The 56,952-nt window shown below is 74.5% G+C and carries 49 protein-coding genes (1 of these 49 running past the window's edge); 13 read left to right on the top strand and 36 right to left on the bottom strand.

Annotated elements, in window-relative coordinates; all coding sequences use genetic code 11:
* Positions 1 to 51: 51 nt before the first annotated feature.
* The 5 genes from ACLQ22_RS16390 to ACLQ22_RS16370 are packed head-to-tail and all read right to left on the bottom strand — an operon-like array spanning position 52 to position 6,486.
* Complete coding sequence (locus tag ACLQ22_RS16390; protein ID WP_425693035.1) at positions 52 to 1,041, bottom strand: acetylxylan esterase; 990 nt, start codon at positions 1,039 to 1,041, stop codon at positions 52 to 54.
* A gap of 3 nt (positions 1,042 to 1,044) precedes the next feature.
* Positions 1,045 to 3,423, bottom strand: a complete 2,379-nt coding sequence (locus ACLQ22_RS16385) for a beta-glucosidase (RefSeq protein WP_425693034.1) — start codon at positions 3,421 to 3,423, stop codon at positions 1,045 to 1,047.
* Positions 3,420 to 4,241, bottom strand: coding sequence for a carbohydrate ABC transporter permease (locus tag ACLQ22_RS16380; RefSeq protein WP_425693033.1), 822 nt, complete (start codon positions 4,239 to 4,241; stop codon positions 3,420 to 3,422). Before ACLQ22_RS16380 ends, ACLQ22_RS16385 begins: the two co-directional genes overlap by 4 nt.
* Complete coding sequence (locus tag ACLQ22_RS16375; RefSeq protein ID WP_425693032.1) at positions 4,238 to 5,179, bottom strand: carbohydrate ABC transporter permease; 942 nt, start codon at positions 5,177 to 5,179, stop codon at positions 4,238 to 4,240. Before ACLQ22_RS16375 ends, ACLQ22_RS16380 begins: the two co-directional genes overlap by 4 nt.
* Before the next feature lie 8 nt (positions 5,180 to 5,187).
* The gene (locus ACLQ22_RS16370; RefSeq protein WP_425693031.1) at positions 5,188 to 6,486 is read right to left on the bottom strand and encodes an ABC transporter substrate-binding protein; all 1,299 of its coding nucleotides are present in this window, start codon (positions 6,484 to 6,486) and stop codon (positions 5,188 to 5,190) included.
* Positions 6,487 to 6,723: 237 nt separating this feature from the next.
* On the opposite strand from ACLQ22_RS16370, the gene ACLQ22_RS16365 reads away from it, so the two are divergent.
* Positions 6,724 to 7,746 carry a LacI family DNA-binding transcriptional regulator gene (locus ACLQ22_RS16365; RefSeq protein ID WP_121398632.1) on the top strand — a complete coding sequence of 341 codons (1,023 nt, stop codon included), beginning with the start codon at positions 6,724 to 6,726 and terminating at the stop codon, positions 7,744 to 7,746.
* 204 nt (positions 7,747 to 7,950) lie between these two features.
* Here the strand turns inward: ACLQ22_RS16365 and ACLQ22_RS16360 are convergent, their stop codons facing one another.
* On the bottom strand, positions 7,951 to 8,772 hold the full coding sequence (locus tag ACLQ22_RS16360) for a peptidylprolyl isomerase (RefSeq protein WP_425693030.1): 822 nt from the start codon (positions 8,770 to 8,772) through the stop codon (positions 7,951 to 7,953).
* A gap of 103 nt (positions 8,773 to 8,875) precedes the next feature.
* A complete protein-coding gene (locus tag ACLQ22_RS16355) occupies positions 8,876 to 10,219 on the bottom strand; it encodes a D-alanyl-D-alanine carboxypeptidase family protein (protein WP_425693029.1) in 1,344 nt (447 codons plus the stop codon).
* Positions 10,220 to 10,495: 276 nt separating this feature from the next.
* Here ACLQ22_RS16355 and ACLQ22_RS16350 point away from each other — a divergent pair, with 276 nt between their 5' ends.
* From ACLQ22_RS16350 to ACLQ22_RS16340, 3 genes are all read left to right on the top strand, one after another.
* Positions 10,496 to 10,828: a cupin domain-containing protein gene (locus ACLQ22_RS16350; RefSeq protein ID WP_425693028.1), complete on the top strand. Its 333-nt coding sequence runs from the start codon at positions 10,496 to 10,498 to the stop codon at positions 10,826 to 10,828.
* Positions 10,825 to 11,625, top strand: a complete 801-nt coding sequence (locus ACLQ22_RS16345; RefSeq protein ID WP_425693027.1) for a YwiC-like family protein — start codon at positions 10,825 to 10,827, stop codon at positions 11,623 to 11,625. The genes ACLQ22_RS16350 and ACLQ22_RS16345 overlap by 4 nt, the downstream gene beginning before the upstream one ends.
* A gap of 177 nt (positions 11,626 to 11,802) precedes the next feature.
* Positions 11,803 to 12,531, top strand: coding sequence for a class I SAM-dependent methyltransferase (locus tag ACLQ22_RS16340; protein WP_425693026.1), 729 nt, complete (start codon positions 11,803 to 11,805; stop codon positions 12,529 to 12,531).
* Between the two features lies 1 nt (position 12,532).
* Here ACLQ22_RS16340 and ACLQ22_RS16335 read toward each other — a convergent pair whose 3' ends face one another.
* The gene (locus ACLQ22_RS16335; protein WP_425693025.1) at positions 12,533 to 13,270 is read right to left on the bottom strand and encodes a MerR family transcriptional regulator; all 738 of its coding nucleotides are present in this window, start codon (positions 13,268 to 13,270) and stop codon (positions 12,533 to 12,535) included.
* A gap of 180 nt (positions 13,271 to 13,450) precedes the next feature.
* Between ACLQ22_RS16335 and ACLQ22_RS16330 the strand changes: the two genes are divergently transcribed.
* The gene (locus tag ACLQ22_RS16330) at positions 13,451 to 15,724 is read left to right on the top strand and encodes an ATP-binding cassette domain-containing protein (protein WP_425693024.1); all 2,274 of its coding nucleotides are present in this window, start codon (positions 13,451 to 13,453) and stop codon (positions 15,722 to 15,724) included.
* 98 nt (positions 15,725 to 15,822) lie between these two features.
* Here ACLQ22_RS16330 and ACLQ22_RS16325 read toward each other — a convergent pair whose 3' ends face one another.
* Positions 15,823 to 16,242 carry a protein-tyrosine phosphatase family protein gene (locus ACLQ22_RS16325; protein WP_425693023.1) on the bottom strand — a complete coding sequence of 140 codons (420 nt, stop codon included), beginning with the start codon at positions 16,240 to 16,242 and terminating at the stop codon, positions 15,823 to 15,825.
* A gap of 181 nt (positions 16,243 to 16,423) precedes the next feature.
* The gene (locus ACLQ22_RS16320) at positions 16,424 to 17,035 is read right to left on the bottom strand and encodes a helix-turn-helix domain-containing protein (RefSeq protein ID WP_425693022.1); all 612 of its coding nucleotides are present in this window, start codon (positions 17,033 to 17,035) and stop codon (positions 16,424 to 16,426) included.
* An 80-nt stretch (positions 17,036 to 17,115) separates the two neighbouring features.
* On the opposite strand from ACLQ22_RS16320, the gene ACLQ22_RS16315 reads away from it, so the two are divergent.
* Both ACLQ22_RS16315 and gdhA read left to right on the top strand, forming a co-directional pair.
* The gene (locus ACLQ22_RS16315) at positions 17,116 to 18,135 is read left to right on the top strand and encodes an NAD(P)/FAD-dependent oxidoreductase (protein ID WP_425693021.1); all 1,020 of its coding nucleotides are present in this window, start codon (positions 17,116 to 17,118) and stop codon (positions 18,133 to 18,135) included.
* A 575-nt stretch (positions 18,136 to 18,710) separates the two neighbouring features.
* Positions 18,711 to 20,048 carry an NADP-specific glutamate dehydrogenase gene (gene gdhA, locus ACLQ22_RS16310; RefSeq protein WP_425693020.1) on the top strand — a complete coding sequence of 446 codons (1,338 nt, stop codon included), beginning with the start codon at positions 18,711 to 18,713 and terminating at the stop codon, positions 20,046 to 20,048.
* 25 nt (positions 20,049 to 20,073) lie between these two features.
* Here the strand turns inward: gdhA and ACLQ22_RS16305 are convergent, their stop codons facing one another.
* The 5 genes from ACLQ22_RS16305 to ACLQ22_RS16285 all read right to left on the bottom strand — a co-directional run bounded on the left by ACLQ22_RS16305 (position 20,074) and on the right by ACLQ22_RS16285 (position 27,332).
* On the bottom strand, positions 20,074 to 21,864 hold the full coding sequence (locus tag ACLQ22_RS16305) for a substrate-binding and vWA domain-containing protein (RefSeq protein ID WP_425693019.1): 1,791 nt from the start codon (positions 21,862 to 21,864) through the stop codon (positions 20,074 to 20,076).
* Between the two features lie 115 nt (positions 21,865 to 21,979).
* Positions 21,980 to 23,305: a protein kinase domain-containing protein gene (locus tag ACLQ22_RS16300; protein WP_425693018.1), complete on the bottom strand. Its 1,326-nt coding sequence runs from the start codon at positions 23,303 to 23,305 to the stop codon at positions 21,980 to 21,982.
* A gap of 242 nt (positions 23,306 to 23,547) precedes the next feature.
* Entirely contained in the window at positions 23,548 to 24,195 is a 648-nt protein-coding gene (locus tag ACLQ22_RS16295) for a hypothetical protein (protein WP_425693017.1), read from the bottom strand.
* Positions 24,196 to 24,208: 13 nt separating this feature from the next.
* The gene (locus tag ACLQ22_RS16290; RefSeq protein WP_425693016.1) at positions 24,209 to 25,987 is read right to left on the bottom strand and encodes a DUF4012 domain-containing protein; all 1,779 of its coding nucleotides are present in this window, start codon (positions 25,985 to 25,987) and stop codon (positions 24,209 to 24,211) included.
* Between the two features lie 121 nt (positions 25,988 to 26,108).
* Positions 26,109 to 27,332 (bottom strand): glycosyltransferase family 4 protein, encoded by a 1,224-nt coding sequence (locus ACLQ22_RS16285; protein ID WP_425693015.1) that lies wholly within the window; start codon positions 27,330 to 27,332, stop codon positions 26,109 to 26,111.
* Between the two features lie 162 nt (positions 27,333 to 27,494).
* On the opposite strand from ACLQ22_RS16285, the gene ACLQ22_RS16280 reads away from it, so the two are divergent.
* Positions 27,495 to 28,049 carry a low molecular weight phosphatase family protein gene (locus tag ACLQ22_RS16280; protein ID WP_425693014.1) on the top strand — a complete coding sequence of 185 codons (555 nt, stop codon included), beginning with the start codon at positions 27,495 to 27,497 and terminating at the stop codon, positions 28,047 to 28,049.
* On the opposite strand, the gene ACLQ22_RS16275 is transcribed toward ACLQ22_RS16280, so the two are convergent.
* Positions 28,030 to 29,490: a polysaccharide biosynthesis tyrosine autokinase gene (locus ACLQ22_RS16275; RefSeq protein WP_425693013.1), complete on the bottom strand. Its 1,461-nt coding sequence runs from the start codon at positions 29,488 to 29,490 to the stop codon at positions 28,030 to 28,032. The two genes, ACLQ22_RS16280 and ACLQ22_RS16275, sit on opposite strands and share 20 nt — an antisense overlap.
* 332 nt (positions 29,491 to 29,822) lie before the next feature.
* Here ACLQ22_RS16275 and nhaA point away from each other — a divergent pair, with 332 nt between their 5' ends.
* Positions 29,823 to 31,145, top strand: coding sequence for a Na+/H+ antiporter NhaA (nhaA, locus tag ACLQ22_RS16270; RefSeq protein WP_425693012.1), 1,323 nt, complete (start codon positions 29,823 to 29,825; stop codon positions 31,143 to 31,145).
* Positions 31,146 to 31,223: 78 nt separating this feature from the next.
* Here the strand turns inward: nhaA and ACLQ22_RS16265 are convergent, their stop codons facing one another.
* The 9 genes from ACLQ22_RS16265 to ACLQ22_RS16225 all read right to left on the bottom strand — a co-directional run bounded on the left by ACLQ22_RS16265 (position 31,224) and on the right by ACLQ22_RS16225 (position 38,840).
* The gene (locus ACLQ22_RS16265) at positions 31,224 to 31,514 is read right to left on the bottom strand and encodes a hypothetical protein (RefSeq protein ID WP_425693011.1); all 291 of its coding nucleotides are present in this window, start codon (positions 31,512 to 31,514) and stop codon (positions 31,224 to 31,226) included.
* Complete coding sequence (locus tag ACLQ22_RS16260) at positions 31,511 to 31,873, bottom strand: DUF1622 domain-containing protein (protein ID WP_425693010.1); 363 nt, start codon at positions 31,871 to 31,873, stop codon at positions 31,511 to 31,513. Before ACLQ22_RS16260 ends, ACLQ22_RS16265 begins: the two co-directional genes overlap by 4 nt.
* A 38-nt stretch (positions 31,874 to 31,911) precedes the next feature.
* On the bottom strand, positions 31,912 to 32,499 hold the full coding sequence (locus ACLQ22_RS16255) for a TMEM165/GDT1 family protein (RefSeq protein ID WP_425693009.1): 588 nt from the start codon (positions 32,497 to 32,499) through the stop codon (positions 31,912 to 31,914).
* 260 nt (positions 32,500 to 32,759) lie between these two features.
* Entirely contained in the window at positions 32,760 to 33,725 is a 966-nt protein-coding gene (gene egtD / locus ACLQ22_RS16250; protein ID WP_425693008.1) for an L-histidine N(alpha)-methyltransferase, read from the bottom strand.
* Between the two features lie 45 nt (positions 33,726 to 33,770).
* Positions 33,771 to 34,517: an ergothioneine biosynthesis protein EgtC gene (gene egtC / locus ACLQ22_RS16245; protein WP_121398650.1), complete on the bottom strand. Its 747-nt coding sequence runs from the start codon at positions 34,515 to 34,517 to the stop codon at positions 33,771 to 33,773.
* Between the two features lie 145 nt (positions 34,518 to 34,662).
* Complete coding sequence (egtB, locus tag ACLQ22_RS16240) at positions 34,663 to 36,000, bottom strand: ergothioneine biosynthesis protein EgtB (protein ID WP_425693007.1); 1,338 nt, start codon at positions 35,998 to 36,000, stop codon at positions 34,663 to 34,665.
* Positions 35,997 to 37,229 (bottom strand): ergothioneine biosynthesis glutamate--cysteine ligase EgtA, encoded by a 1,233-nt coding sequence (egtA, locus tag ACLQ22_RS16235; RefSeq protein ID WP_425693006.1) that lies wholly within the window; start codon positions 37,227 to 37,229, stop codon positions 35,997 to 35,999. Before egtA ends, egtB begins: the two co-directional genes overlap by 4 nt.
* 203 nt (positions 37,230 to 37,432) lie before the next feature.
* Entirely contained in the window at positions 37,433 to 38,194 is a 762-nt protein-coding gene (locus ACLQ22_RS16230; RefSeq protein WP_425693005.1) for a hypothetical protein, read from the bottom strand.
* A 16-nt stretch (positions 38,195 to 38,210) separates the two neighbouring features.
* Positions 38,211 to 38,840 carry an RNA polymerase sigma factor gene (locus tag ACLQ22_RS16225; RefSeq protein ID WP_425693004.1) on the bottom strand — a complete coding sequence of 210 codons (630 nt, stop codon included), beginning with the start codon at positions 38,838 to 38,840 and terminating at the stop codon, positions 38,211 to 38,213.
* 548 nt (positions 38,841 to 39,388) lie between these two features.
* Here ACLQ22_RS16225 and ACLQ22_RS16220 point away from each other — a divergent pair.
* A complete protein-coding gene (locus ACLQ22_RS16220; protein ID WP_425693003.1) occupies positions 39,389 to 40,750 on the top strand; it encodes a protein kinase domain-containing protein in 1,362 nt (453 codons plus the stop codon).
* Positions 40,751 to 41,000: 250 nt separating this feature from the next.
* Entirely contained in the window at positions 41,001 to 42,263 is a 1,263-nt protein-coding gene (locus ACLQ22_RS16215) for a nucleotide sugar dehydrogenase (RefSeq protein WP_425693002.1), read from the top strand.
* A 59-nt stretch (positions 42,264 to 42,322) separates the two neighbouring features.
* On the opposite strand, the gene ACLQ22_RS16210 is transcribed toward ACLQ22_RS16215, so the two are convergent.
* From ACLQ22_RS16210 to ACLQ22_RS16190, 5 genes are all read right to left on the bottom strand, one after another.
* Positions 42,323 to 44,806, bottom strand: a complete 2,484-nt coding sequence (locus tag ACLQ22_RS16210; RefSeq protein ID WP_425693001.1) for an ABC transporter permease — start codon at positions 44,804 to 44,806, stop codon at positions 42,323 to 42,325.
* Positions 44,803 to 45,597, bottom strand: a complete 795-nt coding sequence (locus ACLQ22_RS16205) for an ABC transporter ATP-binding protein (protein WP_121398658.1) — start codon at positions 45,595 to 45,597, stop codon at positions 44,803 to 44,805. The genes ACLQ22_RS16210 and ACLQ22_RS16205 overlap by 4 nt, the downstream gene beginning before the upstream one ends.
* Before the next feature lie 149 nt (positions 45,598 to 45,746).
* Positions 45,747 to 46,412, bottom strand: coding sequence for a response regulator (locus ACLQ22_RS16200; protein WP_425693000.1), 666 nt, complete (start codon positions 46,410 to 46,412; stop codon positions 45,747 to 45,749).
* The gene (locus ACLQ22_RS16195; RefSeq protein WP_425692999.1) at positions 46,409 to 47,653 is read right to left on the bottom strand and encodes a sensor histidine kinase; all 1,245 of its coding nucleotides are present in this window, start codon (positions 47,651 to 47,653) and stop codon (positions 46,409 to 46,411) included. The genes ACLQ22_RS16200 and ACLQ22_RS16195 overlap by 4 nt, the downstream gene beginning before the upstream one ends.
* Positions 47,654 to 47,715: 62 nt before the next feature.
* Entirely contained in the window at positions 47,716 to 48,402 is a 687-nt protein-coding gene (locus ACLQ22_RS16190; RefSeq protein ID WP_425692998.1) for a DUF305 domain-containing protein, read from the bottom strand.
* A gap of 138 nt (positions 48,403 to 48,540) precedes the next feature.
* Between ACLQ22_RS16190 and ACLQ22_RS16185 the strand changes: the two genes are divergently transcribed.
* Positions 48,541 to 49,992 (top strand): LVIVD repeat-containing protein, encoded by a 1,452-nt coding sequence (locus tag ACLQ22_RS16185; protein ID WP_425692997.1) that lies wholly within the window; start codon positions 48,541 to 48,543, stop codon positions 49,990 to 49,992.
* A gap of 70 nt (positions 49,993 to 50,062) precedes the next feature.
* Here ACLQ22_RS16185 and ACLQ22_RS16180 read toward each other — a convergent pair whose 3' ends face one another.
* From ACLQ22_RS16180 to ACLQ22_RS16155, 6 genes are all read right to left on the bottom strand, one after another.
* On the bottom strand, positions 50,063 to 50,284 hold the full coding sequence (locus tag ACLQ22_RS16180) for a DUF2188 domain-containing protein (RefSeq protein ID WP_425692996.1): 222 nt from the start codon (positions 50,282 to 50,284) through the stop codon (positions 50,063 to 50,065).
* Between the two features lie 115 nt (positions 50,285 to 50,399).
* Positions 50,400 to 51,332 (bottom strand): PfkB family carbohydrate kinase, encoded by a 933-nt coding sequence (locus ACLQ22_RS16175; RefSeq protein WP_425692995.1) that lies wholly within the window; start codon positions 51,330 to 51,332, stop codon positions 50,400 to 50,402.
* Between the two features lie 162 nt (positions 51,333 to 51,494).
* Positions 51,495 to 53,105, bottom strand: a complete 1,611-nt coding sequence (locus ACLQ22_RS16170) for an asparagine synthetase B family protein (protein ID WP_425692994.1) — start codon at positions 53,103 to 53,105, stop codon at positions 51,495 to 51,497.
* 4 nt (positions 53,106 to 53,109) lie between these two features.
* Positions 53,110 to 54,072 (bottom strand): DUF5715 family protein, encoded by a 963-nt coding sequence (locus ACLQ22_RS16165; protein WP_425692993.1) that lies wholly within the window; start codon positions 54,070 to 54,072, stop codon positions 53,110 to 53,112.
* 140 nt (positions 54,073 to 54,212) lie between these two features.
* Complete coding sequence (locus ACLQ22_RS16160; protein ID WP_425692992.1) at positions 54,213 to 55,007, bottom strand: isocitrate lyase/PEP mutase family protein; 795 nt, start codon at positions 55,005 to 55,007, stop codon at positions 54,213 to 54,215.
* Positions 55,008 to 55,673: 666 nt separating this feature from the next.
* Complete coding sequence (locus tag ACLQ22_RS16155) at positions 55,674 to 56,417, bottom strand: ArsR/SmtB family transcription factor (protein ID WP_425693058.1); 744 nt, start codon at positions 56,415 to 56,417, stop codon at positions 55,674 to 55,676.
* Positions 56,418 to 56,554: 137 nt separating this feature from the next.
* Here ACLQ22_RS16155 and ACLQ22_RS16150 point away from each other — a divergent pair, with 137 nt between their 5' ends.
* Positions 56,555 to 56,952, top strand: the 5' end (the start) of a protein-coding gene (locus tag ACLQ22_RS16150) for a family 43 glycosylhydrolase (protein ID WP_425692991.1). Its footprint extends 1,822 nt past the window's final position; only the first 398 of its 2,220 coding nucleotides appear in the window; its start codon is at positions 56,555 to 56,557; the stop codon falls past the right edge of the window.

Here is a 56,952-nt window from a genome sequence, read left to right as displayed (position 1 = left end):
GGGCTCGCCGTCGGATCCGGACTGGCCTGGCCACGCCCCCTGTCTATCAGGCTACGGGCCGTCGGGCGCCCGGTCCGGCGACAGGTGTACGCGCAGGAAGCGCAGCGCCGCCTCGTCGTCGTCGATCCCGCCGGCCTCGTGACCGTTGTACCGCCAGACCGACAGCTCCGTCGGCCCCCGACAGGCGTTGACGGCGGCGAAGACGGTCGACGGCGGCACGATCTCGTCCATCAGCGCGACGGAGAAGCGGGCCGGCAGGTGGCACCGGCGGGCGAAGTTCACCCCGTCGACGTAGGCCAGGGTGGCCAGCACCCGTTCCTCGGCGTGCCGGTGGACGGCCAGATAGTCGCGGATCTCCCGGTACGGATGCGCGTCGGTGAGCACGATCGCGCGCGGGATGTCGCACAGGAAGGGCACGCCGGCCACCACGGCCCGCAGGTCGGGCGTCAGCGCGGCGACGGCGAGCGCCGCGCCGCCGCCCTGGCTGTGCCCGAGGACCGCGACCCGCGCCGGATCGACCGCCGGCAGGGTGCGGACGGCGTCCACCGCCCGCACCGCGTCGGTGAGGAACCGCCGGTAGTAGTACGTGCGGGGGTCCGCCACGCCACGGGTGGCCACCCCGGGGGCCTCGGGACCGGCGGCGGCCGGATCCGGGGTGTCCCCCCGGGCCCAGCCCGCGCCCTGCCCCCGGGTGTCCATCTGCAGGTGCGCGAAGCCGGCCGAGGCCCACAGCAGGTTCTCCAGCGGGTGGCCCCGGCCGCCGCCGTAGCCGGCGTACTGCACGACGGTGGGCAGGGGCGCCTCGGCGCCGCGCGGCAGCCGCAGCCAGGCCCGCACCGGCTGCCCGGCGAAGCCGGGAAAGGTCACGTCGTGCACGTCGATCGTGGCCAGCCCGGTGGGCACCGGCTCGGCGCGCACCGGCCAGCCGCACTCCCGCGCCTCGGCGATCGTGTCCGCCCAGAACCGGTCGAAGTCCGCCGGCTGTGCCACCTGACCCCGGTACGCCCGCAGCTGCTCCTCGGGCAGGTCCGTGAGGGCCACCGCTCAGCCGGCCGAGGGCGTGACGGCGAACCGGGGGTGCAGCCGCCGGGTGTGGTCGACGTGCCGGGCGGGACCACGCAGCGCGACCGCCGCCACGAGCCGGTGGTCCGTGCTGGACGCCGAGAGCCGCAGCTCCAGCTCGCCCGGCTCGACGACGCGCCGCCCGTCGCGCCCGGTGAAGGAGAACAGGTCGGCCGGCACGGCCAGGTCGATCCGGCAGGCCGCGCCCGCCTCCAGCGGCACCCGGAGGTAGCCGACGAGGCGCTGCACCGGCTGGACCACCGAGGCCACCGGGTCGTGCGCGTACACCTGCACCACCTCGCTGCCCCACCGGGAGCCGGTGTTGCGCACCGTGAAGTGCAGCCGCAGCTCACCGTCGGTCGCCGCGACCGGCTCGTCGACGACCAGGCCCGACCAGTCGAACGTGGTGTAGCCCAGGCCGTGCCCGAAGCCGTACGCGGGCGTCGGGTCGACGTTGGAGACGTCGCTGGCCTGGCCCAGCCGGGCCGACAGGTAGGTGGTCGGCTGCGCTCCCGGCCCCCGGGGCACGCTGACCGGCAGCCGCCCCTGCGGCGCGACCCGGCCGCTGAGCACGCCGGCGATGGCCGGGGTGCCCTCCTCGCCGGGGAAGAACGACTGCACGACCGCCGCCGCCTCGCTCACCGCCCGGCCCAGCGCGTAGGGCCGCCCGGCGAGCAGCGCCACCACCACGGGCGTGCCGGTGTCCAGCAGCGCGTCGAGCAGGTGCTGCTGCGCCCCGGGCAGGGCCAGCGACTCGGCGTCGCAGCCCTCGCCGCTGGTGCCCCGGCCGAACAGTCCCGCCCGGTCGCCGAGCGCGGCGACTACCACGTCCGCGTCCCGCGCCGCCGCGACCGCCGCCGCCACCCCGTCGGTGTCGTCGCCGTCGACGGAGACGCCGGCCGCGGTGACCACGACGCTGTCTGCGAACTCGGCGCGCAGCGCCGCCGCCAGGGTGGGCAGCGCGATGCCGACGGGCACCTCGGGATGCCGCGAGCCGACGTGGGCCGGGAACGAGTAGCAGCCGAGCACCGCCGTGGGGCTCTCGGCCTGCGGGCCGACCAGCGCGATGCGGGCCGGCCGGTCGAGCGGCAGGGTGCCGTCGTTGGCCAACAGCACCACGGCGCGCTCGGCGACCTCGCGGGCCAGCGCCCGGTTGGCCGGCGGGTCCAGGTCGACGGTGCCGCGCAGCGCCTCCGGGTCGGACAGGTCGGCGCCGGCCAGCGCGGCCGGCACCGGGCTCCAGTCGGCGTCGAGGAGACCGAGCTGCGCCTTCTGCGTCAGCACCCGACGGACCGCCCGGTCGATCAGCGCCTCCGGCACCGCGCCGGCCGCGAGCGCCTCGCGCAGCGGCTCGCCGAACGTCTTCACCGTCGGCAGCTCGACGTCCACGCCGGCGGCGAGGGCGACGGCCGCCGCCTCCGCCCAGCTGCCGGCCACCCCGTGCAGGGTGCGCAGGAAGGCGACGCCGAAGTAGTCGGCCACCACGGTGCCCGGGAAGCCCCAGGCGTCGCGGAGCAGGCCGGTCAGCAGCTCCTCGTCGGCCGCCGAGGGCATCCCGTCGGTGTCGGTGTAGGCGTGCATCACCGACCGCGCGCCGCCCTCGCGTACCGCCATCTCGAACGGCGGGAGGATCACGTCGGCGCGCTCGCGGGGGCCCATCGCCACCGGCGCCAGGTTGCGCCCGCCCCGGGAGGCGGAGTAGCCGGCGAAGTGCTTCAGCGTCGCCACCACGCCCGCGGACTCCAGGCCCCGCACGTACGCGGTGGCGATCGTGCCCACCAGGTAGGGGTCCTCGCCGATGGTCTCCTCCACCCGCCCCCAGCGCGCGTCGCGCACCACGTCGAGCACCGGGGCCAGCCCCTGGTGCACCCCGACGCGACGCAGGTCGGCGCCGATGGCGGCGGCCATCCGCCCGATCAGCTCCGGGTCGAAGGTGGCGCCCCAGGACAACGGCACGGGGTACGCGGTGGCGCCCCAGGCGGCGAAGCCGGCCAGGCACTCCTCGTGCGCCATCGCCGGGATGCCGAACCGGTTCGCGGCGGCGACGCGCTGCTGGGTCCGCAGCAGCGACAGCGCACCGAGCGCGGGGTCGACCGGGGCGGTGCCGAACGGGCGGGTCAGCTGGCCGAGACCCGTGTCCAGCAGGGCGGCCAGGTCGACCGGTTCCTCCATCTCGTGCTGGTACGGCGCGACCTCTCCCCCGTCGGCGGCGGCGCCGACCCAGACGCCGTAGAGCTGGGCCACCTTCTCCGGCAGGGTCATCGCGGCGACCAGGGCGTCCACCCGGGTCGCGAGGTCGAGGGTCGGGTCGGTCCAGATCGCGGTGCCGGTGGCGATGTCGAGGGTCACGTTGTCGGTCACTTTCCTCCGACGCCCATCAGCCCCTGCACCAGGGCCCGCCGGGCGAACAGATAGACGAGCAGGACGGGCACCATCGACAGCACGACCGCGGCGAGCAGCCCGGGAATGTTGATCCCGTACTGCGTCTGGAAGTTGTAGAGGCCGAGGGTGATCACCTTGGTGGAGTCGGACTGGGTGAGGATCAGCGGGAACAGGAAGCCGTTCCACGCCTGCAGGGCGGAGAAGACCGCGATGGTGGCGATCCCGCCGCGCGACAGCGGCAGCACCAGCTGGCCGAAGACCCGCGTGGGGCTGGCGCCGTCGATGGCCATCGCCTCGTACAGGTCCGGGGTGATGTCGCGCATGACGCCGCTGAGGATCAGCGCGCACACCGGCAGGGAGAAGGCGGCGGTGGGCAGGATGACGCCGACGAGGTTGTCGTAGAGCCCCGCCTTGCTGATCAGGTAGAAGATCGGCACGATGACCGCCTGCGCCGGGATCGCCAGGCCCAGCAGGAAAAGCCGGAACACGCCGGAGGTGAGCCGGCTGCGGCTGCGCACGATGGCGTACGCCAGCGGCGGCACGAGCAGCAGCACGATGGCCACCACGCTGGCCGTCACCACCAGGGTGTTGAGCAGGTAGCGGCCGAAGCCCTCGTCGAAGGCGCCGGTGTAGTTGTCCAGGGTGAAGGTGTCGGGCAGGGCGATCGGGCCGTTGCGGCCGTACCCCTCGCGGGTCTGCACGGTGATCGCCAGCATGACGTAGATCGGCAGGCCGACGAGGAGGAGCCAGGCCAGGGCGCCGAGCCCGGCCAGCCAGTTGGGACGGTGCCGCTTCACAGGCCCTCCATCGTGGAGCGCATCCGGTCGTAGCCGGAGACCCGGACCACGACCAGCGAGATGACGGTGGCGACGACGACGAGGAGCAGGGCGATGGCCGCGCCGGCGCCGAAGTCGAAGCTGCGGAACGCCTGCTCGTACATGTGATAGGCGGTGATGGTGGTGTCGGTGCCCGGCCCGCCCTGGGTGAGGATCAGCACGGTGTCGAACGTGGTCAGCCCACCGACGACCATGAGCACCACCGAGGTGATCATGGCGTTGCGCAGCTGCGGCAGGGTGACGTGGCGGAACTGTCCCCACCGGCCGGCGCCGTCGACCTCGGCGGCCTGGTAGAGCACCGCCGGTACGGCGCGGGCCGCGCCCTGGTAGATCAGCGCGTGGAACGGGATGAACTGCCAGCTGCCGACGAAGACCAGCACGGCGATCGCGCCCGTGCGGCTGCCGAAGAGGTTGCCGTCGCCGAACAGCCACGGGGCCTGACCGGGCACGCCGAAGTTCGGGTCGAGCAGCGCCCGCCACAGCACCGACACGGCGGTCGCCGACAGCAGCAGCGGGAGGAAGAAGATCGCGGACAGCACGGCCCGGTTGCGCTGCGGCCCGGCCGCCCACACGCCGATCAGCAGGCTCAGCGGCGTCTGCACCAGCACGCCGAGGGCGGTGAGCAGGACGCTCAGCCACAGGCTGTTGATCATCACGGGGTCGCGGGCGAGCCGCCGCCAGTTGTCCAGCCCGACGTACTCCGGGGAGCCGAGGCCCGCCCAGCTGGTGAAGCTGAGCACGACCACGAGGACCAGCGGGACGAGTGCGAAGAGCCCGAAGAACAGGGTGGCGGGCAGGGCCCAGGCGAAGCCCGGGCGGCTGAGGGTGGGGCCGCCCGGGCTTCGTCGGGCCCGTCGCTGCTCCGTCGCGGTGGGGGCGGCGAGGGTGGTGGTGGACATGGTCGCGCTCAGCCCGCCTGCAGGGACTGCATCGCCTTGATGAAGCCGGCGGCGTCCAGCCGGCCGTTGCAGTACTGCTGCACGGCCTGGTGGATGGTCGTGGTCGCCGCCGGCGGGTACGCCTGGTCCCAGGAGAGCTGGAAGTTCGGGGCCTCCTTGACCAGGGTGAACTGGTACTTCAGGTAGTCCGGGTTGGTGGCGCCGTCGAGGAACTTCTCGGTGTTGGTGGTGGTGGGCAGGTTGCCGATGGCGAGCTGCGCCTGGACGAACTCGTCGGAGTACTGGAGCTTGAGGAACTCGGCCACGGCCTCCGGGTGCCGGGTCTTCTTCAGCACCGAGTAGAAGTTGTTGGTGTTGCCGACCACGTTGCGCGGGTCGCCCTTGCCGCCCGGGACGCTCGGGAAGGCGCTCCAGCCGAGGCCCTCGGCGGCGAAGGTCGGGTTGGCGTCGTGGTGGGTCGAGTAGTTCCAGGAGCCCATCAGCTCGAAGCCGGCCTTGCCGCCCGCCAGCAGCGCGGGCGAGCCGCCGTCGGTGAACTTGACCGAGTCGAAGTTGGTGCCGAACGCACCCGCGTCGGTCAGTTGCCGCAGCAGTTCCAGGGCGCGGCGGCTCTCCGGGCTCTCCCAGGCGCTCTTGTCGCCGTCGAGCGCCTTGGCGAACAGCTCGGGGCCGGCCACCCGGTCGTAGAGGTACTGGTACCACATCTGGGTCGGCCACTGGTCGCCGCCGCCGAGGGCGATCGGCGTGATCCCCTTGCCCTTGAGGGTCTGCACGGCGGCCAGCAGGTCGTCCCACGTCTTCGGCGGGGTGATCCCGGCGTCGGCGAGGACCTTCTTGTTGTGGAACAGCAGCACCGGCTGGGTGCCGCGCATCGGCACCCCGTACGCCTTGCCGTCGACCATGGCGGTGTTGAAGACCGACGGCAGGAAGTTCGCCTTCAGCCCCGGTTCCTTGGCGATCATGTCGTCCAGCGGCAGCAGCAGGTCGGCCTTGACGAACGGGGTGATGCTGCCGCCGCCCCAGTTGAAGAAGACGTCCGGCGCCTGCTTGGTGTTGATGATGGTCTGGAGCTTGGTCTGGTAGTCGGCACCGGGGATGGTGTCCAGCACCGCCTTGATCTTCGACGTCTTGTTGAACGTCTCGACGAGCTGTTTCTCGACCTTGTTGGTGGCGTCGCCGTACACCAGGATGCGGATCTCGTCCGGGCCGGCGGCCGAGTCACCGTCGCCGCAGGCGGTCAGTGGCAACGCCAGCGCCAGGGCGGCGGCGAGCGCGACGGCCCGGGCGAGCCGCGTGCGTACAGTCATGATCGACCTCTCGTGGTGGGGGTGTGGTGGGGGACGTCGCCGCCGGCGCGACGACCGAAAGGTGTCCGACAAGTTTCCGGAATACTTCCGTAACTCGTCCGAACGCTAGAACCGACCTGCCGTGTCGTCAACCCCCGATCGTGGGGCAAGATGGGCCGGTGGAGCGGCCCCGCCGTTCCGGACGTTTTTCGGTGGTGACGGGTACGGTCGGTCTTCCGACCGGTGAAGGAGACGCGGGTGGACGGCGACGACGGGCGCAGGATCACCATCACCGCTATCGCGCGGGAGGCCGGGGTCTCGGTGCCGACCGTGTCGCGGGTGCTCAACGGGCGCTCGGACGTGGCTCCCGGCACCCGCGAGCGGGTGGAGGAGCTGCTGCGCCACCACGGTTACCAACGCCGCGGCAGCCGCACGGTGAGCCACGTCGGCCTGGTCGACCTGGTCTTCAACGACCTGGACAGCCCCTGGGCGGTGGAGATCATCCGGGGGGTCGAGGACGTCGGGCACGGCGCGGGCGTCGGCACGGTGGTCTCCGCGATCCACCGCCAGTCGACCGCCGCCCGGCAGTGGTTGCAGAACCTGCGGGCCCGCGCCACCGACGGCGTCATCTTCGTGACCTCGCACCTGAGCCCGCCGCTGCACGCGCAGCTGCGCCGCCTCAACGTGCCCGTGGTCGTCGTCGACCCGGCCGGCGTGCCCGCCACCGACGTGCCCACCGTCGGGGCTACCAACTGGGCCGGCGGGCTCGCCGCGACCGAGCACCTGCTGTCGCTCGGGCACCGGCGGATCGGCTTCGTCGCCGGGCCGACGCACCTGCTGTGCAGCCGGGCCCGCCTGGACGGCCACCGGGCCGGGCTGGAGGCGGCCGGGGTGCCGGTGGAGGACCGGCTGGTGCACCCCGGCGACTTCTACCACGCCTCGGGCTTCGCCGCCGGGACGGCGCTGCTCGACCTCGACGACCCGCCGACGGCGATCTTCGCGGCCAGCGACCAGATGGCCTTCGGCGTCTACGAGGCCGTACGCCGCCGGGGGTTGCGGATCCCCGACGACGTCAGCGTCGTGGGCTTCGACGACCTGCCGGAGGCCCGCTGGGCCTCACCGCCGCTGACCACCGTCCGGCAGCCGCTGGTGGAGATGGGTCGCCTGGCCGCCCGGACCGTGCTGCGGCTGGCGCAGGGCGAGGCCATCGACTCCCCCCGGGTGGAACTCGCCACCAACCTGGTCGTCCGGGACAGCACGGCCCCGCCGCGCCGGCCGTGACGGCCGGTCCCGCGCCCGCCACCCCTCGGCGGCGCTCCCGGTAGCGTTCCGGAACTTCCGGTCGGCCGCCGCCCGCGTGGCCGTCGGCCTCCCCCGCCCGGCCGGCCCGAGGTTCCGGCCCGCCACGCCACTCCCCCGGTCGCCCGGGGCCGCTCCCGGGGTTCCGGGGCGACGCCACGGGCGGCGGGATCACCGACTTCGCGCTCAGCGGTGCTGGTGGTGGTGCCGGACCGCGCGCCGGATGTCCACCGGCAGGGCGGGCGCGCCGTCGACCGGCGCGGGATCCTCGACGGTGGGGGCGATGCCGCCGGCGGCGATCCGGTCCAGGGTGGCCAGGCCGGCGGCGTCGATCGAGCCGAAGACGGTGTAGTTGGGGCGCAGCGCGGAATCGCCCTGGACCAGGAAGAACTGGCTGCCGTTGGTGTCGGGGCCCGCGTTGGCCATGGCGAGGGTGCCCCGGGCGTAGAGCCGGCGCACCCCGGTCGGGTCGGTCGGCGCCGGCGGCAGGTCGGTGGGCAGTTCGTCGGCGTAGCGGTAGCCGGGACCGCCGGAGCCGGTCCCGGACGGGTCACCGCACTGGAGCACCCGCAACGTCGGGTACGCGGTGAGCCGGTGGCAGGAGGTCCGGTCGTAGAAGCGGTGGCGCACCAGGTGCAGGAAGCTCTGCACGGTGCAGGGGGCCGCCTCCCGGTCGAGGGTCAGCCCGATCGGCCCCTGGTTGGTGCGCAGCGTGACCCGCACGGTGCCCCGGTCGGGGGTGCGCCTCGGGTCGGGCGGCAGCGGCACCGGCCTGGCGGCGGGGTCCTCGGGCGTCTGCGTGTAGGCGCACGGGCCGGGCGTGACCCGGGAATCGGCGGCGGCGTCGGCCGGGGCTCCGCCGGGCGCGGCGACCGCGGCGGCGCCGCCACCGGTGACCAGCGCGCCCGCGACCAGGGCCACCCCGGCGAGGCGGGACAGCGTACGGGCCGGCCGGCGACGCACCTCGATCGACGGCGGGACGGGGTGCGGTCGGGGTTCGCTCGACACGGGATCCTCCTGGGCTCATGGCGCCGGAAAGACCGGAGTCTATGGATCCCGTCGTCGCTTGTCGATCCGTCCCGCCCCCGCCGAGGTCAGGAAGGGGCCTTCCTCACCGCCGCCGGGCCGCCCGGCGGCGCCAGAGCAGCGCCGCCCCCAGCAGCCCGACCGCCGCCGCCACGAGCGCGGCCACCGGCCACCGGGCGACCAGCCCGTCCTCGAGCGGGCCGCTGGCCGCGGCCGGGCGCGGGTCGCCGGTGGCGGCGAGCGCGGGCGGCGAGGGGGCCGCCGAGGCGGCCAGCTCCCCCGGCTCGACCAGCCGGCCGACGGCGGCGTCCCGGGGCAGCGAGAAGCCCCAGTCGAGCAGGGCGGCGCCCTGCTCCCAGCCCCGCGCGGGCTGCGGCTCGGCACCGAGCAAGGTGACCACCAGCCGCCGCCCGTTGCGCTGGGCCGCCCCGACGTACGTGTGCCGGGCCAGGTCGGTGAAGCCGGTCTTGCCGCCGAGCGCGCCCGGGTAGCGGTAGATGAGCTGGTTCTCGTTCTGGATCTCGAAACCCTTGGTCCGCTGCGCCGGCTGGGCGGGGATGCGGTGCGTCTCGGTCAGCGCGTACCGGCGGAACGTCGGGTCGGCGAAGCAGGCCCGGGCGACCAGCGCCAGGTCGTACGCGCTGGTGAACTGGCCTCGTCCGTCGAGGCCGGAGGGGGTCACCGCGTGGGTCTGGAGGGCGCCGAGGCGGTGCGCCTCCTCGTTCATCGCCCGCACGCCACCGGCCATCCCGTCCGGCCCACCGCCGAGGCGGGCCAGCAGGTTGGCCGCCTCGTTGCCGGACTGGAGCAGCAGCCCGAGCCAGACGGTCTCGATCCGGTACCGTCCGCCGGCGACCAGCCCGACGGCCGAGGAGCCGGGTTCGATGTCCATGTCCCCGTCGGTGACGGTGACGACCTGCCGCGGGTCGAGTCGGGGCAGCATGGTGGCCGCCAGCAGCAGCTTCTGCACGCTGGCCGGGGTGCCGTACTCGTGCGGGCCGCAGCCGCCCAGCACCTGGCCGGTGTCCAGGTCGGCGACCAGCCACGAGGTCGCGGTGACCGCCGGCGGGCGGGCGGCCCCCGCCGGGACGACCAGACCGGCGGTGTCGAGCGCCGGGCCGCCCACGGCCCGCTCCTGCGGCACGGCCGGCGGCGGCGACGGACGGGGCGGCCGGGAGACCCTGGGCGCGGGCGCCTTCGGGCAGGGGACGGACACGGCGACACCGGGCGCGGAGCCGGCACCGGGCGCGGGCGGCACCGCGCCGGGCGGGGACGCTACGACGCCGGGCGCGGGAGTCGCGGACGCGACGACGCCGGGCGCGGAGGTCACGAGGGCGGCGGGACCGGCCGGGCCGGCCGCCGCGGGGACGGGAGCGCCGGTGCCGAGGAGGACGGCGGTCGCCGTGGCCGCCAGCAGCCGAACCTTCATGCCCCGCACCCTAGTCGGCGGAGTTCGGGGCGCGGGCCGGGTTCTCCAGGCCCAGCCTCCCAGGCATCCCGGAGGCGTGGCCGGCTCACCCCCGCCCGACCGCGTCCGGCGGCGCGGACCGTCCCCGGTTCCGGGACCATCGGCCCTGCCGCAGGACCCCGGCCGGGACGGAAGCTGGAAAATGAAAGCGGTAGACGATCTTCCGGTTTGCGTGCCGGGCGCCGCGTACCGGCGTCCCCACCCCGCGGGCCGCACCACACCGACGAAGGGACGACCATGGAAGCCCTCTCGCTGACCCGCCTCGCCGACGAACAGCTCGCCGCCGCACGGGAGGCCGACAGCGGACGCAGCGCCCGTTCCCTGCACCCGGGCCGGGACCGCCGGCTGCGGCAGACCCTGCTCGCCCTGCGCGGCGGCCGGTCCCTCGACGAGCACGACAGCCCCGGCGAGGCGACGCTGCAGGTGCTCGTGGGGCAGGTGCGCCTGGTGGCCGGGGACGAGTCCTGGGCGGGCGACGCCGGCGACCTGGTGGTCATTCCGCCGCGGCGGCACGCGCTGCACGCCGTCACGGACGCCGCCGTCCTGCTCACCGTGACGCCGCGGCCGTGAGCACCGTCCCGGCCCGTCGTCGCCGCCCGGTCGTCGACCCGGCCGGGCGGCCCACGGCGGGCGCCCCCGGCCGCGCTCCGGGCCGGGGGCGGTCGCCGGGTTGGGTGCCGCCGCAGCACGGCGCGTGGGCGATGCTGCTGCTGCCCTTCCTGGCGGCGCTGACCGTCACCGGCCCGCACCCGCTGCACCTGCCCCTGCTCGGGGCCGCGCTCGCCGGATACCCGCTGTCGTACTTCGGGTTGCAGGCGGTCAAGACCGGGCGGATCCGCCGGGTACGACCGCACCTCGTCGGGTACGGCCTCGCCACGGTCGCGCTCGGCACGCCGGTGCTGGTGGCCCGGCCCGCGACGCTCGCCTACGCCCCGCTCTTCGCGGCCCTCGCCGCCGTCAACGCCGGCTACGCGCGCTGGCGCCGGGACCGGGCGTTCGTCAACGACCTCGCCTTCGTGGCGCAGTGCGGCCTGCTCGGCCTCGTCGTCGCCACGGTCGCCGAGGTGCCGTGGACCGAGGTGGCCGGGGTGACGGTCGTGGCACTGGGCTACCTGGTCGGCACCGTCCTGCACGTCAAGACGATGATCCGGGAGCGGGACAGCGTCCGGTACCGGTGGGTGTCATGGACGTACCACGCCGTCGTCGCGGTCGCCGCCGCGCTCTGGGCGCCGGTGCCGGTCGCCGTGGTCTTCGCGGGGCTGCTCGCCCGGGCGGTGCTGCTCGCCGGACGCCGGGTCGCGCCGATGCGGGTGGGCCTGATCGAGACGGCCTGCGCCCTGCTGGTGCTGGCGGCGGTGGCGCTCTGACCCCGACGGGGCGGGGCGCCTGCCCGGCCCCGCCGGTCCGCGTCGACGGGCGGCCTCCCACGGGGCGGGACGCAGCGCGTCGGTTGGCTCACAAGCCGTTGCCTCCGGCATCGCTCACCGACTAGAACCGGGGAACGATCGCCCGGACCTCCCGGCGACGGTGGCGAGGTGATGGCCGTGGCTCTGATCTCCTACGACGACACCGACTCGGCGGCCTTCGCCGCGACCCGGGAACTGCCGCGCAGCGGCCTGGACCGGTGGCGGCACGCGGTGCAGCAACACCTGCGGCCGCGTACCGGCACCACGGTGCTCGACCTCGGAGCCGGCACCGGCGCCTGGGCCGCCGCCTTCACCGAGTGGTTCGGCGCCCGGGTCGTGGGGGTGGAGCCCGCCGGGGCGATGCGCTCCCGCGCCCGCCACCGGCCGCTGCTCGCCGGCGACGCGGTCGCCCTGCCGCTGCGCGACTCCGTGGCGGACGCCGCGTGGCTGTCCACGATGGTGCACCACATCCCCGACCTCGACGCGGCGGCGCGTGAGCTGCGCCGGGTGCTCCGCCCGGGCGCGCCCGTGCTGATCCGCTCGCCGTTTCCCGGCCGCCACCAGCGGATCACGCTGTTCCGCTGGTTCCCGGAGGCGGTACGGGTCCTCGATACCTACCCGGGCCTGGCCCGGGTGCGCGCGGCCTTCGCCACGGCCGGGTTCACCGTCAGCACCGTCGAGCCCGTCGCGCAGACCACGGCGGCGTCGCTGGCCGAGTTCGCCGAGCGCCTCGACCGCCGGGCCCACACGCCGCTCCAGTCGATCACCGACGAGGCGTACGCCGACGGCCTGGCCCGGCTGCGGGCCGCGGCCGGCGGGGCGAGCGGCCCGGTCGTGGACCACCTCGACCTGCTGGTGCTGCGCTGAGTCACCCGGGCAGGGCCGGGTCGCGGTGCCCCAGGTAGTCGTGGAGCGCCGCCGAGGCGCGCAGTCGTCGCAGGCTGCGCCGGTGCAGCTCCTGCTCCCGCTTGGCCAGCTCCGCGTGGACCCGCTGGGCGCTGCCGGTGGTGCGCAGCTCGCCGAGCACGGCCGCGACGATGTCGAACGGGTACGCGCCCCGGCGCAGCAGCGCGACGACCTGCGCGGCGCGCAGCTCGGCCGCGTCGTACACCCGGTAGCCGGTGCCGCGCTCGCGGACCGGCCGGAGCAGGCCGCGCTGCTCCCACAGCCGTAGCTGCGAGGTGCGGACGCCGACCAGGTCGGCGACCTCGCCGATGCGGGCCCCGCGCCGGGGCGCCGGCAGGACGGCCGCCGGGCTGGTCACCACGGTCTCGAACGCGCCGAGCACCCGCCGGATGTCGGCCCGCTCCCGGTCCAGCTCGGCGTGGCCGGCGTCGAGCGCCGCCAGTGCCGCCGCCAGATCGCCCCGGTGCACCGCGGCCATGACCTCCCGGGTACGCGCCCAGCCGTGCCCCTCGGCCATCCGCCGGACCACCGCCAGCGCCCGCACGTGGTCGTCGGTGAAGACGCGGTAGCCGGCGGGGGTGCGCTCGACCGGCGGCAGCACGCCGAGGTCGACGTAGTTGCGCACCTGCTGGACGGAGATGCCGGCCGTCGCCGCGACCTCCGCCCCCCGCCACCGTCCGGCCCGTCGTCCCGCAGCCACCACCGGGCCACCCTATCCGTCTCCACGTGGTTTGAGACTTTCCCCCCTGCTTTGGGCGGTGGTGGCCGTTCATCGAGGTGAAACCCTCCACGGGCGGTTGAATGAGACGATTGAAGGCGGCCTGGCCCCCGTAGATGTACCTCGGGCGGGACTCCGCCCACGATCTCGCGAAGGGTTCGCATGCAGCAGCCAACACGGTCCGCCGCCGACAGTCACGACATGATCGAGGTACGCGGAGCCCGGGAGAACAACCTCGCCTCCGTCTCGGTCGACATCCCCAAGCGCCGGCTGACCGTCTTCACCGGCGTCTCCGGCTCCGGCAAGTCCTCCCTGGTCTTCGGGACCATCGCCGCCGAGTCGCAGCGCCTGATCAACGAGACCTACAGCGCCTTCCTCCAGTCGTTCATGCCGAACCTGAGCCGCCCCGACGTCGACTCGCTGCGCAACCTGAGCGCGGCCATCGTCGTCGACCAGGAGCGGATGGGCGCGAACTCGCGCTCCACCGTCGGCACCGCCACCGACGCGTACGCGATGCTGCGCATCGTCTTCAGCCGCCTCGGCACCCCGCACGTGGGCGGGGCCGGCGCGTTCAGCTTCAACCTCGCCGAGGGCATGTGCCCGACCTGCGAAGGCCTCGGGCGGGTCTCCGACCTCGACGTCGACGAACTGGTCGACCGCGAGCGCTCGCTCAACGACGGCGCGATCAAGGTGCCCAACTTCGCCGTCGACTCGTGGTACTGGCAGACCATCGTCAACTCCGGGCTGTTCGACCCCGACACCAAGCTCCAGGACTACACGCCGCAGCAGTGGGAGGACTTCCTCCACAAGCCGTCCACGAAGATCAAGGTGGGCAGCAACAACTGGACGTACGAGGGCCTGGTGGTCAAGGTGCGCCGGCTCTACCTGGCCAAGGACCGCGAGTCGATGCAGGCGCACATCCGCGCGTTCGTCGACCGGGCGGTCACCTTCACCACCTGCGCCGACTGCGGCGGGGCCCGGCTCAACCAGGCGGCCCTGTCCGCCCGGATCGCCGGGCGCAACATCGCCGAGTGCTCGGCGATGCAGATCAGCGACCTGGCCGCGTTCGTCCGCGCCGTCGACGACCCGTCGGTCGCCCCGCTGATCGGCAACCTGCGCGACCTGCTCGACTCGCTGGTCGAGATCGGCCTCGGCTACCTCAGCCTGGACCGCGAGTCCGCCACCCTCTCCGGCGGCGAGGCGCAGCGGGTGAAGATGGTCCGGCACCTCGGCTCCAGCCTCTCCGACGTCACGTACGTCTTCGACGAACCGACGGTCGGCCTGCACCCGCACGACATCGCCCGGATGAACGACCTGCTGCTGCGCCTGCGCGACAAGGGCAACACGGTGCTGGTCGTCGAGCACAAGCCCGAGACGATCGCCATCGCCGACCACGTGGTCGACCTCGGGCCCGGGGCCGGCACGGCCGGCGGCAGGGTCTGCTTCACCGGTGACGTCGCCGGGCTGCGCCGCTCCGACACCCTCACCGGCCGGCACCTCGACCACCGCGTACGCCTGCGGGAGCACGTCCGCCGGCCGACCGGCCAGCTGTCGATCCGCGACGCCGACCTGCACAACCTGCGGGACGTCAGCGTCGACATCCCGCTCGGGGTGCTGACCGTGGTGACCGGGGTGGCCGGCTCCGGCAAGAGCTCGCTGATCCACGGCTCGCTGCACCGCCGCGACGGCGTGGTGGTCGTCGACCAGTCGCCGATCCGGGGTTCCCGGCGCAGCAATCCGGCCACCTACACCGGCCTGCTGGACCCGATCCGCACCGCCTTCGCCAAGGCCAACGGGGTCAAGGCCGCGCTGTTCAGCGCCAACTCCGAGGGCGCCTGCCAGACCTGCAAGGGCATCGGCCTGGTCTACACCGACCTGGCGATGATGGCCGGCGTCGCCTCGGTCTGCGAGGGGTGCGAGGGGCGGCGCTTCACCGACGAGGTGCTCACCTACCGACTGCGCGGGAAGAACATCAGCGAGGTGCTCGCGATGCCGGCCAACCAGGCCCGGGACTTCTTCCCCGGCGGCGCCGCCCGGGCGATCCTCGACCGGCTGGTCGACGTCGGCCTCGGCTACCTCACCCTGGGCCAGCCGCTCAACACCCTCTCCGGCGGCGAGCGGCAGCGGCTCAAGCTGGCCATCCGCATGGCCGACAGCGGGAGCACGTACGTGCTCGACGAGCCGACCACCGGCCTGCACCTGGCCGACGTGGACCAGCTGCTCGCCCTGCTGGACCGGCTGGTCGACGCCGGCAACACCGTCGTCGTGATCGAGCACCACCAGGCGGTCATGGCGCACGCCGACTGGCTCATCGACCTCGGGCCGGGGGCGGGGCACGACGGCGGCCGGATCGTCTTCACCGGCACGCCGGCCGATCTCGTCGCCCACGGCGACACGCTGACCGCCCGTCACCTGCGCGAGTACGTGGGCCGCTGAGCCACCGGCCGGGCGGAGCCGACCCTCCGGACGCCGCACCGGGGCGGGAACTTGGCGGCCACGGGGTCGGCGGTGGCGACGACCTCGCGGATGGTGCGTCAGGTGAGGCGGCGCAGCCAGCGACGCTGCCAGGGCGTCTCCACGGCCCGCGGACGGTAGCTGGTACGCACCCAGTCCACCGCCCGCTCGGGCGGCAGCCCGTCGAGGATCGCCAGCGCCGCCAGCGCGGTGCCCGTACGCCCGGTGCCGCCCCGGCAGGCCACCTCCACCCGCTCGCCGCCATGGGCGCGGCGCAGCGCCTCGGTCAGCGCGTCGACCGCGTCCGCCCGGTCGACCGGAACCCAGAAGTCGGGCCACCGGATCCGCCGGTGCGGCCAGGCGGGCGCCGGTCCGGGCGCCAGCAGCAGGGCGAAGTCGGCGGGCGACGCCGGGTCCGCGATCCGCCGCCCTCGCACCTCCACCCCGCTGGGCAGTACGACGACACCCGGCTGCTCGCCCCACACCCGCTCATCACCCATCCACCAATCCTCCTCCGCTCACCCGCTCACCCGCTCACCCGCTCACCCGCTCACCCGCTCACCCGCGTCGATCATGAGGTTAGCGGCGATGTTGATCTCCACCGGTGCCGCCAACCTCATGATCACCGGGGGTAGGAACGGGTGGGAGGGGCGGGTGGGAGGGGCGGGTGGGGTGGGTGGGTCAGCTGGGGTGGGGGCGGTAGGGTGGGGGTTGGGTCCTCGGGCGGGCGCGTAGGTGGGCGCGTTCGCCCTGCCTGCCGAAGAGGCTGAGGAACTCGACCGGCTCCGCGTCGGCCGACCCGAACCAGTGCGGTACGCGGGTGTCGAACTCCGCCGCCTCTCCCGGCGTGAGCACGAGGTCCTGGTCGCCGAGGACGACCCGCAGCCGCCCGTTGAGGACGTAGAGCCACTCGTAGCCCTCGTGGGTCTGCGGATCGGGCTCCGCCCTGCGACCGCCGCCCGGGATCACCAGCTTGTACGCCTGGATGCCGCCGGGCCGGCGGGTCAGGGGCAGCATGGTCATCCCGTGGCGGGTGACCGGGCGCAGGTGGATGCGCGGGTCGCCGGTGGACGGGGCGTCGACGAGTTCGTCGAGCGTGACGCCGTGCGCCCTGGCCAGCGGGAGGAGCAGTTCGAGGGTGGGTCGGCGGGCACCGGACTCCAGCCGGGAGAGCGTGCTCACCGAGATGCCGGTCGCCGCCGACAGGTCGGCCAGGGTGGTCTCCCGCTGCCGGCGCAGCGTGCGCAGCCGGGGCCCGACCGCGCCGAGCGCCTGGTCCAGGTCGTCGTCCATGCGGCCATCTTGCCACTATGGCAACAATGTTTGCCACCACGGCGGCTGCATCCGCATGGTGGTCGCGGGAGGTGGTCACGGTGACCGATCGGTTGGACGGCAGCTACGACGTGGTGGTGATCGGGGGTGGCGCCGCGGGGTTGAGCGGGGCGCTGACGCTGGCCCGGGTGCGGCGGTCGGTGGTGGTGCTCGACGCGGGCGCTCCGCGCAACGCCCCCGCCGAGGGCGTGCACGGGCTGCTGGCCCGCGAGGGGATCCGGCCGGCCGAGCTGCTGGACCGCGGCCGGGCGGAGGTCCGAGGCTACGGCGGCCAGGTGGTGACCGGCGAGGTCGGCGCCGTGGCTCGCGACGACGGCGGCTTCACGGTGACGCTGGCCGACGGTCGGACGGTCCGTGCGCGTCGGCTGCTGGTGGCCACCGGGCTGGTGGACGAGCTGCCGGACGTCCCGGGCCTGCGCGAACGGTGGGGCAGGGACGTCCTGCACTGCCCGTACTGCCACGGCTGGGAGGTCCGCGACCGGGCCATCGGCGTGCTGGCCAGCGGGCCGCTGTCCGTGCACCAGGCGTTGCTGTTCCGGCAGTTGAGCGCCGACGTGACGTACTTCGGCCACACCATGCCGCCGCTCACCGACGAGCAGGCGGAGCAGCTGGCGGCCCGCGGCATCGGCGTGGTGGACGGCGAGGTGGCGGCCGTGGAGATCGCCGACGACCGCCTCGTGGGCGTACGGCTGGGCGACGGCACGCTCGTGCACCGCGAGGCGCTGGCCGTCTCGTCGCGGATGGTGGCGCGCGCCGGTTTCCTCGCGGCGCTCGGGCTGCGACCGGCGGAACACCCGGCGGGGATCGCCGAGCACGTCCCCTCCGACGCGACGGGCCGCACCGACGTGCCCGGGGTGTGGGTCGCCGGCAACGTCACCGATCCGGCGGCCCAGGTCGGTGCCGCCGCGGCGGCCGGCGTGTTCGCGGCGGCCCAGATCAACGCCGATCTGGTCGCCGAGGAGACCCGGCGGGCCGTCGCCGCCCACCGCGACCCGTTCTCCGGGAGGTCGGAGGCGGCCCTCTGCGAGCAGGTGGTGGGCGACCGTCGCCACGGCCTGTGACGTCGCGGCAGGCGCCGGCTGGGCCGCCGCGCCGGAAGCACGGCGGCCCAGCCGGGACCACGGCGGCCCAGGTAGGAGGCGGCCAGGCGGGGAGCGCGGTGGCCCAGGCGGGAGCACCGCGGCCCAGCCCGGAGCGCGGCGGTTCAGGCGGGAGGCGGTCCGACGCGGGCGCGGGCCTTCCTGGCGCACGCGTCGAGCACGAGACGGGAGTCCAACCCGAGGCTCTCGATGGCGACCAGCGCGGTGTACGCCACGTCGCCAGTTCCGCCGCCACGTCCTCGCGGCTGTGGGTGACACCCTTGCGCGGGTTCTGACCGAGCAGACCGATCCAGGCGCTCGCCGCCTCCCCTGCCTCCTCGGTCAGTTTGAGGATCCGGCAGGTCATTTCGGTCTGCCCGGTGCCCGTGGGCGGCGTCCAACCAGCCGCGCGAGGCCCGGACCGCGTCCCAGATCGACTCGTCCACGCGACCAGTGAACGGACGGAGGTCACGGTCCGTATCGCGGGACGGTTGGCGGGTAACCGGGTCCGGGTGGTAGCAACAGGGACTACCAGCGCAAGCGAAGGGACGTGTCGTATGCCGGAGACCGTGGAGACGGTGTTCACCAGCGTGGTCGCCCGCAATCCGGGCGAGCCGGAATTCCACCAAGCGGTACGCGAGGTGCTGGAGAGCATCGGCCCGGCGCTGGCCCGACACCCCGAGTACGCCGAGGCGCGGATCATCGAGCGGATCTGCGAACCGGAGCGGCAGGTCATCTTCCGGGTGCCGTGGGAGGACGACCGCGGCCGGATCCAGGTCAACCGGGGCTTCCGGGTGGAGTTCAACAGCGCCCTCGGCCCGTACAAGGGCGGGTTGCGGTTCCACCCGTCGGTCTACCTCGGGATCGTGAAGTTCCTCGGCTTCGAGCAGATCTTCAAGAACGCGTTGACCGGGCTGTCGATCGGTGGTGGCAAGGGCGGCGCGGACTTCGATCCGAAGGGGCGCTCGGACCGGGAGGTGATGCGGTTCTGCCAGAGCTTCATGACCGAGCTGTACCGGCACATCGGCGCGGAGACCGACGTGCCGGCCGGGGACATCGGCGTGGGTGGCCGGGAGATCGGCTACCTGTTCGGCCAGTACAAGCGGATCACCAACCGGTACGAGTCCGGGGTGCTCACCGGCAAGGGCCTGGCGTACGGGGGCGCGCAGGTGCGCCGCGAGGCGACCGGCTACGGGGCGGTCTTCTTCGCCGACGAGATGCTCAGGCAGGTCGGGGACAGCCTGGACGGCAAGCGGGTCGTGGTCTCCGGCTCCGGCAACGTGGCGATCTACGCGATCGAGAAGGTGCACCAGCTCGGCGGGAAGGTGGTCGCCTGCTCCGACTCGTCCGGCTACGTCCTGGACGACAAGGGCATCGACCTGGAGCTGCTGCGGGAGCTGAAGGAACAGCGCCGGGCCCGCCTCGACGACTACGCCCGGCACGTGCCGCACGCGGTGGCGGTCTCCGGCCGTACGGTCTGGGAGGTGCCCTGCGAGCTGGCGCTGCCGTGCGCGACGCAGAACGAGATCGGCGGCGCGGAGGCCGCGGCGCTCGTGGCCGGCGGCTGCGTCGCGGTGGTGGAGGGCGCGAACATGCCCACCACGCCGGAAGCGGTCCGCATCCTCGGCCGGGCCGGGGTGCGCTTCGCGCCGGGCAAGGCGGCCAACGCCGGCGGGGTGGCGGTGAGCGCGCTGGAGATGCAGCAGAACGCCAGCCGGGACTCGTGGACGTTCGCCGAGTCGGAGCAGCGGCTGCGCGGGATCATGCGGAACATCCACGACCGCTGCTGGAGCACCGCCGAGGAGTACGGGCTGCCCGGCGACTACGTGGCCGGGGCGAACATCGACGGGTTCCGCCGAGTGGCGGAGGCGATGCTGGCCCACGGCCTCATCTGACCGGGCGGCCCCTCCGGGCGCCGACTCAGAAGCTGCTGACCAACTTCACGAACGCCTCGTCGATCTTGGCGGGGTCGGTGGCGTCGAACGCCTTGCCCGACGACGCCTTGGCGATCCGGTCGAGCGTGTCGAACTGCGAGTCCTTGTCGAAGGCGATGCAGAAGACCTTCACCGGACGCTGCGGGTCCAGGGTGACGTCGGCGAGCAGCCGGGCCAGGTCGTTGTCCCGGGGGTACTCGTTCTTGCCGTCGGTCAGCACGACGACCGCGTTGATCCGTTGCGGGTCGTACCGCTCGAGCATCTGCTTGTGGGCGGCACGGACCGTCGCGTAGAGCGCGGTTTCCCCCGCGACGTGCAGGCCGGCGATGCGGCTGTTGATCCGCTTCTGGTCGAAGTCGCCGAGCCGGACCTCCTCCCGGTACGGGCCTTCGGGCCGCTTCTTGGTCTCCGAGGAGAACGACCAGAGCCCGACCCGGTCCTCGGAGTTGAGCAGCGCGAGCCCCTTGGCCGCCGCCGCCGAGGCGACCTGGAAGCGGGTGCTCTTGCCGACCGGGGCCAGCATCGACCCGGAGGTGTCCAGCGCGATCAGGATGTTGGCCTTCTTGCGCAGCGTGCCCCAGCCGTCCAGCATCGCCTCGACCACCTCCGGGTTCGGCGGCGCGAAGTAGGACAGCCCGCCGTCGGGCTCGGCGCCGACGCTGGCGAGCAGCTCCGCCGAGGCCCGCCGCTCGTGGTCCCGGAAGCCGAGGCGGGCGAAGCTCTTCTGCTGGTCGTCCTCGGTCAGGAACTTCAGGAAGTCGTCCGCCGCCGCGCGCTGCCGTTCGTCGGCGGAGGGGAGCACCACGAACGGGTGGTCCAGGTTGAAGGTGCCCTCCTTCGGGTGTACGGCCACCAGCGGGACCTTCGGCCGGGGGCCCCGCTCCTGGCCCTCCTGGCGCGGGCTCAGCCCGCCCTCGTTGTAGAGGTGGACCAGCTCCTCCTGCATGACGATGGCGCTCATGTCGCCCGTGCCGGCGCCCGTACCGGTCAGGTCGGCCTCAGCGAGGTCGCGGAGCAGCTCCACCGAGTCGTCGCTGTAGTGCGACACGTTGGCCTCGATCTGCCGGACGAACCGGGTCACCTTCGGGTCCGACAGGTCCGACTTGGTCAGGTCGCTGGAGCGGTTCGCGGCGGCGTAGTAGGTGGCGATGGTCGCCGCCAGACCCGAGGTGGAGAGGTTCGGGTTGTCCTTGCCGAAGGTGAAGCGGCCCCACTCCGGCCGGCCGAAGCCCGCCCAGCCCTGCCGCCCGGAGAGGCCGAGGATCTCCCCCCAGCCCAGCGGCCCGCGCCCGCGTACCAGCTCGCCCTTCGGCTGCGGCATCGCGATGACCAGCGGGCTGTTGGCGATCGACGGGTACCGGTCCGGCGTCTGCGGCGGCCGCCCGGCGGCCTCGTCGAGCAGCCGCAACTGGCCGGTCCACAGGCTCGACGTCGGCAACCAGACCTGCGGCTCCGGCAGGTTGGTGCCGCTCCAGCCGACGGCGAGCGCCTCGGTGGCCTTGCCCGAGTTCAGGGCGCTGACGTGCACCTGGGCGCAGCCGCCGCCGTCGAGCGTCCGGTCGCTGTCGTTGTACCGCGCGGCCAGCTCGACCAGCAGCGCCGCCTTCTCGGTCGAGGAGTTGACGTCCAGGCGGACGGCGCAGTCGGCCCGGGACCGGTCGCTGCCCGCGTCCTGCTGCCGCACGAGCACGAACGCCCCGCCGATGACCAGCAGCCCGGCGGTGACGGCCGCGGTGTACGGCAACCACTGTCGTGCACGTGTCGGGGCTGGGGTCATGGCGACGTCCTCCTCGGCGGTCAACTGGTGGCAGTCAACCTATCGGTGCGGCGCCACCGGCGGTGCCCGACCCGGCGTCCGGGACGCCCATCCCCGCCCACCTGCGCACCTTCGGTCAGTGGCGGTCGGAGCGGCCGCCGAGGACCGTCGCGACCAGCAGCCGCACCGCGTAGACCACGACGAAGGTGGTCGCCCCGGCGGCCGCCGCCCCGTCCACCGCGCTCGACGCGACGTAGCCGGCCGCGGCGCCGACCGAGCCGAGGAAGATCGCGGTCGAGATACCCCAGGCGTCGGTCGACTCCCGGCGGAGCCGCCGCCCCCAGCCGCCTTCCGCCTGGTCGGCGGGCGCGGAAGCCGTGGACGGGCTCTGCTGATGTCGCACCGGTTCCGGCCGCGTCGCCGGTGCCGTACCGACTCGCGTCGGCGCCGTCGGTTCCGGCCGGACCGCCGGTGCCGTACCGACTCGCGTCGGCGCCGTCGGTTCCGGCTGGGCCGGCGGCGGATCCGATGCGGTACGGGGCAACGGCAGCGGCTGGTTCGGCGTCGGCGCGCCGGCGGTCTCGTTGCCCAGTTGGAGCACGGTATCCCGGCGCAGCGGGCCCGCGTTCCGGACGTCCTGCCCGAGCAGCCGCATCAGCACCTGCTCGGCCTCCGGCCGCTCCGCCGGGTCCTTGGCCAGGCACTGCCGGATCAGCTCGTCCAGGCCCGGTGGCAGCGCGGGCAGGTCGGGCGGCTCGTTGAGCACCCGGTGCATCACCGCGAAGAGCGAGTCGTTGCCGAACGGTGGCCGGCCCCCGGCGGCGAAGGCGATGGTGGCGGCCCAGGCGAAGACGTCGCAGGGTGGCCCGACCGAGTCGTTGCGGAACCGCTCCGGGGCCATGTACGCGGTGGTCCCCATCACCCGGCTGGTCACCGTCTCGGTGACGCCCAGGGCGCGGGCGATGCCGAAGTCGATCACCCGGGGACCGTCCCGGCCGAGCACCACGTTGTCGGGCTTCAGGTCGCAGTGCACGATGTCGGAGCGGTGGATCGCGGCGAGCGCGGTGGCCGTACCGACGGCGAGCCGGTGCAGCGCGTTGCCGGCGACCGGGCCCTGCTCGCGGACGTGCCGGAAGAGGGTCGGGCCCTCGATGAACTCGCTGACCACGTAGGGTCGTTCGCCGTCGACCTCGGCGAAGAGCACCTGCGCGGTGCAGAACGGCACGACGCGGCGCGCCGCGGCGATCTCCTTCATGAACTGCGACCGCGCCCGCAGGTCACTCAGGTCGATGTTGATCATCTTGACCGCCACCCGGTGGCCCTGGTCGTCCTCGCCGAGGTAGACCACTCCCTGGCCGCCCGCGCCCAGTCGGCCGACCAGCCGGTAGGGGCCGGCGGTCACCGGGTCGTGCGTCCACAGTGGCGCCAGCCCCGGCACCGGCGCGCCGGCCAGTCCTGTCATCCCGACTCCATCGATGTCGTGTCCCCTGCCACCCGACGGCGGAGGACACGGTCATGGTGCCATGTCCCCGCCTTCCGGCCGAGGGTGCCCGGACGGCCGGCCGACATTGCCCGGGCGGGGCGCGGCGGGCCGGCGCGGCGGGGCGGGGCGAGACGGCACGGGGACGAGCTGGCGCCCGTCGGGTGTCCGACGGGCGCCAGCCGTTTCGCGGTGTCCGGGCCTGCCCGGAGGGAGCTTCACCGTCAGCGCGCGGCTCCCATGCCGAAGCGGTGACGCTTGCGCCAGACCAGCGACAGGAGCAGGAGCACCGCGCCGGCGCCGACGAGGCCGCCGCCGAACTTCATCGGCGTGCTCAGGCTGTCGCCCGTGACGGGCAGCGGCGGCGCGTGCTTCTTGAGCACGGTCAGCGTCGCGGTCGCCACCCGGTCGTACGTCTGGCCTTCGGCCCGGAAGGTGTACGTGCCGTGGTGACGCGGCGTGTAGGTGGTGCGGAAGTAGCCGTCATCGTCAGCCGTGACCTCCAGGGTCCTGGGGCTCGGCTGGGGTGCCCGCTGGAACGAGACCGGCGCCATGGCGACGATCTCGCCGTCGCTGCGGCGCGCCTGGTCGGCGCCCGGCACGGCGGCGGCGAGCGGCGACGTGCTGACGGTGATGATCACCGTCTCGCCCGGCCCCCAGCCCCTGCCGATCAGGGTGGCGGTCTGGCCGACCACGACGGTCGGCGGGGTCACCGTGAGTGTCGGTGTCGGGGTGCCGCCCGGCGGATAGACCGGGGGCTGTGGCGTTCCGGTGCCGGGCGCCGGCTGCGGCTGCGCCGCCCCCGCTGCGGTCGGCGCGGCCAGCACGGCCAGACCGACCGTGAGCGCCATGATGATGCGGGATAGCCGCATGATTGGTTCCCTCCTACTGATCACAGCTTGGTGCGGAAACAACTTGGGTGGTCCATGGGGTGGCGGTGGGGGTCAGCCACAGCTCGGCGGTACCGACGCCGGTGGTCGCCGTCAGGACGGTGACCTCCAACGTGCGGGAGTCCCCCGGGCCGACCTCGACGTTGGCGGTGCTCACCTGGCGGCGCCGTTCGATGCCGCTGCCCACCGCCGTCTCGACGCCGTCCAGACGGGCGGCGAGCACAGCTCCGCCGGCGGGGCTGTGCACCGACACCAACGTGCGGACGGTGTACGGGTCACCGGCCAGACCGAGGCCGAGGACCGACTCGCTGAGACCCGACTTCGGCGCGGACGAACGCAGGGTGACCCGGAGTCGGAGCTCCCGGCGGCCGTCGGGCCGGCAGTCGCCGACCGCCAGGGTCGCCGACGGCCGGAGGTAGTAGCCGAGCTTCGCGCCGCTGCCGTCGTTGAGGAACACGCCGACCGTCGGCACGGTGTCCTTCTCCGGAAGCGCCCCGGCCATCCGGCTGTCGCCGATCTTCCGTTGCTCTTCGTGTCGGGCACTCCAGAACAATATCCGGCGTTCAGTGACAGCACGGTCAAATGCGGACAATAACGCCTTCGCGTCTACTTTCTTCGTAACCAGTGCGTCGAACACGGCGGCGGCGGAGGCGGCGAAGAAGGCGTCCTGTTTCTCGTTGTCCATCCGCTGGTAGCTGTCGCTGAGCATCGTCTGCACGACCTTCTCCGCGGCCAGCGGGACACCGCCGGGCACCATCACCGGGCCGGTGGCCTTGAGCAGGTACGACAGCACCACCGGGTCGACGGCGAGCACGCCGTCCACGGTGGTGCCCGTACGCCGCCGGAACATTTCCCGGTAGAGGGCGGCGGCGGTCGGGAAGTGCGGGGTGAGGTTGACGTCGGCCGGGTAGATCCCGGGCAGGTCGGCCCAGAGGCTGCGCACCTCGGCCGGCACCTTGAGCGGTGGCTCGAAGCGGCCCAGCGTGCTGCTGGTGCCCTGCCGCCCCATCCGGACCCGACCGTCGGCCGCGTGGATGACGGCGTACGCGCCGATCATGCCGCCGGTGGCGCGCAGCTCGGCGGGGTTCTGGGAGACCACCAGGTAGGTGCGGGGGCCGTCGGCACCCAGCAGGGGCGGAAGCAGGCGGGTGGCCTGGTCCGCGGCGGCGGTCAGGCCGGCCAGCCGATCGATCTCGCCCCGCAGGTCGCCGAGCGCCTGCCGGACCTGACCGACCAGACCGTCGGTGGGCACCGTCGCGAGGCTGTCCCGGGCGCCCTGCACCGTGGCGTTGACGCTGGTCAGCTCGGTCGACAGGGCGCGCAGCCGGTTCACGTCCAGCCGCCCGCCCGCCGGCACCAGGCTGGTCAGGTCGGCGCGCAGCAACGGCGGGAACGCCTGCCGGGCCAGGTCGTCGATGGCCACCGAGATCTGCCGGACGGCGGCCAGGTTGTCCCCCGCGTAGGGGGTGTGCCGACCGAGCCACCAGCCGGGGTCACCGGTCGCCGCCCGGGCGCTGCCGGACTGCTCCTGGAGCGCCGCGAGGGTGCGCTGCGCCCTGGCGGTGTCGCCCCCGACCACCTGGGCGCTGAGCTCCCGGGCCAGGCCGGCGGCGTTGAGCAGGTGGGCGCGGGCCTGCCAGCCCCGCAAGCCCACCCAGCCACCAGTCAGCAGCAGCAGGGAGCCCACCACGAGGGCGGCGAGCAGGGCCCGGCGCAGCTGCCGCCGCCGGCGGGAACGGCCACGCCGTCGACGCGGTATCGCGCTCTCCGTCACACCACACGTCCTTCCCGGGGAACGGAGCAGCGGACCCCGTTCCGCTGCCGTTCCCCACTGCTAACGATCGTTTTCACCCGGAGATGACGCACTTGACCGGTATGCGAGCCCCGCTCGCCGTTCACCGGACGCCGGGGCGCCCGGCGGCCGCCTCGTACAGCAGCCGTTCGATCCGTTCCACGCCCGCCGACATCGACATCTCCCGCAGGTACGCCTCCCGGCCGCGCCGCCCCATGTCGGCCCGGGCGGGCGGTGGGATGGTGGCGGCCAGCCAGAACCGGTCGGCCAGGCTCGCCCAGTCCCCCGGTGGGCAGGAGAGCCCCGCCCGGGCCCGCTCCACCAGCTCGGCGGTGTCGCCGCCGGCGGAGGCCACCACGGGCGCGGCGCAGGAGAACGCCGCCTGGAGCTTCGCCGGCAGGGTGCTGCGCAGCTCGGGCAGGTCCCGCAGCATGACGAGCTGGTAGTCGGCGGCGGCGTACAGGTCCGGCATGTCCGGCGGAGAGCGCCGCTCGACGAAGCGCACGTTCTCGGCGCGCAGGTCGGCGGCGAGCCCCCGCACCCGCCGCTCGTCCGCGCCAGATCCCACCAGGACGAGGTCCACCGTGTGGTCCAGCGCCGCCGCCGCCCGCACCGCGGTCTCCAGGCCCTGCCGGGCGCCGATGGTGCCGGCGTGCATCACCACGCAGCGCTCGTCGCGACGGACCAGCCGGTGGGCCGCACGGCTGGGCCGGGCGGGATGGAAGATCCGCTCGTCGGTCCAGTTGAGCACCACCCGCACCCGGCTCGGGTCCGCGCCCGCCGCGACGACCCGGTCGCGCAGCGACGGCGCGGCGACCGCGATCCCGTCGGCGGCCCGGTAGACACGCGCCATGGCGGCGGCGATCCGCCCGGCCCACCGCCCGTTCTCGGCCCCGACCGGGTCGTCCTCCGCCCAGACGTCCTGCACGTGCACGACGGTCGGCACCCGGCCCAGCAGGCGGAGCAGGCCCGCCGCGGCGAAGGCGTTCGCCGGCGGCAGGTGGACGTAGAGGGCGTCGACGTCGGCCAGGAACGACCGCCCGGTCACCGCCGCGCTGCCGGCGAACGACAGGTGACCGGCCATCCGGCCGCGGAGCGAGCCGTCGCCGGCGGAGTAGCGCGGGACCCGCCGGACGGTCAGCCGCTCGCTGCGCGTCTCGTGCCGCCAGCGCTGCCGCCAGCCCGGGTAGACGTGGCCGCCGGGATAGTCGGGGAAGCCGGTCAGCACCTTCACCTCGTGCCCCCGGACGGCGAGTTCCTCGGCGAGACTGCCCGGGATGAACGCCGGCTCGGGCGGGAAGTGGTACGACAGGATCCCGATCCTCACCGCCCCGCCTCCGTCCGGTGGGGACTCCTCGGCGCGGCACCGTGACGTGGACGCGTCCGGCCCGCGTACGATGCCGGCATCCCCTCCACGTCCGGCCGGTTCCGACGGCCGGCGGCCGCCGCGGCGCCACCGTCCGCGACGGCACCGACGAGAGGGGTCCGCATGGTCGACCGGGTGCTGTTCGTCTGCCACGCCAACCTGTGCCGGTCACCGATGGCCGAGTACATCGCCCGTCGCCTGTTGGCCGGGCGCGCGGTGACGGTCGCCAGCGCCGGCACGGACGCCGTCGACGACCTGCCGATGCACCCGTACGCGGCGGACCTGGCGGCGGAGACCGGCGGGGATCCCACCGACTTCCGCAGCCGCCGGCTGCGCCGGGAGCACCTGGTCGGGGCGACGCTGGTGCTGGCCGCGACGCGCCGCCAGCGCTCGGTGTGCACCGCCCTCGCGCCGGCCGCGCTGCACCGGACGTTCACCCTCCGCCAGTTCGGCCGGCTGGCCGCGGCCGCCGACCCGACGACGGATCCGGCCGACGGTCCCCTGCGGGCGGCGGTCGAGGCGGCCGCCCGCGCCCGGGGGCGGCTGCAACCCGCCACCCCCGACGCGGACGACCTGCGGGACCCGATCGGCGGCACCGTCGCCGACTTCCGACGCTGCGCGGAGGAGATCGAACGGTCGATGCGGCCTCTCGCGGCGCTCATCGCGACAGCCGGGTGAGTTCCTGCGTACGGTCGCTGACGACGCCGTCGATCCGCTCCGCGTGCCGGGCGGACGGAGCCGTGTCGGCCGGCACGTCCGGGTTCGCGGCGGCGGCGACCACCCGGTAGGCCTCGTACTGGTACGCCTCGGCCTTGGCCACCTTCGCCATGTTCAGCACGCAGCCGAGCAGCCGGACGGAGACCGAGTTCAGGGCGCGGGCGGCCTGCGCCACCTGGCTGCGCGAGGTGCGGCCCTGCTGGGAGACCAGGAGCGCGCCGTCGGCCTGCACGGCCACCACCACGCCGTCGGTCACGGCCAGCAGCGGGGCGGTGTCGATGATGACGATGTCGGTGGACTCCCGCAGGGCGAGCAGCAGGTCCGCCATCGCCTTGGAGCCGAGCAGCTCGCTGGGATTGGGCGGCGCCGAGCCGCTCGGGAGCACCAGCAGGGACTTGTCGCCCCAGCGCTGCACCACGTCACCGACCTGGACGTCGCCGACCAGGACGTCGGTGAGCCCGATGCCCGCGTCGAGCCCCAGGTAGTCGGCGACCTTGGGGCGGCGCAGGTCGGCGTCGACCAGCAGCACCCGCCAGCCGGCCTCGGCCAGGGCGATCGCCAGGTTGCAGGAGAGCGTGGTCTTGCCCTCGCCCTGGAGGGCGCTGGTGACCGCGATGACGCGGGCGGGCTCGTGCACGTCGACGAAGCGCAGGTTGGTGCGCAGCTTGCGGACCGCCTCGGCCCGGGCGGAGTTCGCCGCCGCGCCGACGATCAGCGGCTCCGACTTCGCGGTGCTCTCGAAGGGGATCTCGCCGAGCAGTGGGCTGCCGGTGGTGCGCTGGAGGCCGGCGGCGTCGCGCAGGCGGACGTCGGCGACCCCGCGCAGGATCGCTAGGCCCACGCCGGCGAGCAGGCCGAGCAGCGTACCGACGGCGAAGTTGCGGACCGGCTGCGGCGAGACGGGCGTCGGGGTGACCCGGGGCCCGCTGACCACCTCGATCCTGATCGGGCCGGCCTTGCCGTCCGAGGTCGTCTCCACCTTCTGCACCAGCAGGACGAACTGCGCGGAGAGCAGTTCGGTGATCTTCAGGGCCCGGTTCTGGTCCGTGTCGGTCACCGACGCGCGCAGCAGCACGGTGCCGGTCTCGGTGGACGTGCTGACCCGACGCTGCACCTCCTCGGCGGTCAGCCCGACCGGGGCCTCGGCGACCACGCTCTGCGCGAGGCGGTCGCTGGTCAGCAGCTCCGCGTACGACTTGACCCGCTGTTGGAGGAAGAGGCCGCCCTGGTAGGCGTCGGTGACGCCCTGGCTGGGCGTGGTGACGAAGAAGGTCACCGAGGCGACGTAGCGGGGCTGTGCCCGGACGGTGACGAGTGCGGTGACACCGAGCGCGACCATGACGGTGAGGAGCACGATCCACCAGTGCCGGCGCACGAGGCGGAGTTGGCGGTACAGGTCCATCAGGCGCGCCTCCGTACCAGGCCGGTAACGCCAAAGAACTTCACGAAAACCCCCAAGGTCGACTTAATCTCGTGAAACCATTAAAGCCACTCATGCGGCTTATGTCCCGAGTTATGTGTTTTCACCCCTTGACATCCGCCCCCGACCCACCATCGGACAAACGGGTGGACGGGGTCCCGGGTGGCGGGGAGAGACCGACCGGACGTGACGTCGCCGGCAATCGCCCGTCCCGACTCGCCGGTCACGGCGGCGCTGGATAGGGTCGACAACGGTGTGCCGGGAAGCCTGGTCGGCGTCGACCCCTGCTGCCCGAGACAAGGTGGATCCCGCGCATGACCGACCGCGCCCCGCACGCCGACCGCCCCCGCCCGCCCCGCCGGTTCTTCTCGCGTACGTCCTGGCCGGAGGCCCGGTTCCTGGCCGACGTGCTGCGGACCGAGACCGTCGGCGGCGGCCTCCTGCTGCTCGGCGCGGTGATCGCCCTGGTCTGGGCCAACTCGCCCTGGGGGTCCTCCTACGCCGCTCTCGGCGCGTGGGTGCCCTGGTCGGGCGGGGCGGCCCTGCACCTGGACCTGGACCTGGCCGCCTGGGCCGCCGACGGCCTCCTGGCGATCTTCTTCTTCGTCGTCGGGCTGGAACTGAAGCGGGAATTCGTCGCGGGTGAACTGCGCGACCCGCGCCGGGCGGCACTGCCCGTGGTCGCGGCGGTCGGCGGCATGGCGGCGCCCGCCCTGATCTACCTCGGGGTCAACCTCGCCGCCGGTGGCGACGGGCTGCGGGGGTGGGCCATCCCCACGGCGACGGACATCGCCTTCGCCCTCGCCGTGCTGGCCGTCATCGGGTCCCACCTGCCGCAGGGCCTGCGCGCCTTCCTGCTCACCCTCGCGGTGGTCGACGACCTGCTCGCCATCACCATCATCGCGATGTTCTACACCGCCGACTTCAGCCCGCTACCGCTGCTCGCCTCCCTGGCCCCGATCGCCGTCTTCGGCCTGATCGTGCAGCGGCGCAGGACCTGGTGGTGGGCGCTGATCCCGTTGGCGGCCACCGCGTGGGTCCTCATGCACGCCTCCGGGGTGCACGCCACCGTGGCGGGCGTCCTGCTGGGCTTCACCGTGCCCGTCCTGCGGGGCAAGGCCGGCGACGCGCACGGGCTCGCCGAGCACCTGGAGCACCGCTGGCGCCCGATCTCGGCCGGTTTCGCCGTGCCGGTCTTCGCGTTCTTCGCGGCCGGGGTGTCGCTGCGGGGCGCCGACCTGGGGGCCGTCGTCACCGACCCGATCGTGATCGGCGTCGTCGCCGGTCTGGTGCTCGGCAAGGTCATCGGAATCTTCGGCTCGACGTTCCTGCTCGCCCGGTTCACCCGGGCCCAGCTCGACGAGGACATCACCTGGACGGACCTGCTCGGCGTGGCGCTGCTCGCCGGCATCGGGTTCACCGTCTCCCTGCTGATCGGCGAACTCGCGTTCGGTCCCGGCAGCGTCGCCGCCGACAACGTCAAGGCGGCCGTGCTGACCGGCTCGGTGATCTCCGCGCTGCTCGCCACGGTCGTGCTGACGCGGCGCAACGCCGCCTACCGGCGGATCGCCGAGGCGGAACGGGTGGACGCCGACCGCGACGGCGTGCCGGACGTCTACCAGCGCGGGCAGGGCTGAGCCGGCCGACGCGCCGCGCGCCGGCCGCCGTGGTCGCCGGGCCTGCCGTCGCTGCTGGTGGCAAGGGCCCGGCGTCGTTCATCCGGCCGCGTCCGGAGCCCGCCCCGGCGGGTTCCGGACCCGCCCCGGCGGCCCGGCCGGCGCGCCGGCGGTGAGCGCGGCCCAGAGCAGCCGGCGCAGCAGGACGATCGCCGCCGCCGCGGCCAGGGCCGTCCAGCCCTGGCCGCCGGCCAGCCGCAGCAGCCCCGCGGCGGTCAGCAGGTCCAGCAGCACCCGCATCGCGCACCGCCAGGAGCCTGTGCCCAGCAGCACCGCCAGCCCCGCCAGGGCGGCGAGGGCGGTGGTGGCGGTGACCAGGGCACGGATCACCCGGGGCGCTCCGACTCCCGGACCTGCTGCTGCTCCTGGCGGATCTCCCGACCCAGGAAGTAGTTCAGCGCGGTCCGGATCGCGGCGATGGCCGCCAGCTGGCCGATCTGGGCGAAGGTCGGCGAGACCGCCGTACGCAGGATGTCCGCCGCGAGCTGGAACTCCAGCCCGAGGGTGAGGAACCGCCCCAGGGAGAGCCGGATCGGGGTGAACACGGCGGCGCTGCGGTGCCGCAGTCCCTCGACCACGAACCGCAGCGCCGCCCACGCCGCCCCGACGAAGATCACCACCGCCCCGGCGACCTCCACCGCGGTGACCAGGGCCTGGTAGCCGTGGCGCAGGATCTCCTCGACGCCCATCCGCTGGCGTTACCCGGCCAGCCCGGCGGTAGTCGGCGTCAGGTGAGCTGCGTGACGGCCTCCAGGATCAGCCAGAGCCCGCAGATCGCGAAGAGCACCGCCGCGCCGTACTTGATGGTCTTCTCCGGCAGGCGCCGGCCGAGCATCCGCCCGACGAGGATGGCGAGCGCGTCCGCCGCCACCATGCCGATCGTCGAGCCGAGCCAGGTGCCGAACCAGCCGTACTGGGTGGCGAGGGTGATGGTGGCGAGCATGGTCTTGTCGCCCAGCTCGGCCAGGAAGAACGCGACCGACACCGCGACGATGGCGGACTTGCTGGTCTTCTCGGCCTTGCGCTTCTCCTCCTCGGTGAGGGTGTCACCGCGCAGGGTCCAGGCCCCGAAGCCGAGGAACGCCACGCCCGCGACGAGCGAGATCCACTCCGTCGGCAGCGCGGCGCCGAGCCCGTAGCCGATCGCCACCGAGGCCAGGTGCACCACGGCGGTGGCGACGGTGATCCCGATCAGGACCGGTACGGTTTTGAAGCGCGTGGCGAAGGTAAGGGCCATCAGCTGGGACTTGTCCCCCAGCTCCGCGACGAAGATGACGCCGAAGCTGACCACCAGCGCGACGAGGAAACCTTCCATGACATCCTTCCGGATCAAGCCGGGAGGAGGTACGGGGGCGCCCTCGACCCGGCTGCAACAGCCTGGGTCGAAGGTCTCGCCCGCCTCGGATGACGAGGCCGCGTGGCCGGATGCGGAACGCACCAGTGTGTCGACCACGACATTGGGGGCTACTCCCCTTCGCGCCGCCCAGCCTAGCCGATCACCGGTCGGGCCGGCCCCGGCGGGTGAAGATGCTCACCCGGGGCGACCGGCCCCGGTCACCCGGCGCGGGCCACCGGTCACTCGGCGCGGGCCAGGGTGACGCCGAAGAGGCCGTCCGGGTCGGTCCAGAAGGCGTGGGCGGCGAAGCGGGCCGAGCCCAGCTCGGCGGCGATCCCCTCGGGCCGGAACTTCGCCGACACCTCCGTGCGCAGCTCCTCGCCCTCGGCGAAGTCGACAGTCAGGTCGAGCACCCGGACGCGCATCGGCCGCCGCGCCCGCAGGCGCATCTCGATCCACTCCCGCTGCGGGTCCCAGAGCGCGACGTGGGCGAACCCCGCCGGATCGAAGTCGGCGCCCAGCTCCCGGTTGACCACCCGCAGCACGTTGCGGTTGAACTCGGCGGTGACCCCGGCCGCGTCGTCGTAGGCCGGCACGACCACCGCCGGGTCCTTGACCAGGTCGGTGCCGATCAGCAGCCAGTCCCCCGGCTCCAGCGCGGCCCGCATCGCCGCGAGGAACCGCGCCCGCTCGGCCGGCAGGAGGTTGCCGATCGTGCCGCCGAGGAAGATCACCAGCCGGCGCCCGCCGGTCGGCAGGCGGTCCAGGTGGCGGGTGAAGTCCCCCACGATGCCGCGCACCCGCAGCCCGGGGTAGTCGGCGGCGATCTCGGCGGTGGACTGCCGCAGCGCGCTGACCGACACGTCCAGCGGCACGAACGTGCCGAGCCCGCCCCGGCGGGTGAACGCGTCCAGCAGCAGCCGGGTCTTCTCCGACGAACCCGAACCGAGCTCGATCAGCGTCTTCGCCCCGGTCAGCTCGGCGATCGCGGCCGACCGCTCGACCAGCACCGCGCGCTCGGCCCGGGTCGGGTAGTACTCCGGCAGGCGGGTGATCTCCTCGAACAGCTCGCTGCCGCGGGCGTCGTAGAACCACTTGGGGGGCAGCCACTTCTCCTCGGCCGTCAGGCCGGTGCGGACGTCCTCCCGCAGGCTGCGGCCCAGGTCCTGCTCCTCCAGGTGGATCTCCAGCGGCTCCGCGCTCATGTCGTCCCCTTCGTCGTCGGGTGGAACGTCCCTGTCGGCCGGCGGTCAGACCTCGGCGAGGGCGCGGACGCGTACCCCCGTGGCGGTGGCCTCCACCAGTTGCCCCTCCGGCACCGCCTGCCAGCCGGGGTCGTCGTCGTGCGGCTCGGACGCCAGCAGCACCGAGGCCGGCGTCGCGCGGATCGACAGCGCGTGCCCGGCCACGCTGGCCACCACGGTGCGCCCGTCGGTGAGCAGCAGGTTGAGCCGGGACCCGGGTGCCGCCCCGGCCGCCGCCGTCACGGTCTCGGCGATCGCGCGCGCCGGCTTCACCCCGGCCCGCAGCCGGTGCCGCACCAGCGCCCACAGCAGCGCCGAGTCCGTGGCCGCGTCGAGGGTGAGCAGATCGCGTACGGGCAGGGTCGCGGCGAGCGGGACCATCGAGTCGGGCCAGCCCCGCACCACCCCGTTGTGGCTGAACAGCCACCGCCCCTCGGCGAACGGGGCGGCGGCCCCGTCGAGGACCGCCATGCCCACCGTGGCGGAGCGGACGGCGGCCAGCACCGCGCCGGCCGAGGTGACCTGCGCGAGCTGGGCGATGGTCGGATCGCTCCAGATCGGCTGCGACCGCCGGTAGCGCACCGGCTCACCGTCGCCCGGGTACCAGCCGACGCCGAAGCCGTCGGCGTTGATCGTCCCGCCGCCGCGCATGTCGCGGGGCGCCCAGGACTGCCGCACGAGGGAGTACGGCGGATCGAACAGCAGTTCCCGCAGGGTGACCGGCGGCCCCAGGTACGCCAGGTGGCGGCACATCAGGCGGCACCGCCCGGCCCGGCGGCGCGGTGGCCCGGCTGCCGGCCCCCGGCGCCGCCCGGTCCCCGGTCGAGGCGGCCCCGGTGTGGGCCCCGAACGAGGGCGCACAGCCCGTACGCGACCCGGCCGTCCGGCGGCCCCGTCCTCATGGCTGCGACTCCTCCGGCCGGGCGTCCCGCGCGCAGCGGAAGCCGCTGAAGATCTGCCGCCGGATCGGGAAGTCCCAGTTGCGGAAGGTGCCCCGGCAGGCGGCCCGGTCGGTGCCGAACGATCCGCCGCGCAGCACCCGGTGCTCGTCGCCGAAGAAGACCTCCGAGTATTCGCGGTAGGGAAACGCGGTGAAGCCGGGATGCCCCCGAAACGGGGTGGAGGTCCACTCCCAGACGTCGCCGATGAGCTGGTGCACGCCCAGCGGCGAGGCGCCGGCCGGGTAGGCGCCCACCGGGGCGGGCCACAGGTGCCGCTGGCCCAGGTTGGCGTGCTCGGCGGTGGGTTCGTCGTCGCCCCAGGGGTAGCGACGGGAGCGGCCGGTGACCGGATCCCAGCGGGCCGCCTTCTCCCACTCCGCCTCCGTCGGCAGCCGCCTGCCCGCCCAGGCGGCGTACGCCTGCGCCTCGTGGTAGCAGACGTGCACCACCGGCTCGTCGTCGCGCACCGGCGCCCACCGCCCGAACCGCCGATAGGCCCAGCCGTCGCCGTCGCGTCGCCAGTGCATCGGCGCGACCAGCCCCGCCTCCTGACGGTGTTGCCAGCCGGCCGGGCTCCACCAGCGCGGGTCCTCGTAGCCGCCGTCGGCGATGAACTCGCGGTAGCGCCCGTTGGTCACCGGCGCCGCGTCGATGGCGTACGCCGGCAGGTGGACCCGGTGGGCGGGGCGCTCGTTGTCCAGCGCCCACGGGTCGGTGTCGGTGCCCATGGTGAACTCGCCGGCCGGCACCAGCACCTCGGCGTCGACCCGGGCCGTCGGTTCCGGCGGTGGCGGGGCGTGCAGCACCGCCGGGCCGGCGCGGAGCTGGTGGGTGGCGAGCATCGTCTCGTCGTGCTGCTGCTCGTGCTGCACGATCATGCCGAAGGCGAAGCCGTCGGCGAGCAGCGGCCGGTCGGTGAACGCGACGCGGTCCAGCAGGTCGAGCACCTTGTCCCGGACGGTGTGCAGGTAGGCGCGGGCCTCCTGCGGGGGCAGCAGCGGCAGCGCTGGGCGGTCCCGGCGGGGCTGCTTGAACGCGTCGTACAGGTCGTCGATGTCCCGCCGGACGGGTTCGCGCCCGCCCACGTCCCGGACCAGCCAGAGTTCCTCCTGGTTGCCAACGTGGGCGAGGTCCCAGACCAGCGGGGACATCAGCGGCGAGTGCTGCCGCACCAGGTCGGCCTCGTCGACCGCCTCGGTCAGCAGGGCGGTGCGGGCGCGGGTGCGTTCCAGCTCCGCCGCGATCCGGCTGCGCAGCTGCTCCGGGCCCGTCCGGCGCGTGGTCGCTCCGGTCACCGGTGACTCCTCCCCGCGGCGTCCCGTCGCCGCCGTACGCCTCGGTCGATGTCGTCGTGCAGGGCCGCCGGCAGGTCGAGCCGGGGCAGGGCCGCGAGGGCCAGGTCGAACAGGTCCGCCGCCGCGGCGGCCAGCGCCGGGTCGCGCAGGCCGTGGCGGGCGGCGGCGTGCCAGCGGTGCGCCACCGGCCCGGCGACGGCGCGGGCCGCGCGGACCGTGACGGGGTCGGCGAGCAGGACGGCCAGCACCGCGAGCGGGAGCACCCAGCCCCGGCCGGGCTGCGTGTCGAGGTAGCGCAGCTCCAGGTAGCCCCGGGGTCGCACCGGCGGAAAGAGGGTGCTCACGTGGTAGTCGAGGTCGTCGGTGGTGGGCGGCCGGGGCAACGCCCCGTCGACCCAGTCGGCGAACGTGATCCCCGGCGGCGGCGTCCAGTCCGGGCCGTCGCCGCGCACGCAGAGCAGCGGTGCGGCGAGGACGTACCTGGTCCAGGCCGTGACCGGGTCGGCGTCGCTCTGCGGCGTCCACACCGGACGGGTGCGGGCCGGGTCGATGCCGTACCACGCGGCCATCCGGGCGGACGCCCAGCCGGTGCTGCGCCCGGCGTGCCGGTCGGCGGTGGCGAACGCGGCCAGCAGGGGCGGCCCGAGCGCGTGCACCGCCGCCCAGCGCTCCGGCAGGTGCTCCGGCTCCCCGGCGTCCAGGCAGACCTGGAGACCGGCGGTGCTGTACATCATCGTCCGGCCGGCCGGGCCGCGCCGGTCGAAGACGTGGCGCATGGCGCGGTAGCGGGGGCCTTCGACGACCGGGCGGGGCGGCCGGTGCGGGTCTATGCCGCTGCGTCCGAGGACCAGCCCGGCGGCGTCGAGCAGGCCGCTCAGCTCGGCGATGTCGCCGTCGGTGGCGTGGATGAGGGTGGCGAGCGAGGAGCGTGGCGCGGTGGAGATCTCCAACTGCCCGCCGGGCTCCACGGTCACGGTGCCACCGTGCGGGAGCGGCTCGGCGGGACTCGCGCTGTCGAGGGTGCGGGGGCTGTGTCGCCCCAGGGCCGCCCGGAGCCGCTCGCCGTCGACCGGGCGGGCGGGGTCGGCGGCGTCGTGCACGGTCCATTCGAGTTCGACGCCGGTGCGGGTCGGCGGGCCGGTCTTGAAGCAGATGCGCGCGAGGTGGCCCTCGGCGGCGGCGGACTCCCGCAGGACTGTGGTCCGGTCGAGCTCCGGCGACGTCACCACGGCATGGCCCCCTTCCCGGCCGGCTTCCGTTCCGTGTCACCGTAACGCCACCCACCGTCATCGGCGCGGGCGTCGGTGGCCCCACCCACTTCTGTCTAGCAGACGAATTCCGCGCGACAGGCCGGAACGTGCAGCGGAAACGGGCGGCCCCGCCCGTCGCGACGGGCGGGCAGAATCAGCGGCCGGGACCGACCGCGAGGACGTCAGCCGGCCGGGGGCGGGGTCGGGGTCGGGGTCCGGGTCGGCCCCATCTCCGGTTTGTCCGGCGACGCCTTCGCCGCCGCCTCGGGCACCAGTTCCCCGCAGAGGCCCTCGACCTGCTCCCGGCCGCCCGCCGCGGTCACCAGGTGGGCGAACGAAGGGCTGTCCAGCGCCTTCTCCCGCTGCGCCGGATTCTTGGCCAGGTACGCCCGGCAGAGTCCGCGCAGTTGTTCGGTGCGCTGCTGCGGCGTCCCCGGCGCGTCGCCGGCCGTGCTGCCGGGGACGGGTGCGCCCGAGGTCGCGGCGGCGGAGGAGCGGGGCGGGGTCCCGGTGGGGCGGCCACCGGTGTCCCCGGTCGGTCCGTCCCGGTGCGGGTCCGTGGTGGCCGGTGCCGGGACCGCCGGCGTCGGGGTGGCGGGGCGGGGCGGCGGGTCGTCGGCCCGGTCCAGCGTGACGGCCGCGAAGGCGGCGCCCGCGGTCGCGGTGACCGCGATCCCCGCGCCCCAGGCCACGGCGCCGGCGGTGAACCGGCGTCGGCGCGGCGACGGGGCGCCTCCGGCGGCGGGGCCGGCCGCACGGGCCACCCGGAAGGCCGCCAGGGCGTCATCCTCCCCCGCCAGCTCACCGGGGCGGGCGGGGGCGGCGGCGGCGGAGAGCAGCCGCGCGAGCGGGTCGGACCCCTCGGTGTCCGGCGTACGGGCGGCGTCGAGGAGCCGGTCGGACGCGCCGCGGTCGGCGGGCCGCTCGGTCCGGCGGAAGAACATCCTGAATCCCCTCACGTCAACCGTCCGCCGGCTCGGCGTGCGACGGCTGCCGCCGGCCGGTCCGCGGTCGGGGCGGCGCGGCGGCCTCGGGGATGGCCGGCGACCGGCTCGGGTCGTGGCGTTCCATCAGGGCGGCGAGCCGGCGCAGCCCTCGGTGGGCGGCGGTGCGCACGGCACCGGGCCGGCGGCCGAGCACCCGCCCGGCGGTCTCGGCGTCCAGCCCGACGACCGCGCGGAGCAGGACGGCCTCGGCCTCGCGGGGCGGCAGGGTGGCGATCAGCGCGAGCGCCGCCTCGGTGCCGATCGTCTCGCCGGCCCGTTCGGCGGTGTCGGCGTCGCCGGCCAGCTCGGCGAGCGCCTGCACCGGCACGGGCAGCGAGGGGCGACGGCGTTGCCGGCGCAGGTGGTCCATGGCCCGGTTGCGGGCGATGGTGACGGTCCAGGCCCGGAACTCGCCACCGGTGAAGCTGGGCAGGTCGCGGGAGACCTGCAACCAGGTCTCGGAGGCGACGTCCTCGGCGTCCGCACCGACCAGGGCGGTCAGGTACCGGAGCAGGCCGGGCTGGAGGCTGCGGTAGAGGAAGCGGAACGCGTCCTCGTCGCCGGCCTGGGCCGCCACGACGGCCTCGTTCAGCTCACCCGCCATGGGCTCGCCGCTTCCGTCCCGTGGACACGCGCAGGCGGCGCACGCCGACCTGGGCGTGCGTGAGGCAAGCACGGTCCGGCAAACGGACCTGATCCCGCACCCTCAGCCCCCCGCTGACCTGATCACGCCCGGGACCGCGTCGCCCGGACGGTACGTCTGGACTCCTGCCGTGGCGGCACGGCCGGTGGCGCAGGTGCCGCGGCGACGCCGTGGGGCGGGCCCGAGTCGGGCTAACGCTAGGAGCGCCGGGTCGATCGGGCAAGCCCGCCCCGATGGGCAGAAGAGTGAGAATTATCTAGCCGTTCGGACGGCCCGTCGCCGTAACGGCGCGGGGGGCCGGGACGCTGCGCCCTCCCGGCGGGCGCGGGCGGCGGCGCATTCGGCCAGCCCACGGCGGACATGGGGGGAATGTCGTCACACACGGTCCACGGACGCTCACAGCATATCCGAGGCGGGTCCGGTCCCGCCGCCCCCGCCGTGCGGGCGGCACGGGTCGGGGCGACGGCACGCGGCGCGCCGATCCCCGCCGGTCTGGGTACGGTAATGCTGTGTTGTCATCGGAGGTCGTACTCAGCGGTCGCTACCGCCTGGACGAGCGTGTCGCCACGGGCGGCATGGGCGACGTCTGGCGGGGCAAGGACCTCGTCCTCGGCCGCCAGGTCGCGGTCAAGGTCCTGCTGCCGGCGCTGGTCTCCGACCCCGACTTCATCGCCCGCTTCCGCGCCGAGGCCCGGATCATGGCCGCCCTGCGCCACCCGGGCATCGTCCAGGTCTTCGACAGCGGCGAGGACGACCTGCCCGACGGCGGGCGGGCCGACTACCTGGTCATGGAGTTCGTGACCGGTCAGCCGCTGTCCAAGCGGATCGAGGCCGCCGGGCGTCTCGACGTGGCCGAGACGATGGCGATCGTCGCGCAGGTCGCGCAGGCGCTGCACGCCGCGCACCTCGGCGGGATCGTGCACCGCGACGTCAAGCCGAGCAACCTGCTGGTGCAGGAGGACGGCAGCGTCGTGCTGGTCGACTTCGGCGTCGCCCGGTCGACGAACATCACCAGCATCACCAGCACCAACGCCGTGCCGGGCACCGCGCTCTACATGGCGCCGGAGCAGGCCGCCGGCCGACCGGTGTCCGGCGCGACCGACATCTACGCCCTCGGTGCCGTGGCCTACTGCTGCCTGAGCGGCAGCCCGCCGTTCACCGGCGACAACCCGCTCCAGGTCGCCGTGCGCCACCTCGACGACGAGCCGCCGGAGTTGCCGCACGACGTTCCGGAGGCGGTCCGCGCGCTGGTCTCCCGCGCCCTGGCCAAGGATCCGGCCGACCGGTTCAGCAGCGCGGCGGCGATGGCCGAGGCGGCCCGCGCCGCCGTGTCCGACCCCTCCGCGCCGACCGCCATGGTGCCCGCCGCCGCGGCGGCGGGCGGCGTCGACCCGGGCACCCGCACCGACGTGCCGGTGGCCGCGACCGCCGCCCGCCGGAGGCGACGCGGCACCCTGGTCGGCGCGGCGGCGGCGGTGCTGGTGGCACTGGCCGGGCTCGGCGCGGCGCTCGGCATGACCAGCGAGGCCGACGCACCGGCGGTCAAGGTTCCGCAGGCGACCACCCCGGCCGCGGAGCCGAGCGGCGGGGCCGAGGCGCCGGTGGAGCAGGAGGACGCCCCCGTCGACCCCGGCCGGCCGTTCCGTCCCACCGGCTCCACCTCCAGCCCCTCGCCGTCGGCCACCGCGCCTCCGGTCACTCCCCAGCCGAGCGGGTCGGCGGCTCCGGAGTCGCCGGATCCCACCAAGACCGACGATCCCCCGGCAGCGACGCCCAGCAACCCCGCCCCGACGCAGACCACACCGCCGGGGCCGGAGCCGACCGAGACGCAGACCACCCCGGTCGACCCGGCCAATCCACCGGTGGTCTGACCGCCGGCGCCGGCCCTTGCGGGGCGCCGGTGCGGTGGGCGCGTTCCACGGGCTCCGGCGGACGGTCGCCCGGCGACGTCGCGGTCCCCCAGCTCGGGCCGCGCTGGCCGTCCGAGGACGCCCCGCGTGTTCCTGTGCTGACGCTGCGGTGATCCCACTGGCACCGATAATCCCAAACCGGACTTACGGGCACACAAATCACTCTAGGCTCCCCAGCAGGTCCTTTCCGCCGTCTGCCTCGGGAGCCCGGGTGAGCGTTGAGAAGTTGGTCGTGATCGGCCAGGGGTACGTCGGCCTGCCGCTGGCCATGCGGGCCGTCGAGGCCGGCCTGGATGTGGTCGGCCTGGACGTCGACTCCGACCGGGTCAAGCGGCTCGCGTCGGGCGAGTCGTTCGTCGAGGACATCCCCGCCGACCGGCTGGGCCGGGCGCTGGGCAGCGGCCGGTACCGGCCCAGCACGGCGTACACCGACGCGGAGGGCTTCGACATCTGCGTGATCACGGTGCCCACGCCGCTGCGCGACGGCACGCCCGACCTCAGCTTCGTGGAGCAGGCCGGCGTCGGCATCGGCCCGTACGTGCGGCCGGGCTGCACCGTGATCCTGGAGTCCACCACCTATCCCGGCACCACGGAGGAGCTGCTGCGCCCGCTGCTGGAGTCGGCCAGCGGGCTGCTCAGCCCGGGCGACTTCCACCTGGGCTACAGCCCCGAGCGGATCGACCCGGGCAACCGGACCTGGCGCCTGGAGAACACCCCGAAGGTGGTCTCCGGGATGGACGCGGTCGCGCTCGCCCGGGTGGACGGGTTCTACCGCCGGCTCGTGGAGCGGACCGTGCCGGTGGACTCCACCCGGGTGGCGGAGCTGACCAAGCTGATCGAGAACACGTTCCGCCAGGTCAACATCGCCCTGATCAACGAGCTGACGATGCTCTCCCACCACCTCGACATCGACGTCTGGCAGGCGATCGAGGCGGCGGAGAGCAAGCCGTTCGGCTTCATGCCGTTCCGGCCCGGCCCGGGGGTCGGCGGGCACTGCCTGCCGATCGACCCGTGCTACCTGTCCTGGCAGGTCAAACGGCGCCTCGGGCGGCAGTTCCGGTTCATCGAGCTGGCGAACGACGTCAACCACGAGATGCCCGAGCACGTGGCCCAACGGATCATGAACGGGTTGAACCGGACCGGCCGCGCCGTCAGCGGGGCCCGGCTGCTGCTGCTCGGGCTGGCGTACAAGAAGAACACCGGTGACATGCGGGACTCCCCCGCCGTCGACGTCGCCCGGCGGCTGCAGGCCCTCGGCGCGGAGGTCCGGGCGGTGGAGCCGTACGCGGAGGCGCACCAGATCCCGGGCGGCGTGCTCGTGGTGGAGCTGACCGAGCGGGAGCTCCAAGCGGCGGACGCGGTGGTGGTGGTCACCGACCACGACGACTTCGACTACGACCTGGTGACCCGGCACGCCCGGTACGTCTTCGACACCCGCAACCGGTGTGCCGGCCCGGTGGTGGAACGCCTGTAGACCCGGCACCGCTGGCCGGTCCCGTCACCTTGACGGGCGACGGGACCGGCCGGCGGATGTCACTGGTCGCCGAGCGCCTCGACCACCGGCCGGGACAGCGCCCGGCGGGCCGGCAGCACCGAGGCGACCAGGGCGGCCACGACCGCTACCCCGAGGATCAGCGCCAGCTGCCCCACCGGCAGCACCACGGCGAAGTCGCCGCTGATCCGGGCCAGCAGGGCCATCGCGGCGGCGCTGACGCCGGTGCCGAGCCCGACCCCGAGCAGCGCGCCGACCAGCGCCATCAGCACCGCCTCGACGGCCAGCATGGCGCGCATGCGCCCCCGGGTCAGGCCGACCGCCCGCAGCACGGCGTTCTCCCGGGTCCGCTCCACCACCGACAGGCTCAGCGTGTTCGCGACCCCGACCAGCGCGATCACCACGGCCAGGCCCAGCAGCGCGGTGACGAGGGCGAGCAGCATGTCGACCGTGGCGGTGAGCATCTTCTTGTACGCGCCCTGGTCCATCAGGTTGGCCGTCGGATACCGGGCGACCACCGCCTCGATGGCGGCCCGGGCCCGCTCGGCGGAGACCCCATCGGCGGGGTCGATCTCGGCCAGGTAGCCCCGCTCGTCGGGGAAGAGGGCGGCGAAGTCAGCGTCCACCACGTCGATCACGTGACCGTCGGGGACGGTGCTGCCGGCGAGCGCCGGTCCGTCGGCGGTGACGACCGCGGCCACCCGCAACGACCGGCCGCGCACGGTGACGGTGGAGCCGGTCGTCCAGCCCCTGGCCTCGGCCAGCTCCCGGTGCACCAGCACCCACCCGGGTCCCAACCGGTCGACGTCGCCCGCCACGACTCCCGTCAGCGTCCGGGCCACCAGGGCGGGGTGCGCGGCCTGGATCTGCACGCCGGCGGCGACGGCGCCGCGCTGCTCGTGCACCACCGCCAGCTCGGGTCGGGCGCGCAGCTCGGCCACGAGCGGCGCCGGCAGGTCCCCGCCGATCCCGGTGACCAGCCAGTCGACCCCGATCTCCGCGTCCACGCTGCGCTCGATGCCGTCCTTGGTACTGCGGGCGCCGACCACGAAGGCCGACACCAGTCCGATCCCGATCACCAGAGCCGTGGCGGTCGCGGCGATCCGGCGCGGGTTGCGCACGGCGTTCGCGACGGCCAGGCCGGCGGTGGCCCCGAACAGCCTGCGGGCCGGCCACCCCAGCACCCGGACCAGCGCCGGCACGAGCACCGGGCCGAAGAGCACGATGCCGAAGAAGGTGAGCACGCCGCCGGCGGCAACGAGCACCACCTGGACGGCGTACGCGGCACCCACCAGCGCGGCGATCCCGGCGGCGAAGACCAGCGCCCCGGCGGTCAGCCGGAGCCGGCCGGCACCCCGAGCGGGCTGGACCGCCGCGTCGGTGAGCGCGGCGACCGGGGCGATCCGGGTGCCCCGCCACGCGGGCAGCAGGGCGGCGCCCATCGTGATCGCCGTGCCCAGGAGCAGGCTGACCAGCACGGTCGACCCGGTGACGGTGAGCCCGCCGGAGACCGGCGCGTCGAGCCGCGCCAGCACCTGGTTCATGCCCCCGGCCAGGGCCACGCCGATCAGCACGCCGGCCGCGGAGGCGACCAGCCCGACCAGCGCGGCCTCCAGCAGCGCGGCGCGGAACAGCTGGCCCCGGGTCGCGCCGACCAGCCGCAGCAGCGCCGTCCGCCGGGTCCGCTGGGCCAGCACGATCGCGAAGGTGTTGGCGATGACGAAGCCGGCGACCACGACGGCGACCCCGGCGAAGGTCAGCAGCGCCATGTTGAACTGCTGGAGGTCGCGGACCGCGTCGGTCACGGCGTCGTCGAGGAGGCGCTGCCGGGTCTTGACGATCGTGCCGGCGCCGGCGGCCTCGGCGGCCCGCTCGGCGAGCGCCGCCTCGGCCGCGCCCGGCCGGGCGGCCACCATGATCCGGTCGTAGCCCCGCTGGCCGGTCACGGCAAGAGCGTCCGCGCCGACCAGCCCGATGAACGGACCGCCGACGTCGCGGGCGGTGCCGGCCACGTCGACCGTGCCGACCAGGGTGTACGGGCGGGCCGCTCCCCCGCCGCCGCCGACGCGTACGGAAGCGCCCAGGGCGAAGCCCTCCTCGTCGGCGGTCGCGGCGTCCAGCACCACCTCGCCCGGGCGGTCGGGCAGCCGGCCGGCCACCACGTCGTACGAGCGCAGCGCCTCGTCGACGGGGATGGCGGCGAGGACGGCGTAGCCGAGCACGGGGCGGCCGTCGGCGCCGACGACGCCGCCGGAGCCGAGCAGTTCCCCCTCGGCGGCGGCGACCCCGTCGAGGGAGCGCACCTTCTCGACCAGGGCGGCCGGCAACGGGTCGTCGGTGGCTGAGTGGACGGCGAGGTCGGTGTGCCGGTCGAACGCCCCGGCCCGGTCGTACGCGCCGGCCCGCATCCCGTCGACGAAGATCAGCGTGCCGGCGATGAACGCGACGCCGAGCACGACGGCCAGCGAGGAGAGCATCAGGCGCAGCGCCTCGGCGCGGAGCTGGCGCAGGGTCGTGCGGATCACCGGGTCACCGCCTCGCGGCCGGCGGCCGGTACGCGCGCCGGGTCGAGGCCGGCGAGCGCGTCGAGCACGCGCTCGGCGGTCGGCGCGGTGAGGTCCCGCACCGGTCGACCGTCGGCGAGGAAGACCACCCGGTCGGCGTGCCCGGCGGCCGACGGGTCGTGGGTCACCATGATCACCGTCTGGCCGAGGGTGTCGACGGCCTCGCGGAGCAGGCGCAGCACCTCGGCGCCGGAGCGCGAGTCCAGGTTGCCGGTCGGCTCGTCGGCGAAGATGACCCACGGCTTGGTGATCAGCGCGCGGGCGACCGCCACCCGCTGCTGCTGGCCGCCGGAGAGCTCGGCGGGACGGTGGCGCAGCCGGTCGGCGAGCCCCACCGCGGCGACGACCTGGCGCAGCCAGGCCCGTTCCGGCCGCCGGCCGGCGATCGCCAGGGGCAGCACGATGTTCTCCTCGGCGGTCAGCGCCGGCAGCAGGTTGAACTTCTGGAACACGAAGCCGACGCGGTCGCGGCGCAGCAGGGTGAGCCGCTTGTCGTCGAGGCCGGCGAGGTCGGCGTCGCCGATGCGCACGCTGCCGGAGGTGGGCCGGTCCAGGCCGGCGAGGCAGTGCATGAGCGTGGACTTGCCGGAGCCGGAAGGGCCCATGATGGCGGTGAACCGACCGGCGGCGAAGTCGACGTCGACCCCGTCGAGGGCGACGACGGCGGCCTGGCCGGAGCCGTACCGCTTGGACAGGCCGCGGGCGGTGACCGCGACGCCGGCGGTGGCGTGCGCGGGAGGTGCGACGGACACGTGGAGCTCCCCGTGGAGATCGTGGCTGGGACGTCTCCGACGCTATGGGCGCCGCCGGTGCGGCCGCGTCCACCCGCGCGTGGTGATCCCGCTGCGACCTGGGGAGCCCCTGACGGGGTGGGCCCGTACGACCTGGGTCGTAGGCCGGCTCAGCCGCCGGGGGTGACCAGCCCCGTCTCGTACGCCAGCACCACGGCCTGCACCCGGTCGCGGAGCTGGAGCTTGGCGAGGATCCGGCCGACGTGCGTCTTCACGGTGGCCTCCGCGACGTGCACCCGGGCAGCGATCTCCGCGTTGGAGAGCCCCTGCGCCACCAGCAGGAGGATCTCCCGCTCGCGTTCGGTGAGCTGGCCGATCCGGGGGTCCTCGGCGGGCCCCGGGCCGAGCCGGCCGGCGAACCGGTCGAGCAGCCGCCGGGTGATGGACGGGGCGACCACCGAGTCGCCCTGGGCGACCACCCGGATGGCCGCCAGCAGCTCCTCCGGCGGGACGTTCTTGAGCAGGAAGCCGCTGGCACCCGCCTGGAGCGCGGCGAAGGCGTCCGCCTCGGTGTCGAAGGTGGTGAGCACCAGCACCCGGGGCGGTCCGGCGGGCCGGTCCCGGCAGATCCGGCGGGTCGCCTCCACCCCGTCCATGGTCGGCATCCGGACGTCCATCACCACGACGTCGGCCTCGACGCGGGCCAGCAGCCGCAGGGCGTCGGCGCCGTCGATCGCCTCACCGACGACCGCCAGGTCCGGCTGGGAGTCCAGCACCATCCGGAAGCCGGCGCGGACCAGCGCCTGGTCGTCCACGATCACCACGCGGACCGTCATGCCGCCGCCACCTCCGTCGTCGGGGACGTCGACGGTAGCGGTAGCCGTGCCTCGACCTGCCAGCCCCCGGCGAGTCGCGGCCCCGCGGTGAGGCTGCCGTCGTACACGCCGACCCGCTCGCGCATGCCGACCAGGCCGTGCCCGCCGGACGGCGCCGGGCTGACCGGCGGCCGGCCGCGTCCGTCGTCGACCACCCGGACCAGCACGGCGTCGCCGGCGTGCGTGACGGTGACCTCGACGTCGGCACCGACCCCGGCGTGCTTCAGCGCGTTGGTGAGCCCCTCCTGCACCACCCGGTAGACGGTCAGTTCCAGCCCGGGCGGCATCGGCGCCGGCTCGCCGGAGACCGCGTGCCGGGTGCGGAGGCCGGCGGCGCGGAACCGGTCGAGCAGGGCGGGCAGCTCCGCCAGCGCCAACCGGCGGTGGGCCGGGTCGGCGCTCGCCCCGGCGTCGCCGGGCGCACCCGCCGCGCCGGGCCCGGCCTCCGCGTCCGGCGCGTCGGGCTCCCGCAGTACGCCGACCAGCCGGCGCATCTCCTCCAGCGCCTGCCGGCCGGTGTCGGCGACCACCTTCACCGCCTGGCGGGCGGTCTCCGGGTCCCGGTCGAGCGTGAACCGCGCCCCGTCGGCCTGCACGATCATCACCGCCATGCTGTGCGCCACCACGTCGTGCAGTTCGCGCGCGATGCGGGTGCGTTCCCCGGCGACCGCGGCGCGCGCCTCCGCCTCGCGTTCCCGTTCCAGGGTGGCGGCCCGCTCCTCCAGGCTGAGCACGTAGAGCCGGCGGGTGCGCACGTTCAGCCCGACCAGCCAGACCGCCCCGGTGACCAGCCCGTAGTAGATCGCCGTCGCCCACCAGGAGATGGCGCCCTGGGTCTGGAGGCCGGCCAGCACCACCCCGACGGCGGCGCCGATCCCGGCGAGGACCCCGTCGCGGAGCCGGTCGGCGTACTTGACCACGCTGTAGAGGGCGATCAGCACGGCGACGTCGAAGGCCAGCGGCCCCCACCCGGCGACCACCTGCACCAGCGCGAGCGCCGCCACGACCAGGGCGACCGCCGACGGGTGGGTCCGGCGGAACAGCAGCGCCACCGCCATCGCGGCCCCGACCAAGGTGGCCATGCCACCGCCGGGCTGGTTCGCCAGGCCGGCGAGGCCGAGGAGCGCCACCGTGGCGGAGACGAAGGCGTCGAAGGCGACGCCGCGCAGGGGGCGGCCGAGGATCGTGCGGTTCACGGTCACCCAGCGTACGTGCCGCAGGTCAGGGGGCCACTCCGCCCCGAGCCCGGGCCGGGCCGCCCGGCTCAGGCCAGCAGCTCGCGCATCCGGTCGATCTCGACGGTCTGCTCGGTGGCGACCGAGTTGGCGAACTCCGACAGGGTGAGGTCGGCGCCGACCTTGAGCAGGTCCGTGGCCATCTGGACCGCGCCCTGGTGATGCTCGGTCATCATCCGCACGAAGAGCCGGTCGAACTCGGCGCCCCGCGCCGCCGCGAGCTGCCGGATGGCCTCGGGTGTCTGCATGCCCCGCATGCCGCCGTGGTCGTGCCCGGCCACCTCGGTGGAGAGCCCGCGGGCCTGCAACCAGCCCCGCATCAGGCCGATCTCCGGGCCCTGGCTGGCCCGGATCCGCTCGGCGAGGGCGCGCAGGGCCGGGTCGCCGGCGCGGTCGCCGGCCAGCTCCGCCATCTCCAGCGCCTGGGCGTGGTGCGGGATCATCATCCGGACGAACCAGACGTCCATCGAGTTGTGCCGGGCCGTGGCGGCGTCGCGCATCTCCTCGGCGGGCCGGACCGCGGCGGTCTCGCCGGGCCGACCGGGAACGATCACCGCGGGGCGGCTCGGACCGGCCGGGGCGGACGTCGCGGCGGCGGCCTGTCCCGCCGGCGCCGTGGTCGGGCCGCCGGCGGAACGGGACAGGACGACGACCACCACCGCCAACAGACACGCGGATATGACGACGGCCAGGGTCCGCGCGCGACGGCTGGTCATGGGCCACTCCCCCCGGTAGAGGTCATGGCGATGCTATCCATCGACGGACGAGCTTTCATGTGATCCGCGTCACATCGATGGAACTCTTCGGACGGTAGGGTGTCCACAATCGCCATCCCCTTGCGAAGGACGTCGCCGATGACCAGTTTCCGCACCTTGCGGGCCAGGCGGCTCACCACCGTGAGCCTGGCCGCGGCCGGCCTACTCCTCGCCAGCGTCGCCACCGCCGCACCGGGAAGTGCCGACGTGGCGACGCGGTCGGCCCCCTCGGGCACGGTGGGCGTTGCCAACACCATCCCGGGCGTCGACGAGATCGTCAGCAGCCCCAACCTCCGGCAGGTCGCCAACCTGCCCAAGCAGGCGCCGCTGGACGCCACCAACAGCGACCTCGCCTTCCAGGGCCGCTACGCCTTCGCCGGCAACTACAACGGCTTCGTCGTCTACGACATCTCCCGGCCGACCGCGCCGACGGTGGTGTCGCAGGTCTACTGCCCCGGGTCGCAGAACGACATCTCCGTCCACGGCGACCTGCTGTTCCTCTCCACCGACTCCTCCCGCAGCGACGACTCCTGCAACAGCACCAGCGCGCCGGCGACGGAGAAGGCGTCCTGGGAGGGCATCAAGATCTTCGACATCAGCGACAAGGCCAGCCCCCGCTACGTCAAGGCGGTGGAGACGGCCTGCGGGTCGCACACCCACACCCTCGTGCCGGGCAAGGACCGCAAGACCGTCTACCTGTACGTCTCCTCGTACAGCCCGCGGGCGGAGTTCCCCGACTGCCAGCCCCCGCACGACTCCATCTCCATCGTGAAGGTGCCGGTGAAGTCCCCCACGGACGCGGCGGTGGTGACCTCCCCGAACCTCTTCCCGGACGGCGGCTACGAGGGCCGGCCCGGCGGTTCGGCGACCACCGGCTGCCACGACATCACCGCCTACCCCGAGAAGGACCTCGCCGCGGGCGCGTGCATGGGTGACGGCATCCTGATGGACATCTCGAACCGCGAGGCCCCCCGGCTGATCAACCGGGTCCGGGACACCGTCAACTTCGCGTTCTGGCACTCGGCCACGTTCAACAACGCCGGCACCAAGGTGGTCTTCACCGACGAGCTGGGCGGCGGCGGCGCGGCCACCTGCACCGAGGCCATCGGACCGGAGCGGGGCGCGGACGCCATCTACGACATCACCGGTCGCGGTGACGCCCGGACGATGGTCTTCCGCAGCTACTACAAGATCCCCCGGATCAACGCCGACACCGAGAACTGCGTGGCGCACAACGGCTCGCTGATCCCGGTGCTCGGGCGCGACATCATGGTCCAGGCGTGGTACCAGGGCGGCATCTCCGTCTGGGACTTCACCGACTCGGCCAACCCGAAGGAGATCGCGTTCTGGGAGCGGGGTCCGCTCTCGGCCGACCGGCTGGTCGGCGGCGGCACCTGGTCCGCGTACTACTACAACGGCTACATCTACTCCAACGACATGACCAAGGGCCTCGACGTCCTGAAGCTGACCGACTGGCGCACCTGGTCGGCCAACCTCGTGCGCTACCGCGAGCTGAACGTGCAGACCCAGCCCAGCTACCTGAGCTGGTAGTCGCACACCGCGCCGAACGGGCCCGACCCCCGCGGGGGTCGGGCCCGTTCGTGTCCATGGCGGACGGCGGTCAGCCGGTCGGCGGGTACGGGTCGTTCTGGTAGGTGTACTCCGTCTCGATCTTGCCGTCGGACGTGTGCACGACGAGCTGGCTCGGCTCGTTGCCGTGCGCCGCCCGGCGCCCCGCCTCGACGGCGAGCTGCTTGGTGTCGAACGTGCCGACGACCTGGTTGCCCTGCTCGACCTTCCAGCCGCCACCGTTCGGCACGACGTGGTATTGATTGCGCTTCATGTCAGTCACCCGCCTCTCGGTCAGGCTTCCGGGATACCCGGGCCCCGGAAGCGGAAAACCCTCCTCCGTGGACGAACGTCCGTCGCCGCCGTCGGCACCCGTGGGTGAGCGCCGGTCACCCGGCCGGGATCCGGTCGAGCTGCGCGCGGATCGCCTCGGGTGTCAGCGCGGGCCGGCCGCCCGGGTGGCCGACGGTGGCACCGGCCGCCGCGACCGCGTACCGCGCGACCCGCTCCCGGGGCTCACCGCGCAGCACGCCGAGGGTCAGCGCGGCGACGAAGGCGTCCCCGGCGCCGGTGTCGTCCACGGTGGGCGTCTCGCTCAACGGCACGAACAGCTCGCCGTCCGGCCAGACGAACGCGTTGCCCTCCCCGGCCACCTCGATGGCCAGCAGCGACGGGCCGCGACGCAGCAGCCCTCGCCCGGCGGCGAGCCCCGCCCCGGCGTCCCGCGGCGCATCGCCGGTGATCAGCTCGACCTCCTGCGCGTCGGCACGCAGCACGTCGGCGACGGCGAGCAGCGCGTCGACGTCGGCCGCGTCGGTCGGCGCGCCGTCGAGCACGACCAGCCGGCCGGCCTCGCGGGCGGTCCGGGCCGCGGCCAGGGCGGCCCGCGCCGGCTGCTGGAGTTGCACCAGTACGGCCCGTGCGGCCCGCAGCGCGGATGCCGCCCCGGCGACGTCGTCGGCGGTGAGCAGGGTGGCCTCGGGAAGGTCCTCCAGGTAGCGCCAGTCGGCGTCGGCGTCGACCACGTCGACGATGAGCCCGGTCGGGGTGCCGGGCCGGCGCCGTACCCACCGGACGTCGATGCCGTCGGTTCGCGCCTGCGCCAGCAACCGCTCCCCCACCTCGTCGTCGCCGACCACCCCGAGCAAACCGACGGCGGCGCCGAGCTGCGCCAGCCCGACGGCCTGGTTGGCCCCCTTGCCGCCGAGCAGCTCGCGCCGCCGCCGTACCGGTGCGCTCCCGCCGGCCCCCGGCACCTCGTCCACCAGCAGCACGAGGTCCCGCGCCACCTGCCCGACCACCATCACGTCCAGTCCCGCCATGCCCGCACCACTACCCGCGAGCGCCGGGGTTGATCCGCGCCGAGCGCGAGGCGTGCGCGGTCGCGAGGCGCGGCCCCGTCGCGAGGCGCGGCCCCGTCGCGAGGCGCGGCCCCGTCGCGAGGCGCGGCCCGGCCGACGCCGCGAGGGGTGCGTGCCGACCGGTCACCCGGGCAGCGGCGCCTCGTCGCCCCGCGTGCGGCGCGGCCCGACCAGCCGGCGCACCATCGGGGCGGCGTTCCACTTCGCCGCGCCGGCCAGGTCGCGGGCGTGCTCCAGCAGGGTGTAGTCGGGCCGGGCCCGGCCGTCGGCGATGGCGCGGTCCAGGTCGTTGCCGCACCGGGTCAGCACCGTGTCGAAGTCGCGGCGCACCGGTTCGAGCAGGTGGTAGCCGAACGAGCGGTGCAGCCGGGCGAAGAGCGGCTTGTAGAGCCGGGCCCGCTCGTGCAGCCCGGAGGAGTACGACATCGGGTTCTTCGGCCGGCGCCGGACGTAGTCGGGCAGCAGGTCGGCGAAGGCCCGCCGGACGATCCACTTCTCCTGCCCCTCGCGCATCTTCAGCCCGATCGGCAGCCGCATCGCCAGCTCGACCAGGCTCAGGTCCAGAAACGGCACGCGGGCCTCCACCCCGTTCCCCATGCTGGCCCGGTCGACGCGCTGCAACTCCGTACGGCAGAGATTGCGAATCTTGTGCAGGAAGAGCCGGCGGGACGCCTCGGGGCCGACCTCGTGGTACATCGGGTAGCCGCCGAACAGCTCGTCGGAGCCGTCGCCGGTGAGCACCACCTTCACGCCCAGCTCCCGCAGCCGGCGGAACAGCGGCAGGGTGACCACCGCGTTGATGATGTCGCCGTACTCGGTCAGCTCGGACATCCGGATGGCCTCGCGGATGTCGGCCAGCCGGATGTCGCGCGGGCACACCTCGACCACCTCGTGCGGCACCCCCAGGTCCCTCGCGAGCCGCCGCGCGTACGCGACGTCGGGGCTGTCGGGCACCCCGACCGTGACCGCGACGCAGTCGGGGTGCATCTCGCGCACGTGCAGCAGGGCCAGCGAGCTGTCCAGCCCGCCGGAGAGCACCACCCCCACGGTGAGGTCGGTGTCCACCCGCATCCGGATGCTGTCGGTGAGGGCGGCACGGACGAGCAGGGCGGCCTCGTCCGGGTCGTCCACCACCGGCAGCCCCTCACCGAGGGTCAGCAGGTCGACGTACGCGCGCAGCCGGACCGGCCCGTCGGGCTCGGCCCAGCCGTGGTGCCCGGGCGGCACCTCGGCGATCGGGGCGCGGTGCCCGACCAGCGCCTTGACCTCGCTGGCGACGTGCAGGCAGCCGGGTGTCCGCGCCCAGTACAACGGCTTGACGCCGAGCGGGTCCCGGACCAGGTAGGCCCGGCCGGTGGCGCGTTCCACGACGGCGAAGGCGTACTCGCCGCGCAGCCGGGTCACCATGCCCTCGCCCCACTGCAGGAACGCGGCGAGCACCACCTCGGTGTCGCCGGCGCTGCGGAAGCGGTGCCCCAGCCGGACCAGTTCCGCGCGCAGCTCGGCGTGGTTGAAGACCTCGCCGTTGTAGCAGAGCAGCCACCGCTCGTCGGCGGAGGCCCACGGTTGCACCGCGCGTTCCCGGTCCACGATCGGCAGCCGGCGGGTGCCGGTGAGCAGGCCGTTCTCGTAGCGGGTCTCGGTGACCTCGCCCCGAGGGGCGAGGGTGGCGAGCATCCGCCGGAAGATCGTCGGATCGGCCTCGGGGCCGAGGCTCAACGCGATGCCGCACATCGGCTCAGGCCCCCATCTCGGCTTCGTACGCCCGGCGCAGCCGCCGCCGCGCCGCCGGCGCGAGGCACAGGTGCCACGCCTGCCCCTCGTCGACCACGTTGACCTCGCCGGCCCGCTGCCGGGCCAGCAGTAGCTCGGCCAGGGTGTCCCGCGCGCCGAAGCGGTCGAACCACTCCATCTCGACGTCGGCCGCCCAGCCGAGGCAGTGCCCGCTGGGCATCATGGCGGCGTACCCGAGTCGGCGCAGCCGGTGCTGGTGCTCGGCGCTGCGGACCAGGCTGGTCACCCACAGCGGCGGCGTGGCGGGCGGGGTGCTGGCGGCGAACTGGCGGGCGACGTCGTTGAGCAGCGCCACCATCTCGCGGCGGGCCCGCCGGAACCGCAGTCCGGCGGTACGCGGCGTGGCGTCGGGTCGCAGCCGGCGCCGCACCGCCCGCATCCCACGGCGGAGCAGCGTCCGCGGCTGCTCGGTGTAGCGGAAGCGCAGCAGATCCCGCCGGCGCAGCCACTCCAGGTCCACCAGCTCCGGGCTGGCGTCGACCTGGGCGTCGGTGAGGAACGTAGGGGCGTCACGCCACCACAGCACGTCGACGCGGGAGAGCAGGTAGATCCGGACCAGTGCGGTGAGGTCGGCGGCGGAGCTGCGCGCGTTGGGCTGGTAGCGGGCCATCTCCAGCAGCAGCGTCTCGCGGGCGCCGACGAGCCCCTGCGGGGTGGCGTCGAGCACGGCGGCGATCGCGGGCTCGCGCAGCCGGTCGTCGATCAGCACCTGCCGGGCCGCCGTGCAGGACGCGCCGGCCAGGGCGCCGACCTCGACCAGCAGCTCGGCCACGGCCGTCCGGTAGGCGTCGAGGTCCGGCGCGGCGGCGGGCCGCGGCGGGGTGGCGAACGCGCGCCGCCGGGTCGGGGCGGCGGGTGTGACGGAGGAACCGGGCTGCTGTCCCGGGCTTCGGCTGGGCACTCGCATGGTCGGGTCCTCTCTCCCGTCACGGCATCACTGTGTGCATCGCCCTGCACACACCGTAATCGGACCGGGAGGGATGAGTCCGAACAATCCTCCTATCTACTCCTTCGGGACGTGCGGCGGTCATCGCCGCGCACGAAGGGTCACGGTAGGGACGCCCCGCTCAACCGCTGCACCTCGGCGTACGAGGGCGGTTCCGCGCGCGGTGCGGCGCCGGACCGGACGGCGTCCAGGGCGTCCAGGGCGGCACCCAGCGCGGTCCGGAACAGCAGCGAGCCCGTGCTCACCCGGGCCACGCCGAGCGCCCGAAGCTCGTCGAGGGTGGGCCCGCCCGGCCGGTGCAGCACGTTCAGCGGCGCGTCGATCCCCGCGACGAGGGCGGCGACGGTGCCGGCGTCCGGCGCGCCGGGCACGAAGATCCCGTCCGCCCCGGCGGCCAGGTAGGCGCGGGCCCGGCGCAGGGCCTCCGGCAGGGGATCGGGCGTGCCGAGCCACCACGGGTCGGTGCGGGCGTTGACGAACAGGTCGGGTGCCGCGGCCTTGATGGCGGCCACCTTCGCCGCCGCCAGCTCGGGCGGGTCGAGGGTGCCGTCCGCCCGGCCGTCCTCGACGTTGACCCCCACCACCCCGAGCGCGGCCAGCTCCGCCGCCAGCCCGGCGACGACCGCCGGGTCGTCGGCGTACCCCGCCTCCACGTCGACGGTCACCAGCACCGGCAGCGGGCGCAGCGCCCGGGCCAGGCGGAGGTTCTCCGCCCGGGTGGCGGCCGCCGCGTCCGGCACGCCGGCGGCAGCGGCGACCCCCAGGCTGGTGGTGCCGACCGCCGGGTACCCGCGCGCCGCGAACGCGGCGGCGCTGGCGTGGTCCCAGGCGTTGGGCAGCAGCAGCGGCCGGGCGGCGCGGTGCAGGGCGTGGAAGGCGGCGCAGCGCGCGTTCATCGGGGTTCCACCTCGATCATGGTCGGGCCCCGTGGGGCCGGCGACGGTCGTCTCCCCGCGACGGTAGGGCCGGAACCCTTCGGCGCCCGCCGAAACGTCATGCCAGGGCTGTCGTACGCGCAGCGCCACGCCGGCCGGGAACTCGGCTTGCTGCCGGCGCGTGCGCTGCCGTCACGGTCGGACCTCGGGGACCTGCACGGATCGTCGCGACGGGTCGACGCCAGCCACACCGTCACTTAACGTGACGGCCAGAGCCGGCCGGCCATCATGCCTCCGGCCCCTTTGCTCTGCATCCACATACGCAACAGCTACTGACGGTCAGCGAAACTCGCGCCCTCGATCATCGCGCCTCTTCGGTTCTCCCAGTTCAGCATGGTGGTGCGCCGAGAGATGCAGAGCAAATGGCGCAGAGGGCATCGGGCGGCCGGGCCGTCGACAGTTACAACGAGTGACCAACCCAGCCGTCACGAACGGTAACGACGGCGGCGACCGGGTCCCTCGCCGTCCGTCTCAAGAAATGAGGTCAGGGTCGTCTCCAGAGATCGCCAACTGCCTCGAAGAACGAGGTCCGAACGCGCCGAACGGAGCGGACGAGGCGCGATCCCGGTCACGCGCGCCCCGGTCACACGCGCCCCCGTCAGGCGCAGCCCGCCAGGCGCGACCCGGTCAGGCGCGACCGCTGCCGCTGTCCGGCGCGGTCGCGGGCGGCGCGAGGTCGGCCGGTGCGAGACCGAGTGCGGCGGCCAGGGCCGGAGCACCGTCGGGGGTCAGCCGGACCTCCCGTCCGCCGCCGCGGGTCAGCCAGCCCGCCTCGAAGAAGCGGGCGCACAGCGCCGCGCCCAACGCGCCGGCGAGGTGCGGCCGACGCTCGGTCCAGTCCAGGCAGTCGCGCACCAGGGGACGGCGGGCGGCCCGCAGCGGCGCGATCGGCACCCCCAGCTCAGCCAACCAGCCCCGCCCGGCCGAGGTGAGCGCCGACCCGCCGGCGCCGTCGAGCAGCCCGCGCGCGAGCAGCCTGTCGCGCAGCAGCACCCCGAGGTGCCCGGCCAGGTGGTCGTAGCAGGTGCGGGCGTACGCCAGGGCGGCGCCGGCACGGGCGGCGCGCAGTGAGCGGGCCGGCTCGGACCGCCCGGGCGCGTAGCCGGCCAGATCCTCGACCAACTGGGCCGCCGAGGGGCCGGCGAGCTGGACGTAGCGGTGTCGTCCCTGCCGTTGCTCGACCAACAGCCCGCCCCGGACCAGCCGGGTGAGGTGGTCGCTGGCGGTGGACGGGGCCACCCCGGCGAGCCGGGCCAGCTCCCCCGCCGTCCACGCCCGGCCGTCGAGCAGGGCCAGGCAGATGCGGGCCCGGGTGTCGTCGGCGAGCAGGGCGGCGAGCCGGGCCAGGGGCCGGCCGTCCGGCGCGGGGATGGTCACGGACCCATGCTGGCACGGGCACCCTGCGGCCGGCACCGAAGCGTCGCCACGTCTTTACAACGTTGTATCCAACGTTGTACAAACGGACACGCACCGATCCTGATCGAACTCCCGCACCCGAGGCAGGTCTGATGGGACATCTCCGCCGCGCCGGGGCGCTCGCCGCCGCCATCGGTCTGGTCCTGGCCGCGACGGCGTCCGCGCCGGCCGCCGCCACGCCCGATCCCCGCTACCGCAACCCCGTCTCGGCCGGGTTCGCCGACACCTTCGCCGACCCCGTGATCGTCCGCGGTGAGGACGGCTTCTGGTACGCGTACGGCACCACCGACCCGCTGCGCGAGGGCGAGGGGACGTTCCACGGGGTGCCCACCGCCCGCTCGGCCGACCTGGTCGACTGGACGTACGTGGGGGACGCCTTCGGCGCCGGCCAACGCCCGGCGTACGCGGCCCCCGGCGCCGGCTTCTGGGCCCCCGACGTGCGCCGGATCGGCGACCGCTGGGTCATGTACGTGACCGTCACCGACACGAC

The organism is Micromonospora sp. DT178 (assembly GCF_049841695.1).
Classification (GTDB): domain Bacteria; phylum Actinomycetota; class Actinomycetes; order Mycobacteriales; family Micromonosporaceae; genus Micromonospora.
This window is presented reverse-complemented; position numbering and strand designations above follow the sequence as displayed.

Bases quoted from the DNA above. Each gene is read 5' to 3' on its own strand.
- ACLQ22_RS16375 (WP_425693032.1), bottom strand. From the start codon at position 5,179: ATGTCCACCACCACCCTCGCCGCCCCCACCGCGACGGAGCAGCGACGG.
- ACLQ22_RS16370 (WP_425693031.1), bottom strand. From the start codon at position 6,486: ATGACTGTACGCACGCGGCTCGCCCGGGCCGTCGCGCTCGCCGCCGCC.
- ACLQ22_RS16355 (WP_425693029.1), bottom strand. From the start codon at position 10,219: ATGAAGGTTCGGCTGCTGGCGGCCACGGCGACCGCCGTCCTCCTCGGC.
- ACLQ22_RS16350 (WP_425693028.1), top strand. From the start codon at position 10,496: ATGGAAGCCCTCTCGCTGACCCGCCTCGCCGACGAACAGCTCGCCGCC.
- ACLQ22_RS16330 (WP_425693024.1), top strand. From the start codon at position 13,451: ATGCAGCAGCCAACACGGTCCGCCGCCGACAGTCACGACATGATCGAG.
- ACLQ22_RS16325 (WP_425693023.1), bottom strand. From the start codon at position 16,242: ATGGGTGATGAGCGGGTGTGGGGCGAGCAGCCGGGTGTCGTCGTACTG.
- ACLQ22_RS16320 (WP_425693022.1), bottom strand. From the start codon at position 17,035: ATGGACGACGACCTGGACCAGGCGCTCGGCGCGGTCGGGCCCCGGCTG.
- gdhA (WP_425693020.1), top strand. From the start codon at position 18,711: ATGCCGGAGACCGTGGAGACGGTGTTCACCAGCGTGGTCGCCCGCAAT.
- ACLQ22_RS16305 (WP_425693019.1), bottom strand. From the start codon at position 21,864: ATGACCCCAGCCCCGACACGTGCACGACAGTGGTTGCCGTACACCGCG.
- ACLQ22_RS16300 (WP_425693018.1), bottom strand. From the start codon at position 23,305: ATGACAGGACTGGCCGGCGCGCCGGTGCCGGGGCTGGCGCCACTGTGG.
- ACLQ22_RS16295 (WP_425693017.1), bottom strand. From the start codon at position 24,195: ATGCGGCTATCCCGCATCATCATGGCGCTCACGGTCGGTCTGGCCGTG.
- ACLQ22_RS16280 (WP_425693014.1), top strand. From the start codon at position 27,495: ATGGTCGACCGGGTGCTGTTCGTCTGCCACGCCAACCTGTGCCGGTCA.
- ACLQ22_RS16275 (WP_425693013.1), bottom strand. From the start codon at position 29,490: ATGGACCTGTACCGCCAACTCCGCCTCGTGCGCCGGCACTGGTGGATC.
- nhaA (WP_425693012.1), top strand. From the start codon at position 29,823: ATGACCGACCGCGCCCCGCACGCCGACCGCCCCCGCCCGCCCCGCCGG.
- ACLQ22_RS16260 (WP_425693010.1), bottom strand. From the start codon at position 31,873: ATGGGCGTCGAGGAGATCCTGCGCCACGGCTACCAGGCCCTGGTCACC.
- ACLQ22_RS16255 (WP_425693009.1), bottom strand. From the start codon at position 32,499: ATGGAAGGTTTCCTCGTCGCGCTGGTGGTCAGCTTCGGCGTCATCTTC.
- egtD (WP_425693008.1), bottom strand. From the start codon at position 33,725: ATGAGCGCGGAGCCGCTGGAGATCCACCTGGAGGAGCAGGACCTGGGC.
- egtC (WP_121398650.1), bottom strand. From the start codon at position 34,517: ATGTGCCGCCACCTGGCGTACCTGGGGCCGCCGGTCACCCTGCGGGAA.
- ACLQ22_RS16230 (WP_425693005.1), bottom strand. From the start codon at position 38,194: ATGTTCTTCCGCCGGACCGAGCGGCCCGCCGACCGCGGCGCGTCCGAC.
- ACLQ22_RS16225 (WP_425693004.1), bottom strand. From the start codon at position 38,840: ATGGCGGGTGAGCTGAACGAGGCCGTCGTGGCGGCCCAGGCCGGCGAC.
- ACLQ22_RS16200 (WP_425693000.1), bottom strand. From the start codon at position 46,412: ATGACGGTCCGCGTGGTGATCGTGGACGACCAGGCGCTGGTCCGCGCC.
- ACLQ22_RS16190 (WP_425692998.1), bottom strand. From the start codon at position 48,402: ATGACCAGCCGTCGCGCGCGGACCCTGGCCGTCGTCATATCCGCGTGT.
- ACLQ22_RS16185 (WP_425692997.1), top strand. From the start codon at position 48,541: ATGACCAGTTTCCGCACCTTGCGGGCCAGGCGGCTCACCACCGTGAGC.
- ACLQ22_RS16180 (WP_425692996.1), bottom strand. From the start codon at position 50,284: ATGAAGCGCAATCAATACCACGTCGTGCCGAACGGTGGCGGCTGGAAG.
- ACLQ22_RS16175 (WP_425692995.1), bottom strand. From the start codon at position 51,332: ATGGCGGGACTGGACGTGATGGTGGTCGGGCAGGTGGCGCGGGACCTC.
- ACLQ22_RS16170 (WP_425692994.1), bottom strand. From the start codon at position 53,105: ATGTGCGGCATCGCGTTGAGCCTCGGCCCCGAGGCCGATCCGACGATC.
- ACLQ22_RS16165 (WP_425692993.1), bottom strand. From the start codon at position 54,072: ATGCGAGTGCCCAGCCGAAGCCCGGGACAGCAGCCCGGTTCCTCCGTC.
- ACLQ22_RS16160 (WP_425692992.1), bottom strand. From the start codon at position 55,007: ATGAACGCGCGCTGCGCCGCCTTCCACGCCCTGCACCGCGCCGCCCGG.